This is a genomic window from Paenibacillus sp. SORGH_AS_0306 (assembly GCF_030819345.1).
Lineage (GTDB): Bacteria > Bacillota > Bacilli > Paenibacillales > Paenibacillaceae > Saccharibacillus > Saccharibacillus kyungheensis.
This window is the reverse complement of record NZ_JAUTBP010000001.1, coordinates 1,499,461-1,557,131: the sequence shown is the minus strand read 5'-3', so window position 1 is coordinate 1,557,131 and position 57,671 is coordinate 1,499,461. Positions and strand designations below refer to the sequence as shown.

51 protein-coding genes and 1 riboswitch (1 of these 52 running past the window's edge) are annotated in these 57,671 nt (G+C 38.2%); of the genes, 10 read left to right on the top strand and 41 right to left on the bottom strand.

The features are described from left to right. The 4 genes from QE450_RS07005 to QE450_RS06990 form a co-directional block, all read right to left on the bottom strand. Positions 1–1,498, bottom strand: the 5' portion of a protein-coding gene (locus tag QE450_RS07005) for a carboxylesterase family protein (protein WP_307298067.1). The gene continues 230 nt to the left of window position 1, outside the view; only the first 1,498 of its 1,728 coding nucleotides appear in the window; the start codon lies at positions 1,496–1,498; its stop codon lies off the left edge, out of view. Between the two features lie 327 nt (positions 1,499–1,825). Continuing rightward, the gene (locus QE450_RS07000; protein WP_307298066.1) at positions 1,826–3,016 is read right to left on the bottom strand and encodes a C40 family peptidase; all 1,191 of its coding nucleotides are present in this window, start codon (positions 3,014–3,016) and stop codon (positions 1,826–1,828) included. Between the two features lie 157 nt (positions 3,017–3,173). Continuing rightward, complete coding sequence (locus QE450_RS06995; protein ID WP_307298064.1) at positions 3,174–3,644, bottom strand: N-acetylmuramoyl-L-alanine amidase family protein; 471 nt, start codon at positions 3,642–3,644, stop codon at positions 3,174–3,176. Beyond that, positions 3,580–4,779: a stalk domain-containing protein gene (locus tag QE450_RS06990; protein ID WP_307298062.1), complete on the bottom strand. Its 1,200-nt coding sequence runs from the start codon at positions 4,777–4,779 to the stop codon at positions 3,580–3,582. Before QE450_RS06990 ends, QE450_RS06995 begins: the two co-directional genes overlap by 65 nt. A 579-nt stretch (positions 4,780–5,358) precedes the next feature. Between QE450_RS06990 and QE450_RS06985 the strand changes: the two genes are divergently transcribed. Beyond that, a complete protein-coding gene (locus QE450_RS06985; RefSeq protein WP_307298061.1) occupies positions 5,359–6,402 on the top strand; it encodes a glycoside hydrolase family 53 protein in 1,044 nt (347 codons plus the stop codon). A gap of 561 nt (positions 6,403–6,963) precedes the next feature. Here QE450_RS06985 and QE450_RS06980 read toward each other — a convergent pair. The 10 genes from QE450_RS06980 to QE450_RS06935 form a co-directional block, all read right to left on the bottom strand. Further along, positions 6,964–8,436: a glycoside hydrolase family 32 protein gene (locus tag QE450_RS06980; protein ID WP_307298060.1), complete on the bottom strand. Its 1,473-nt coding sequence runs from the start codon at positions 8,434–8,436 to the stop codon at positions 6,964–6,966. 237 nt (positions 8,437–8,673) lie between these two features. After that, positions 8,674–9,651 (bottom strand): LacI family DNA-binding transcriptional regulator, encoded by a 978-nt coding sequence (locus QE450_RS06975; protein WP_301263398.1) that lies wholly within the window; start codon positions 9,649–9,651, stop codon positions 8,674–8,676. A 261-nt stretch (positions 9,652–9,912) separates the two neighbouring features. After that, positions 9,913–11,976, bottom strand: coding sequence for a beta-galactosidase (locus QE450_RS06970; RefSeq protein ID WP_307298058.1), 2,064 nt, complete (start codon positions 11,974–11,976; stop codon positions 9,913–9,915). A 248-nt stretch (positions 11,977–12,224) separates the two neighbouring features. Next, complete coding sequence (locus QE450_RS06965; RefSeq protein WP_204824358.1) at positions 12,225–13,103, bottom strand: carbohydrate ABC transporter permease; 879 nt, start codon at positions 13,101–13,103, stop codon at positions 12,225–12,227. 73 nt (positions 13,104–13,176) lie between these two features. Beyond that, positions 13,177–14,067, bottom strand: coding sequence for an ABC transporter permease (locus QE450_RS06960; protein WP_273615967.1), 891 nt, complete (start codon positions 14,065–14,067; stop codon positions 13,177–13,179). A 162-nt stretch (positions 14,068–14,229) separates the two neighbouring features. Then, on the bottom strand, positions 14,230–15,897 hold the full coding sequence (locus tag QE450_RS06955) for a type 2 periplasmic-binding domain-containing protein (protein ID WP_273615966.1): 1,668 nt from the start codon (positions 15,895–15,897) through the stop codon (positions 14,230–14,232). Between the two features lie 148 nt (positions 15,898–16,045). Beyond that, positions 16,046–17,650 (bottom strand): response regulator, encoded by a 1,605-nt coding sequence (locus QE450_RS06950; RefSeq protein WP_273615965.1) that lies wholly within the window; start codon positions 17,648–17,650, stop codon positions 16,046–16,048. 9 nt (positions 17,651–17,659) lie between these two features. Further along, positions 17,660–19,408, bottom strand: coding sequence for a sensor histidine kinase (locus QE450_RS06945; protein ID WP_307298055.1), 1,749 nt, complete (start codon positions 19,406–19,408; stop codon positions 17,660–17,662). Positions 19,409–19,417: 9 nt separating this feature from the next. Continuing rightward, entirely contained in the window at positions 19,418–20,146 is a 729-nt protein-coding gene (locus tag QE450_RS06940) for a DUF1361 domain-containing protein (protein ID WP_273615963.1), read from the bottom strand. 2 nt (positions 20,147–20,148) lie between these two features. Continuing rightward, positions 20,149–21,099, bottom strand: a complete 951-nt coding sequence (locus QE450_RS06935; protein ID WP_307298052.1) for an ADP-ribosylglycohydrolase family protein — start codon at positions 21,097–21,099, stop codon at positions 20,149–20,151. A gap of 94 nt (positions 21,100–21,193) precedes the next feature. Here QE450_RS06935 and QE450_RS06930 point away from each other — a divergent pair, with 94 nt between their 5' ends. From QE450_RS06930 to QE450_RS06920, 3 genes are all read left to right on the top strand, one after another. Next, positions 21,194–21,970 carry an ABC transporter ATP-binding protein gene (locus QE450_RS06930; RefSeq protein ID WP_307298051.1) on the top strand — a complete coding sequence of 259 codons (777 nt, stop codon included), beginning with the start codon at positions 21,194–21,196 and terminating at the stop codon, positions 21,968–21,970. Positions 21,971–22,065: 95 nt separating this feature from the next. Beyond that, the gene (locus tag QE450_RS06925) at positions 22,066–23,040 is read left to right on the top strand and encodes an aldo/keto reductase (RefSeq protein WP_273615960.1); all 975 of its coding nucleotides are present in this window, start codon (positions 22,066–22,068) and stop codon (positions 23,038–23,040) included. Between the two features lie 66 nt (positions 23,041–23,106). Then, a complete protein-coding gene (locus QE450_RS06920) occupies positions 23,107–24,165 on the top strand; it encodes a S66 family peptidase (protein ID WP_307298047.1) in 1,059 nt (352 codons plus the stop codon). An 82-nt stretch (positions 24,166–24,247) separates the two neighbouring features. Here the strand turns inward: QE450_RS06920 and QE450_RS06915 are convergent, their stop codons facing one another. Beyond that, positions 24,248–25,123: an aminoglycoside 6-adenylyltransferase gene (locus QE450_RS06915; RefSeq protein ID WP_307298045.1), complete on the bottom strand. Its 876-nt coding sequence runs from the start codon at positions 25,121–25,123 to the stop codon at positions 24,248–24,250. A 284-nt stretch (positions 25,124–25,407) separates the two neighbouring features. On the opposite strand from QE450_RS06915, the gene QE450_RS06910 reads away from it, so the two are divergent. Together QE450_RS06910 and QE450_RS06905 are read left to right on the top strand one after the other, a co-directional pair. Then, the gene (locus tag QE450_RS06910) at positions 25,408–26,391 is read left to right on the top strand and encodes a FecCD family ABC transporter permease (protein ID WP_307298043.1); all 984 of its coding nucleotides are present in this window, start codon (positions 25,408–25,410) and stop codon (positions 26,389–26,391) included. Between the two features lie 120 nt (positions 26,392–26,511). After that, positions 26,512–27,831 (top strand): MFS transporter, encoded by a 1,320-nt coding sequence (locus tag QE450_RS06905; protein ID WP_307298042.1) that lies wholly within the window; start codon positions 26,512–26,514, stop codon positions 27,829–27,831. A 62-nt stretch (positions 27,832–27,893) separates the two neighbouring features. On the opposite strand, the gene QE450_RS06900 is transcribed toward QE450_RS06905, so the two are convergent. The 15 genes from QE450_RS06900 to QE450_RS06830 all read right to left on the bottom strand — a co-directional run bounded on the left by QE450_RS06900 (position 27,894) and on the right by QE450_RS06830 (position 47,217). Beyond that, positions 27,894–28,316: a VanZ family protein gene (locus QE450_RS06900; protein ID WP_307298040.1), complete on the bottom strand. Its 423-nt coding sequence runs from the start codon at positions 28,314–28,316 to the stop codon at positions 27,894–27,896. Between the two features lie 42 nt (positions 28,317–28,358). Next, positions 28,359–28,871 (bottom strand): NUDIX domain-containing protein, encoded by a 513-nt coding sequence (locus QE450_RS06895; protein ID WP_301263390.1) that lies wholly within the window; start codon positions 28,869–28,871, stop codon positions 28,359–28,361. 48 nt (positions 28,872–28,919) lie between these two features. Beyond that, positions 28,920–30,080 (bottom strand): bis(5'-nucleosyl)-tetraphosphatase (symmetrical) YqeK, encoded by a 1,161-nt coding sequence (gene yqeK / locus QE450_RS06890; RefSeq protein WP_307298038.1) that lies wholly within the window; start codon positions 30,078–30,080, stop codon positions 28,920–28,922. A gap of 8 nt (positions 30,081–30,088) precedes the next feature. Next, entirely contained in the window at positions 30,089–31,855 is a 1,767-nt protein-coding gene (locus QE450_RS06885) for a glycoside hydrolase family 2 protein (protein WP_307298036.1), read from the bottom strand. A 128-nt stretch (positions 31,856–31,983) separates the two neighbouring features. Continuing rightward, positions 31,984–32,838, bottom strand: a complete 855-nt coding sequence (locus tag QE450_RS06880) for a Cof-type HAD-IIB family hydrolase (RefSeq protein WP_307298034.1) — start codon at positions 32,836–32,838, stop codon at positions 31,984–31,986. A 180-nt stretch (positions 32,839–33,018) separates the two neighbouring features. Then, the gene (locus QE450_RS06875) at positions 33,019–34,713 is read right to left on the bottom strand and encodes a M3 family oligoendopeptidase (protein ID WP_307298032.1); all 1,695 of its coding nucleotides are present in this window, start codon (positions 34,711–34,713) and stop codon (positions 33,019–33,021) included. A 121-nt stretch (positions 34,714–34,834) separates the two neighbouring features. Further along, the gene (locus tag QE450_RS06870) at positions 34,835–35,836 is read right to left on the bottom strand and encodes a TRM11 family SAM-dependent methyltransferase (RefSeq protein ID WP_307298031.1); all 1,002 of its coding nucleotides are present in this window, start codon (positions 35,834–35,836) and stop codon (positions 34,835–34,837) included. Positions 35,837–35,902: 66 nt separating this feature from the next. Beyond that, positions 35,903–36,673, bottom strand: coding sequence for a 5-oxoprolinase subunit PxpA (locus QE450_RS06865; RefSeq protein WP_307298029.1), 771 nt, complete (start codon positions 36,671–36,673; stop codon positions 35,903–35,905). A gap of 78 nt (positions 36,674–36,751) precedes the next feature. Next, the gene (locus QE450_RS06860) at positions 36,752–37,756 is read right to left on the bottom strand and encodes a 5-oxoprolinase subunit C family protein (RefSeq protein WP_307298028.1); all 1,005 of its coding nucleotides are present in this window, start codon (positions 37,754–37,756) and stop codon (positions 36,752–36,754) included. Continuing rightward, positions 37,756–38,574, bottom strand: coding sequence for a 5-oxoprolinase subunit PxpB (gene pxpB, locus QE450_RS06855; RefSeq protein ID WP_307298026.1), 819 nt, complete (start codon positions 38,572–38,574; stop codon positions 37,756–37,758). The genes QE450_RS06860 and pxpB overlap by 1 nt, the downstream gene beginning before the upstream one ends. Positions 38,575–38,996: 422 nt before the next feature. Continuing rightward, entirely contained in the window at positions 38,997–40,460 is a 1,464-nt protein-coding gene (locus tag QE450_RS06850) for an NAD(P)/FAD-dependent oxidoreductase (RefSeq protein WP_274170188.1), read from the bottom strand. 63 nt (positions 40,461–40,523) lie between these two features. Next, positions 40,524–40,623, bottom strand: a riboswitch (purine riboswitch). 357 nt (positions 40,624–40,980) lie between these two features. Continuing rightward, on the bottom strand, positions 40,981–44,457 hold the full coding sequence (locus QE450_RS06845) for a DUF5704 domain-containing protein (RefSeq protein ID WP_307298024.1): 3,477 nt from the start codon (positions 44,455–44,457) through the stop codon (positions 40,981–40,983). Positions 44,458–44,528: 71 nt separating this feature from the next. Further along, positions 44,529–45,746: an S-layer homology domain-containing protein gene (locus QE450_RS06840; protein ID WP_307298023.1), complete on the bottom strand. Its 1,218-nt coding sequence runs from the start codon at positions 45,744–45,746 to the stop codon at positions 44,529–44,531. Between the two features lie 399 nt (positions 45,747–46,145). Next, on the bottom strand, positions 46,146–46,733 hold the full coding sequence (locus QE450_RS06835; RefSeq protein ID WP_307302615.1) for an MSMEG_1061 family FMN-dependent PPOX-type flavoprotein: 588 nt from the start codon (positions 46,731–46,733) through the stop codon (positions 46,146–46,148). Positions 46,734–46,860: 127 nt separating this feature from the next. After that, the gene (locus QE450_RS06830; protein WP_273615942.1) at positions 46,861–47,217 is read right to left on the bottom strand and encodes a hypothetical protein; all 357 of its coding nucleotides are present in this window, start codon (positions 47,215–47,217) and stop codon (positions 46,861–46,863) included. Positions 47,218–47,543: 326 nt separating this feature from the next. Between QE450_RS06830 and ymzB the strand changes: the two genes are divergently transcribed. Together ymzB and QE450_RS06820 are read left to right on the top strand one after the other, a co-directional pair. Next, complete coding sequence (gene ymzB / locus QE450_RS06825) at positions 47,544–47,885, top strand: protein YmzB (RefSeq protein WP_307298022.1); 342 nt, start codon at positions 47,544–47,546, stop codon at positions 47,883–47,885. Positions 47,886–48,200: 315 nt separating this feature from the next. Further along, the gene (locus tag QE450_RS06820; protein ID WP_301263761.1) at positions 48,201–49,694 is read left to right on the top strand and encodes a glycoside hydrolase family 30 protein; all 1,494 of its coding nucleotides are present in this window, start codon (positions 48,201–48,203) and stop codon (positions 49,692–49,694) included. Positions 49,695–49,846: 152 nt separating this feature from the next. On the opposite strand, the gene QE450_RS06815 is transcribed toward QE450_RS06820, so the two are convergent. From QE450_RS06815 to QE450_RS06795, 5 genes are all read right to left on the bottom strand, one after another. Next, positions 49,847–50,326: an NUDIX domain-containing protein gene (locus QE450_RS06815; protein ID WP_307298021.1), complete on the bottom strand. Its 480-nt coding sequence runs from the start codon at positions 50,324–50,326 to the stop codon at positions 49,847–49,849. 189 nt (positions 50,327–50,515) lie between these two features. Further along, complete coding sequence (locus QE450_RS06810) at positions 50,516–51,367, bottom strand: PPK2 family polyphosphate kinase (protein ID WP_307298020.1); 852 nt, start codon at positions 51,365–51,367, stop codon at positions 50,516–50,518. Positions 51,368–51,533: 166 nt separating this feature from the next. Beyond that, positions 51,534–52,397 (bottom strand): CHAD domain-containing protein, encoded by an 864-nt coding sequence (locus QE450_RS06805; protein WP_307298019.1) that lies wholly within the window; start codon positions 52,395–52,397, stop codon positions 51,534–51,536. A gap of 203 nt (positions 52,398–52,600) precedes the next feature. Beyond that, the gene (locus tag QE450_RS06800) at positions 52,601–52,945 is read right to left on the bottom strand and encodes a hypothetical protein (protein ID WP_307298018.1); all 345 of its coding nucleotides are present in this window, start codon (positions 52,943–52,945) and stop codon (positions 52,601–52,603) included. 236 nt (positions 52,946–53,181) lie between these two features. Beyond that, entirely contained in the window at positions 53,182–53,943 is a 762-nt protein-coding gene (locus QE450_RS06795; RefSeq protein ID WP_307298017.1) for a class I SAM-dependent methyltransferase, read from the bottom strand. 175 nt (positions 53,944–54,118) lie between these two features. Between QE450_RS06795 and QE450_RS06790 the strand changes: the two genes are divergently transcribed. Together QE450_RS06790 and QE450_RS06785 are read left to right on the top strand one after the other, a co-directional pair. Then, positions 54,119–54,478, top strand: a complete 360-nt coding sequence (locus QE450_RS06790; RefSeq protein WP_307298016.1) for a hypothetical protein — start codon at positions 54,119–54,121, stop codon at positions 54,476–54,478. Positions 54,479–54,510: 32 nt separating this feature from the next. Next, positions 54,511–55,116, top strand: coding sequence for a hypothetical protein (locus tag QE450_RS06785; protein ID WP_307298015.1), 606 nt, complete (start codon positions 54,511–54,513; stop codon positions 55,114–55,116). A 41-nt stretch (positions 55,117–55,157) separates the two neighbouring features. On the opposite strand, the gene QE450_RS06780 is transcribed toward QE450_RS06785, so the two are convergent. The 6 genes from QE450_RS06780 to QE450_RS06755 form a co-directional block, all read right to left on the bottom strand. Beyond that, positions 55,158–55,499, bottom strand: a complete 342-nt coding sequence (locus tag QE450_RS06780) for a hypothetical protein (RefSeq protein ID WP_307298014.1) — start codon at positions 55,497–55,499, stop codon at positions 55,158–55,160. A 57-nt stretch (positions 55,500–55,556) separates the two neighbouring features. Further along, entirely contained in the window at positions 55,557–56,054 is a 498-nt protein-coding gene (locus tag QE450_RS06775) for a hypothetical protein (protein ID WP_307298013.1), read from the bottom strand. Between the two features lie 54 nt (positions 56,055–56,108). Next, positions 56,109–56,423 (bottom strand): hypothetical protein, encoded by a 315-nt coding sequence (locus QE450_RS06770; protein ID WP_307298012.1) that lies wholly within the window; start codon positions 56,421–56,423, stop codon positions 56,109–56,111. A 47-nt stretch (positions 56,424–56,470) separates the two neighbouring features. Further along, the gene (locus tag QE450_RS06765) at positions 56,471–56,698 is read right to left on the bottom strand and encodes a hypothetical protein (protein WP_273615932.1); all 228 of its coding nucleotides are present in this window, start codon (positions 56,696–56,698) and stop codon (positions 56,471–56,473) included. A gap of 258 nt (positions 56,699–56,956) precedes the next feature. Next, positions 56,957–57,268, bottom strand: a complete 312-nt coding sequence (locus QE450_RS06760; RefSeq protein ID WP_307298011.1) for a hypothetical protein — start codon at positions 57,266–57,268, stop codon at positions 56,957–56,959. 18 nt (positions 57,269–57,286) lie between these two features. Further along, positions 57,287–57,523: a hypothetical protein gene (locus QE450_RS06755; RefSeq protein ID WP_307298010.1), complete on the bottom strand. Its 237-nt coding sequence runs from the start codon at positions 57,521–57,523 to the stop codon at positions 57,287–57,289. Positions 57,524–57,671 lie beyond the last annotated feature (148 nt).

Sequence of the window (57,671 nt, the reverse complement as noted above, 5' to 3'; positions counted from 1 at the left end):
CATGTAAAAACTGACGGATATATTGGCGATAACGATGCATCAATTGTATTCTTCCCGCTTCATTATCGTCTTTATAAAATTGATTTTTGAATAGTAACCCGTAATTACTATCAGCAAAATGACCACTCAAAAAGTCCATATCCACTCCATGTGTAGCGGCTAAATATTTAGCTGGTGCTTGCAGACTTTTCACTTCTGTACCCCATGCAAAACGATACACATAGATCGGTAATGCTTGAGTATCTTTTGTAAATCTATCTGCTACTTGATCTGCATTAAAAGCAGAATATAATTGACTTCCATACTGGGTAGCTTGCCAGAACTGCTTTTCTTTTGTTGATGGCCATGAATTTGAAGTGAATTGCTTACTAAATTCTGGATCATAGGCAGCAAATACATTGAATTCATTTTTCATACTACCAATTAACATCGGAACACGATTGTATTGTCCAGTCTGCACGACATCAAATCCATTTTTCGGTAATACATGACCATCTGCAAATAAATGCGGAAATTCAGACATTCGAATCATCACGCTACCGACTGCTTGCACCAACTGTTTGCTATCTAATGAACGTAATGTTTGCTGTAATGTTTGAGTATCCGTTTTTTGAAGATAGGTCATAGCTTCTGCTGTTGTACTGGCTTTGCCTGCTTGAACTAGTACTGCGGCTAATTTGCTATCCGAATACGCTTGTCCTTCCGCTGGCGTAGCTGTAGTCATACCACCACTTAAAGGCATTACTTTAGCGAATAGCCCTTTGGCGAGCGGTGAAATGACCAATGCTAACACATCACGCGCGCCCGCAGATTGACCGCCCAGTGTAACATTGTCTGGATCACCACCAAAACTACCTATCTGTTGCTGTACCCATTTGAGTGCTGCAATCTGATCTAACAGCGCAAAATTGCCTGAATCCTCTAGCGGATTACCACTTTTGATTGCAGTATTGTTAAGCCATCCTAATAATCCTAAGCGATAATTAACAGTAACCACAACCGATTGTGTACTGGTAGCCAATGATTCTGCTTCCAAAGCCGCAGAGCTACCTGTCACATTACCTCCTCCATGCAAAAATACAAGTACAGGCAGATCAGTAGCTGTCGTATGTGGACGATAGACATTAAGATATAGACAGTCTTCCTCGCCTACGACTTTGCCATCTGCTAATTGAGTACAGATATTGCCTGCCTGACGTGCGCTATACTGTTCACTCGCAGATGATGATAGAGGTTGAGGTGCTTTCCAACGCAAATCTCCTACAGGAGCTTGTGCATAAGGAATACCTGACCATACTAATGTATTGTTGTTACCTGTCTGTAACCCTGTGAATATACCGGTGCTTGTTGGTTGTGTTACATCATTTTGATATTTATAGTTCATCGTATCACTCTTTGTTTGGTTAGATTGAACGGCTGCTTCAGCAGTACCGTTGCTAGATAATATACACATTAATACGAGCAACCACAACCATGTTCCTTTTTTGTTCATCTTCATTTGAATACCTCCTTCATTATGTACCGCAAGCCATTGCATCAAGTGAATATACAAAGAAAAGTGTACGAATAAGCGCTGTCTATTAAAAATAGACATAAAAAAACCTAATTCGGCGCTAGAAATACACAGTGATGTGTCCTTCTATAGCTAAATTAGGTTTTGCCTGCTACACGCAGTAACAATCCTTTATATGATGTGTAGTATACACACTTCTGATAACGCTTACAATAGTTTTATAAAAAAAGGCAAACCGTTCCTTTCTCTACACTTTGTAAAGAAAATAACGGTTTGCTTTTATATTTACCAGAGCTTTAACATCACTGTTATTTATTGTAAAACACGACGGGCTGTTACATAATGCTTCACCCAATAATCTAGATCAAGATTAGAAATAGCAATTCCGTCCAAACTCACACTATTATGAACTAGCTTATTATCGCCAGCGTATATGCCTACATGAGAAATCACATTCGGGTCGCCACCTGAGAAAAAGAGCAAGTCCCCTTTTTGCCATTGTCCACGTTCAACTTCAATACCTACATTTTTCTGGTATTGTGTGCCCCAGGCAAGATCAATTCCTGCTTGTCCAAATACATATCGTGTAAATGAAGAACAGTCGAATAACGTAGGTGCTTCATTTTTACCATATCCATAATGTGTAATACCTTGTAATGCTAATGCACTACCTAAAATAAGATCCGCTGTAGCTTCATCTAATGGTGAACCTGTTGCAAGTGTAGGTGGCGGTGTAACCGTCACAGGTGGTTGAAACGGAGTATCATCCACTTCTGGAATAGCATCTACAGGTAGACTTGTCAAAACAGGTGTAGCCGATGCAGGTAGTGTATAGGAAACATAATCTGTAGATACATACCCTACTGTTCCAGTACTGTCTTTAATTTTGATCCAAGATACACTAGGTTGTTCTAACGCTTTGAATGTCTCACCAACAGGTAATACTCGTAACACATCACTTCCTGTTGTAGGCTCTGCTCGAAAGTTCACTCCGCGTTCTACAATACCTGTACCAGGATCATTTGTACGTGGTATAGGTGTTACCGGTGTGCTTGTAGGTGCCGGAGCAGGCGCACTTGCTTGAGTAATCGTTGGCGTTGACGGTGTATCTTTAGCAGTCTGCAATGTTGACGGTGTATCTTTAGCAGTCTGCAATTTGGAAGATTGTTCTTGACTGGATACTGTATTCGATGCTGGTGATGTACTCACCGGATTAGATTCTTTTGGCTTCGGCGTGTAATTGATATAGCTTGCCGATACATAGCCTGTTTTGACTCCTACTTTTACCCGTAGCCAATAACTGTTAACTTCGCGCAGAATCTTAATATTAGTGCCTGGTTGAAGTGTACCATATACTGTACTATCTGGTGTAGGACCTGAACGGAAGTTGACAGGTAGATTTACTTTACCCACAGGTACAGGCGTTGTTGCTGCTTCCATCATTTGAGGCGTAGAAGTCAGTAACACAGCTGCTGTTACCAGAGTGATGAGATTTCGTTTCATAGATGCCCTCCTTGAAAATGCTGTTGCCTTCTGTCTGATATGTAGAGTTATGTATGAACCACTAAAAATGACAAGTTCGTCATTAGTTTACCGTGGTTTATTACCACACACTCTTTAAAATGAAACATTAAAGTTTCAATGAAATGGTATAACCTGCTTACGAGACACCTAAATACTCTTTAATTCCAGCCACAACTGCTTCTGCCAATTGTTCTTGAAAAGCATCGGTATACATCAAAGCTTCATCTGTCGGATTGCTTAAATATCCAGCCTCGATCAATATAGCAGGCATTGTTGTTTCTCTTGTCACATGAAGGCTCTTCTGATGAATACCACGATCTGATAATCCAAGCGCAGCTACTACATGCTTATGCACAATCTGTGCAAGGGTTAAGCTACTTGAACGGCTATAATACATTTCTGTACCGCTTGGAGAAACAGCAGAAGTTGTACTATTTCCATGAATAGATACAAATACATCTGCATTCAGATCATTAGCCACTTTTACTCGATCCGGCAATGTAGGATAGCTATCATCACTACGTGTTAATACAAAATCAATATCAGGCTCTTGTTCCAATAACGCTTGAATTTTGAGCACTACAGGTAAAGTAAAGTTTTTTTTCATATTTGCCTGTAATGCTAATTGCTCCTGAATCTTTGCCACCATGACCGGCATCAATAACAACTAATTTTTTGCCATCTTTACCAGGGCCAGAACTTGGTGTCACCGGTACAGCTTTGGAAGGTGTATCGGTTGGTGTAGCCGTAGGATCACTATTCGGATCAGTAGATGTTGAACCATCTGGATTGGTTACTACTACTGGGTCTGTTGATGTATTTGGATTACTGGAGACTTGTGTATTTCCATTATTGGCTGTACCATTTCCATTCGTAATCGTAGAAGATGGCTTAACTGCTCCATCTAACTCTACAATAACTACACCTTTGTTATTGTTAATGACTTTATATTTCTGTGCATTGTTAAGATCCATCACTACACGCACTGTAGAAGGTTCGTTGCTAAATAGAGAATACCGAATACCTGCTACATCTGGATCACCTGTGACATCTACTTTGCCTACATTGCCCAGGTTCATCACTTTACCATTTAAAAATGATTCAGAAAAAGCTGTTTTCGGCAAATCAAGAACGATCCGATTAGGATTAGTCAAAGCACTATATTTAGGCGATGCTGTTCCATTTAATGTAACTGTTAAGCGACTATCACTAAAGCTAATAGCTTGCAAAGCAGATTGATCAGCCGTATCTGCTGTCGTAGTTGTGTCTGTAGGGTTACCTTTTGCAGGAGTGACTACTTTTTTAGGAGTAGTCAAGTACACCGTTTTGGCTGTATTGTCCCATTTCACAGTTGTGCCTGTATTTTCACTAATAAATCGAAGCGGTACAAGGGTGGTTCCATTTTGCAATAAAGGCGCTTCTGGCAAATCAATCGCCTTATCATCAACGGTAGCGGTATGACTTCCTGCTGCTAATTGTAATGTTGTTTTGCCTTGCTTGATTGTTGCTGTTTGTGTACGGTTCGACCAGCCTACTTTGTAGCCCAATTGTTCAACGATCACACGTAACGGTACCATCACTGTGCCATTAACAGTCTCTACTTGTCCGCTTGCTGGTAAAGCTAGCTCTTGTCCATCCAAATTAATATGCGTGCTTTCTGTAATTGCAGCATGTCCTGTAGCAGGCAATACTATCATGAAGATCATTATTAACGTTAGCATCCACAAACCTGTTTTTTTCATATTATCCCTACCATTCCCTGGTTCACATTATGTATGATGCGATGTCCCAGTCATTATTGTGATACAACTGCGTGTCAAGAAGCCCGATTGTGTGGTCAAAAGGAAATACTGAATACCTTATTTATCGGTAAGTTCAGACATAACCTTTAAGCGATTGAAACATTTTTATAACATTCTTGTTATTTATTTCGCCAATTACGTATGCAACTCCTTTTAAAAAGAAAAATCGTTTATATAAACAGCAACTTTGTAAGCAAAATTAAGTTTGTTATACGTAATCTTTACTATGTAACAGCAGTTATATCATAAAGGGTATTTTCTACATTGTAAATCACCAGTCTGTAGTTTTTAACATATTGTGTAAGAGCTATCTTGATATAGCAACAATCATTATTTTGTATACCTAAGTACGAAAAATGGAATTTACGAATCTTTATTGTCAAAAGTGCTAAAATATTGAGTTTTTATAGGTTACGTTAGCAGGATAGTCAAGCTACAATAAGTGATGTTCCTTGCTAAAAGGAATTATTTTTTAAGATTTAATGTAAACGCATACAATAAAATTCTAGGAGGTTATTTATGTTCAAGTGGTCTGGTAAAATCATGAAACGTATATCCGGGGTTGTACTTAGTCTCTCTATTCTTACAGGGTTAAGTTATAGTGTTGTTCCGCTTACACCTACAGTACATGCAGCGACTTTTGCCAAAGGTGCAGATGTAGGCTGGTTATCAGAGATGGAATCGTACAATTGGGCTTTTTATAATGACGCAGGTGTCAAACAAGATGCGCTACAAATTTTAAAAGATCATGGGATGAACTCGATTCGTCTACGTGTATGGGTAAATCCAGCTAAAAACTTTTCTAATAAAGCAGATGTCATCAAACAAGCCGTTCGTGCTAAAAAAATGGGATTCCGTATTATGATCGATTTCCATTATAGCGATGTATGGGCAGATCCTGCGAATCAGACCAAACCGAAAGACTGGGCAAATAAAGATTTTAATGGATTGATGAAAGCTGTCTATGACCATACGTATGATGTGTTGACCGCTCTCAAAGCTCAAGGTGTTACTCCTGAATGGGTACAAGTAGGTAATGAAACGAACAATGGTATGTTATGGGAAGAAGGACGCGCTTCAGCAAATATGAAAAACTTCGCATGGTTGATTAATTCCGGTTATGATGCAACCAAAGCGGTAAATAGTAGCACTAAAGTTATCGTTCATTTATCTAATGGATATGACAACTCGTTATACCGCTGGATGTTTGACGGGCTCAAAGCAAATGGTGCTAAATATGATGTAATCGGTATGTCATTATATCCTGATAAAAACAACTGGCAGACGTTAACACAACAAACGCTAACCAATATGAATGATATGGTGGCTCGTTATGGCAAAGAAGTGATGGTCTGTGAAGTTGGCATGGATGCCAGCGATCCTACAACCTCCAAAGCATTTTTGACTGATATTTTGAACAAAACACGTTCGGTATCCGGTGGTAAAGGATTAGGCGTATTCTATTGGGAGCCTCAGTCTTACGGTACATGGTACGCTTATACCAAAGGTGCTTTTGATTCTAAAGGGAAAGTGACTATTGCTTTAGATGCGTTTTTGAACTAAAAGCTTGAGTGATAGTTGAGTTTGGTGCTGAAAAGGGAACTCGCTTCAGGGGCAGTATTGTCCTTGTCGTCGCTGTTGAAGAAGAATGCCTGGAATGACTGCTAGGCAGTCGGCATTTTTCTTCAAAGGCGAGCGCTTCGCTCTTTCAGGACTATACTTTCCCTTTCGCTTGTGCGATGAGGTAGATTTGGATTAGAGCACACCAAAAAGAAAAGATGAATGTGGTGGGAGTGGCTTTTAGTTGTGATTTTTGGGTTGCGTAGTAGGTAGTTGGTTTATAGGATTGTGGATTTCATTTTTATAGATAAGTTTTCAAGCGTTAAGATTGTTATTTTGGAATGGCATGAAATATAGTTTTCATTATTTGTTTTATTATTTTATTAGGATGTTTGTAAATTGTTTTTAAGATGAGATTGAGTCTAATATGAATAGAACGATTTAAAAAGTAAAATCATTTAATGGGTAGACAAAATGTGTGTAAATATTGTTCAAATATAAAGTGAAAGAGCTATTCTACTGTTGTTATACAGTTAGGAATAGCTCTTTTTTTACATCATGTATCTATACCCGTTCAGGACGGGCTAGATTCCAGATGTGTAGAGATTCTACTTGAGTAATGCCATTGGAATATAACGCAATACCTTGTGATTCTTGTTGTGGATAAATGCGTCCGGTCATGACTTTTTCGCCATCTTGTAGGAAGATTTCTATAGAAGATGTATCTACAAAAATGCGTACATGTAGTTTGCCTTCTGATATGGGTAACGAAGTGATACGTTCACCGCCCGGACCGATACCGGATTGATCGCGGTTGAAGCGGAACAATTGCTCTAGTGGTGAATAGCTAAGCACTGTTGTTTCTGCTTCGCCTGTACGCAAATGGATCGCAAATTGTTCGGTTTTGGTAACATCAACGGTCAGTTCCATCTCGTAACTTTCGCCTCTGTAATCTAATACTTGTTGTCCTTGCACTTCAAATGATTCTGCATGTAATCCATCTAAGCGATATTGCTCTAATTCTGCTACAGGACGGAATAACAATCGTTCGCCATCACGAATCACTTCACGTGGTAATGTCATAGCTCCTGCCCAATGATGCCCGTTCTGTGTAGGCATAACAGCTTCCCAGCTATCCATCCAACCGATCATAATACGTCTACCCTGTTCGTCTAATGTAGTCTGACAAGCATAAAAGTCAAAACCATAATCGATCGGAACATACTGATTATAATCAAAAACACCTGTATCTGTATTTAGCTTACCTATCATATAGACTGTGGAGTGCAAATTATGATAATTATTGCCTTGAGGAGCCATCCGTTGCGGAGACATCATCAATACATCTATCCCATCCAAGTCGAATACGTCAGGACATTCCCAGTTATCACCCAATGTACCATCGCTTTGCGCCATGACATTTACATATTCCCATGTGTACAGATCAGCAGAACGATATAGCAAAATCAACCCTTTGCCTTGATCGTCATTAGAACCAAGTACCATATAAAATTGTCCATCCCGCACAAATACTTTAGGATCGCGGAAATCTTTTTGACTGGTATGTGCTGGAATCTGATCGGTATTGATCACTGGATTATGAGCATCTTTTTCAAAAAGAACCCCATCTTTGGATACAGCTATATTCTGAACTTGATAATAGTCTTTGGTGATATCAGGCCCTGTCATGATATGCCCTGTATATAATAGATACAGATCTTCGTTATGTTCTATCGCACTTCCTGAAAAACATCCGTCACGATCGTATTCTTGATCCGGTGCCAAAGCAACCGGTAGATGTCTCCACTCTACTAAATCTTTACTTACAGCATGTCCCCAGTGCATCGGTCCCCATACTGGTTGATACGGATGATATTGATAAAATAAATGATATTCACCTTTGTATTGAATAAAGCCGTTGGGATCATTAATCCAACCAAACTCGCCCATAAAATGATAATGTAAACGATATTGATCTACTAATAAATGCTTGGATTCAGCAATAAATACATTAGCCCGCTCAATACTGTAGCTCATCTGTAATCTTCCCCTTCTTCGCTCGAATAAGAAAGTGTTTTATGATAGATCATACTTTCAAAATGTACCACATATTGAAACGCTAAATCATTATATTTGTTGAAGTCAATCATACACATTACTGCCTGTGTATTCTATATAAAATACTGGCAAAGTGACAAGGTGTCATATGCAGGTAGCAATTACCCAATAATGCCTATCAATCGGTTAACATACCCTTTATAAAAAACCCCCACACTACATCGTGGAAGCTCTTTCAATCAAAGTAACATCTAGCTGATTTTTGATGATATAGTCTTCATTATTAATTTGTTGGCTCAATAATGCGATCGACAACTTTCCTATCTCTTCAATCGGCTGACGAATCGTTGTAAGTGAAGGCGTAATCCAGGGAGCAACACTGACATCATCATAACCAACGACTTTAATTTGGTCAGGTACATGGATGCCCATTTCCATACATTCTTTGATCACATACGCTGCGATAATATCACTTGTTGCAAACACGCCATCCAGATCTGGGTGATCCAATAACAGTTCGCGGATTAATTGCTGATATTCTCGTGTATGGAAAACATTCATATCTGTTTCAATGACAACATGATCAACATTATGTACATTGACTACATCCAAAAAAGCTTTACTTCGCTCATTCGCAAGTAGATTCAACTGTAAATTTCCACAAATATGAGCAATCTTACGGCAGCCTTTACTAATCAGCAATTCGGTTGCCAGCTTGCCTCCCATATAGTTATCCGAAGAAATAAAAGGAATATCGCCTATTTGACGATCAAATGTAACAATAGGGCTTTGCACATTTTGATACTGTTCTATTTCCAGTGTATGGCTACTCATAATAATGCCATCGACTCGATTACCACGCATCATATCGATATATTCTTTTTCTTTGACCGGATCAAGATGCGAGTTACATAACAATACCTTCATTCCTTTTTCATACGCAAAATACTCAATATGACTAGCAAATGAAGCAAAAAAAGGATGTGATACATCCGGCACAATCAACCCAATAATATTCGATTGCTTATTTTTGAGTGAACGTGCAATTTCGTTCGGTTGGTAGTTCAACTCTTCCATCGAAGAGTACACTTTTTTACGAGTCTTATCACTGATATAGCCCCTGTTATTTAATACCCGGGATACTGTTGTTGGAGTGACGCCAGCATGTTTGGCGACATCATGTATGGTCGGCATGTCTCTCCCCCTCTTGATAATTTGAATAATAAGTAATAAATGTAAACGGTTTAACTTTCTCTCTATCGCTATATACGTTTCTTTCAGATTTCAATATATATGAAAGTACAACAATATTCAATGTTATTTTAATTGTTTCGACATATAATTTATCTGAAGGTGATTTTTACAGCAAATATATATCAAAATAAAGATTAAAATTGAAGTGTATATAAAAATAAGGAAGGAACGAGTACTCCATTCCTTCCTTGCTTTTGGGATTTAAATGCTTCTTTTGAGAACACGAATTCCATAAGCTGGAACCTCTAATTTACTGGATATTCCAGTATTGTCTGCCTCTGCTAACATGTCATAATAGGTTTGTTGATCCAAAGAAATCTGTTGCGAAGTTGATGTGTAATTCTGAATAAACAGAAATTCATCTTTGTCGTTTGTACGTGAGTGAGCAGTCACTCCTTCAGGTAAATCGGCTGCTAATGTACGCTTGATTTCTTGACGTTCGGTTAATTTTCCGATCAACTCATTTAAGAAAGAATACTCTGTGCGAGCTGCAATATAATAAGCTTCGCCTTGACCAAATTCATTCACTGTCAGTGCCGGACGATCTGCATAAAAGTCGTCTCCGTACACAGCTAATGCTTTTGCATTTTCCAAATGGATCAAATCGCAAAGTTCTTTCACTTCATACGTCCCTTGCCATTGTAATGTATTATTGTCTGACATCTTCAATTGATTGCGCTCATGGTCATGTAATCCGTCAATTTCTTCTGACCAGATGCCTAGTACTTTGCGTAAAGGCCCCGGGAATCCACCTAAGAAGCATAAATCTGTCTCATTTACGATACCAGACCAATACGTACTTACGAGTGTTCCGCCTGCTTCTACAAATTTCTCCATGCGCTCGCCTACGCCATCGCGTACAAGATACAACATAGGAGCTACTACGATTTTGTATTTAGATAAATCTTGATCCATATCAATCACATCGACAGGAATCCCTCGCTCCCAGAAAGGACGGTAACAGTCAAGTACAGTCTGATCGTATTTCATGCCGATATTACGAGGCCCTTGACTGTCTTTGATCGCCCAGCGATTTTCCCAATCATAGATAACAGCAACTTCTGCATGAACATGACTACCTACGATATCTTGTATACTCGATAACGCTTGCCCTACATCCTGTACATCTTGAAATACGCGTGTATGCTCATGCCCTACATGGTCAACAACAGCCCCATGGAACTTTTCGCTTGAACCACGGCTTTTGCGCCATTGGAAATACTGTACAGAATCCGATCCATGTGCAACTGCTTGTAATGAAGATAGCATATGCATATTCGGACGTTTATTTTTACTGACATCTTGCCAGTTCGTTAAGCTTGGAGTACTTTCCATCAATAAGAATGGCTTTTGTTTAATAGAGCGAACAATATCATGCATAAATGCAATACTTGCTCCTTGTACAGCGTCTCCTGCTTGATCATGCCATGTTGGATAGCTATCCCATGACAATACATCTAATAGATCAGCAAATTTCCAGTAGTTCAATCCATCGAAATTGCCAGTAAACATAAAGTTAGTCGTTACAGGCAACAAACGATTGATTTTACGTAAAGGCTCTATTTCATGACGGCAAAAGTCTACCGTCTGATCAGTCACAAAACGACGCCAATCCAGATTCATACCATGTACTTGTGTCTCCCCGTGCGGTGCAGGTGATTCCACTTGAGACCAATCGGTATAGGTATGGCTCCAGAAGTTCGTCCACCAAGCTTCATTGAGATTATCCAGTGTGGTGTATTTGTTCTGTACCCAAGTGCGAAATGCATCCTGACAGTAATTACAATGACATTCCCCGCCGTATTCATTGGAAATATGCCAGCCGATTACTGCTGGATGCTCCCCATAACGTTCTGCTAATTTGCTGTTCATCGTTTCTACCTTTTCGCGGTAGACCGGAGAAGTAAAACAATGATTATGACGGAAACCATGCAGATTACGCACACGATTCGCTTCTACACGTAACACTTCAGGATATTTCGCAGACATCCACGCCGGGCGTGCTCCACTTGGGGTAGCTAATAATGCAGAGATACCGTTCGCTGCAAAGTTATCTAATATACGATCTAGCCATTCAAAGTTATAGACACCTTCTTCAGGCTCTAATGCTACCCAAGAGAAAATACCTACAGACATCACGTTACATTTGGCTAATTTCATTAAGCGAATATCTTCTTCTAAAATATCTGGACGGTGTTGCCATTGCTCAGGGTTATAATCGGCTCCATGAAGCATATGGTTCCAGGTTGGTTCAATAGTGGTCATGATTGGCTCCTTTGATGGTTACATATTTGCTTGATGTTAGACCGCTCCGGGAACAAAATCATTCTGTCGGTCGCTGGTAAGATTGGATATCGACTGCTAAGCAGTCGATATCCAACCTTAAAGGCTTCCTTTAGAATTGATTTTGTTCCCTGCGCTCTGCTAGGGGTGCAACTTTTTACAAAATAAAGTACGCCCTTATAGACTGGGTAGCAGGGGGAGAGATTTTTGAAAGATTTGAGTTGGTTTTACTATTCTTTGACGGAACCTAGAGTCATACCTTTAACAAAGAATTTTTGTAAGAAAGGATAGACGATTAGGATGGGTGCTGCGCCGATAAAGATTTGGGCGGCTTTGACAGTTGTTTGAGAGATCAATTCCATTTCTTTCGGGCTGGAGCTCATTGAACTCATATCTTGTTGAATAATAACGGTTTGTAAGAATGTTGCTAATGGGAATTGGCTAGCATTGTTTAAGTACAGCAATCCATCAAACCATGAGTTCCAATGGAATACCATGCTGAATAAAGTGATCGTTGCGATTGATGGTAATGAGATCGGCAAGTAAATCGTAAACAAGGTACGGAATGGCCCTGCTCCATCGATAAATGCGGCTTCTTCCAGTTCTTTAGGAATTCCGCGGAAAAAGTTAAGCATTAGAATAACAAGGAATGTATTTACAGCGCCAGGCAATACTAGTACCCAGAATGAATCGATTAAGCCTAATTTCTGAATAACGATATAAAATGGTACTAATCCACCTGTAAATACCATGCTGAATACAAAAATCCAAGAGTAAATATTGCGTCCTTTAAAGACCGAATTGTCTTTGGACAATGGATATGCCGCTAAAAAAGTTAGACATAATGTGATCGCTGTACCAATCACAGTACGCAATACTGATATCCAGATCGAATGTAAAAATACCGGGTTAAACATGGTCTTTTTGTATGCTTCTAATGAAAATTGAATCGGCCATAGTGCTACTAGATTCGCATCGGCGGCTGCTTTGGAACTGAGTGAAATCGCCAATACATGCACTAAAGGTATGATACACATAATTGATAATAGGATAAGCAAAATAGTATTAAATACATTAAACACGCGATATCCTTTAGTTTTGAAATACATATTCTCCCTCTTTCCTTTACGTTTCGCTTTTTAAATGATCCGTTGATGTTGTACGAAGGTTACCAAATCACCTTTAGAATATACGGTAGTTCGCCCATTTGTACGCCAAACGGTAAGACAGGAGAATAAGAATCATACTAATGACTGATTTGAATAATCCGATCGCTGTACCAAAGCCCATTTCACCATTCAAAATCGCTGTACGATAGACGAAGGTGTCGATAATATCGCCTTTCGCATATACAAGCGGGTTGTATAAGTTAAATATCTGATCGAACCCAGCGTTCAATACATTACCAAGTGCCAGCGTACCTACTACGGCTACCATTGGAATCATTGAAGGGATCGTTACGTACAATGTTTGTTTCCAACGAGTCGCTCCATCCATCTCTGCTGCTTCATAAAGAGAAGGATTGATACCTGCTAAAGTTGCCAAGAAGATGATCGTATTGTATCCAAATTCCTTCCATACATCAGATGCAATGACTGTGAACCGGAACCAGTCATTATCCCCGAGAAAGAAGATCGGTTGTACGCCGAATGTGCTTAAAATACGGTTAGCAAATCCATCGGTTGCCAGCAAATCGATTAAAATACCACCCAAAATAACCCATGAAAGAAAATGCGGTAAGTATACTAATGTCTGGATCGTACGTTGCAATTTCACACGACGAATTTCATTTAACAAAATAGCAAAAATAAAGGGGACAAATAAATTAAAAATTAATTTCAACACTGCAATAACCAATGTATTCCAGATTACCTGTATACTATCTTGTCGTTCAAATAAATAGCGGAAATTAGCAAGTCCTACCCATTCTGAACCTGTAAATCCTAACCATGGTTTGTAATCTTGAAAAGCCATCACGATTCCAGCCATCGGTACATAACTGAAAATAAGTAAGAAAATCATAGATGGTAGTAGCATGACATGAAACGGCCAATTTTTGCGTAGTGTTTTCATTTCTCTCCTCCTAATGCCTTGTATATCGTATTTCCTCTATATTTCTATATCTCTATATATTGCTGTTCAGTAGATAGGAAGAAAATAACGACTCTGGATAGAGTCGTTATTTTCTCATATCCTTTTGTTACTGTTCGATCAATAGGACTTGATATCTGTTACTTATTTATGAACGCTCTTATACCAATCGTTCACTTCTTTGGTAACTTCATCGCCACCTGATGTTTTCCATGTTTGTACAAAAGTATCGAATGAATCGATAGGAGATTTACCATAAATGATTTCGTTAAAGGTTTGACTTTCGATTTTGTTCAAGTAATCCATTTTCGTCTTCATACTTTGTGTGGTTGGACCTGTGAACATGTTTGGATATGAGCTGTCTTTCTGAGACATCAATACTTTAGCCGCTTCCGGTGTCAAAGGACCATAGTTATTTTGAATATCACGTTCTAGACGAGTCTCTGCTTTGCCGCCATCTGCTAATTTAATCAAAGCATCCATTTGAGCATTAGGAATACGTGCACCATCACGAACCAATAGATAACGTACACTGTTTACATAACCGCCTGGAATATTTTCGCCTGTTAGCAATTTACCAGAAGAATCTACATCATAGTCATATCCTTTAAATAAACCTTTATCAAATTCGCTATTTGCAGACGGATTCGCTAATTGATCGAACATGTAGTTTTGGTACGTAAAGAATGCTTCAGGGTGTTTCATGTTTTTATTGATTAATGTTACGCCGTTCGTTGTTGTTGTACCATGACGCATTGCTTTGCCATTTGGCCCAACTGGAATGGTGATTGGTTTCCAGACTGCACTTGGTACGTTTTTCACTGTATCTTGTAAAGGCCATCCGCTCATCCAGTAAGGTCCTGGTAAAATACCCGCTGTACCTGCCACTGCTGGTTCAGATGTTTTGTTTTCATCCCATAGTGCTGCTTCTTTCGGAATATATCCTTTGTCGAACCATTCTTTGATCTTCACCAGACCTTCTTTCATTCCTGGTTGGATCGAACCGTATTGCAATGTACCATCAGAAGCCAAGTTCCATTGTTGAGGAATCGTTCCATAAGCTCCAAAGATCCAGGAAGGATCGCCCATCCATGTATTCATAGAAGATTTGAATCCGATACTCAGTGGAATGACTTTATCTGGTGCCAATCCATCTGGATTGTTGTTTTTGAAAGCTTCCATCACTTTTTCTAATTCATCCATAGTGGTAGGCGCTTTCATATTTAGCTTGGTTAACCAATCTTGACGAATCCATAATACATAATCATGGTTATACGCATAATCTAGAACAGGAATACCCATTTTTTTACCATCGCGGATATAAGGATTCCAGACATTAGCATCTTCAGACATTGCTTTTTTCCATGTATCTGAAGCGTACTTGTCGAACAATGGGCCAACTTCGCTATACATACCTGAATCGATCAAGTCTTGCGCTAGTTGGGAATCGGTATCTCCGATTGTCACAACATCTGGCATTTCTTGTCCGGAAGACATTGCCAATCTAACTTTGGTAGCAAATGCACCATTCGTATCTGTTACAGACCAGAGAGATTTGATATCTATCCCAAATTTATCTTTTGCCCATTTAGTGGCTACGTTATTTTCAGCAGATTCTCCATTTTTAAATTGTAATGTTGGATCTACTCCCCATACTGTGCTGATCGTTACCGGTGGATCGTATTTCTCTTTGTATACGTTTTCAGTATTGACCGCCGCAGGTGCGCTTTCTTTACCGCCTCCACATCCTGCTAGGCTTGCCGCTACAAGTAATGTACTCATGACGATCGTCGCTGTTTTCTTGATTCCCATGTTGCTCCCCCTTATTTTACATTCAAGCTTATTTCTACTCACGTTCGTTAACCTTGCATGTTGCTTCTTGCTTACTTCTTAAGTATAGGTGCAAGAACATCAATCGCCTATGTCACGAATATAACATTCCTGCACCTTTTGCAATCATTTATGTTTCTCGGAACTCATTTGGTGTCATTCCGTAATGTTTTTTAAATAATTTACTAAAATATTGGGGGTTTTGATAACCTAACGCTGCGGTAATCTCATAAATTTTGCTATTGGTATGTTTGAGCATATACAATGCTTTTTCCATGCGAATCCGAATAATATAATCGCCCAGTCCTTCACCTGTTTCGGTTTTGTAGATTTTAGATAGATATACAGGATGCAAAAATACACGATCAGCAATCGTTTTGACCGATACATCTTGACCTAGACTTTCAGCGACCATTTCTTGTACTTGCTTCACAATACGACTACGACTTGGCTCTAAAGCAGAAGGTGTACCTTGCAGTTCGATACGAGTCAGCACACTATTACACCACAAACGAAGTTTGCTTAGTGAACCGGTGATCTGTTGCGCAGAAAAAGGGTCAAGACCGCCGGAATCCGATGCTGCTAACTTGTATCCATGATGATGAGCCATATACACCAGTGCATTACTGACAGCTAGATAGACTTCATATAAATGTTCATGTGTAAGAGGTAACGATTCCATCGTATCTAATACTTGATCTACTTTTTGCTTGGCTGCATTCCATTGAGCTGACTCTAACAAATGAATCAATGCCGGTGGTTTGTAGAGCGACTCCATAAATTTCATTGCCGATGGGCGTTCTAATGGTTGGTGCTGTTCTTGAATAAAATGAATTCCTTGTTCAGCTGCGGCATACGCCAAATGAGCAAAACGCATCATCTGACGATACGTCGAGGAAATTTCAGTCGGGAATACAAAAGGATCGCTCACCCAGAATGACAAGTTCGTTTTTAAATAACGATGTACACTATCCCGCAATTCACGAATGTGTAGCTTATAACCTGCATACATCTGAGCATCATACTGCCATAAAATCACCAGACCGCCTTGAGGAGCACGTCCTAACCAGACAGCACCATGCTCTCCCAAAATCTCATTCGTTATATTACCAATAGCATATTCTAACAAACGAATCGCTTCTTCGGTCTGATCCTGCGTATACGAACCTGGAGGAACAAATAACATCTGAGCAGTATGATCAGGCTTAATATGAATACCGTACGTGTCCAGACGCGACAACATACTACGATCAGATGCTTCGCGACCTAATAACAGATCATTTAATAAACCATCACGCAACAACTCAAGTTCAGATTGACGCTGATAAGCAAGCTGATTGTATTTATCTGTCTGTCCCCATTCGGCTTCGATCTCTGTGACTACACGACGAATACTTTCCATAAAAGGATCATCATCGACAGGTTTTAAAATATAATCACCTGCTTTGAGACGAATCGCTTTCTGTGCATACTCAAAATCCGAATAACCGGTCAATACAAGTGTGCGAATATGTGGCCATGTATTCCCTATCTCTGCCAGTAACTCTAATCCATCACGGTCAGGCATACGAATATCAGTGACTACAATATCAATATCATATGTGTTCAAAGCCAATAGCGCCTGATCTACAGAATCCGCGCGGTAGACTTCTTCAATGCCTAATTCTGTCCATGGAATCGTGAGTTCCAAACTTTCTGTAACATAAGATTCATCATCGACAAGTAAAATATTCATAGTAACGGTTCACTCCTGAATGTTAGTTCCTTGATTTGGCGTCCAACTTAATGTGACTTTGAGTCCACCTAACTCAGATGCAGTCAGATGCACACCGGATTGTTCGCCAAAGCGTAATGTTAAACGTTGATGCACATTCCATAATCCACAACCCATTTCTTCCCCCAGCGGTTCAGAAAGACTTTGTTGCAGACGTGTTAATGCTTCTGGTTCCATGCCTTTACCATCATCTTCTACACTCAAAAACCACTGATCGTTCTCATACCAGCCTGTAATCGTAATCAAGCCTGCGGAAGAATAACGCTCAATCCCATGAATAACTGCATTTTCAACCAATGGCTGCACAATAAGGGGCGGAATCAGTATCGATTTGATAGTTTCTGGCAAATGAATATTATAATTCAATCTAGACATCCGCATCTGCTGAATCTCCAAATAATTCTGTACAAAATCAATCTCTTCGATCATCGGCACAAGATCACGTTCTTGACGGGTCGTATAGCGATAATATTGAGACAAATTTTTGGACATCGCGATAACTGCCTGCTGGTTATTTAGCTTCGCCATACTGGTAATAAAGGAAAAGCAATTGTAAAAAAAGTGCGGATTAATCTGCGACTGTAACTGCTTCAGTCTTGCTTCACGCACATGAATTTTCTCCATATACACATTTTCAAATAGCGATTGAATCTGCGCCACCATAGAATTAAAGCGAATCGATAGATAAGCAAATTCACTTCTACCTTTTGGACGTATCCGTACTGAATAATCTTCTTGTTTTAACCGATCGAATCCAGCAATCAACTGACGAATCGGAACCTGCACCTGCGCGTACAGCAGATACGAAGCAAGACAACTCATCAATAACAAAGCAATCATGGATAAATAAAATAATCGATTCGAGTTATGGATCGGCTGTAACACATCATCCAGAGGAATATAATCGACCATATACCATCCTGTTACTTCTGAACGAACTGCATTGACCATATATTGCTGATCCGATATTTCAATCGTACGACTTTCTAATTCTTGTAATGGCTTTTCTCGAAGATGACTGATCAATTCATCTGTTAACGTATGGTCAGCAGAACGATTATAGACGACACCTAATTCTGGATTGTAATAAAAAGGATCACGTCGTCCATCGCTTTTGAATTTATCCAGCATATCTTGAATATTGCTGCTATCAAATTCGACCCGAATCACTGTACTTGCATCACGCAAATCAGGCGTACTGGCAGTATAAGGAGAAATAGTGGTCCATGAGAAATTAAATGTTGTTCGATTGTTATCGTGTAAAGAAGTCACTTGCCAGCCCGGCTTCGCCCAGCGTTGCGCCTGACTGATACGATATTCACTCATATCGTTGTCTGTTACTAAGCGCATAAGGCTTGGCGAGTAGATCGACAAATGACTGCGCCAGTTGGATGAACTTTCTTGAATCGCGAGTTTACTTTGGATACGTTTGACCAGTGTGATCGCATCCAGATTCAGATATCCATTTTGCAAATAAATATCATTAAAACTCATAATATCAGGATCATGAATCAATAAATTAGGCCATGAAGATAACAATTCTATATTGGTATTCACCTGTGTCTGAAAAAAATTCAATTGATTGATATTCGATTGATTCAGCTCACGGCGTAGCACTTCTGTTGTGGTGCGATTAGAGTAGATATACAGCATCATAATAGGAATTAACATAATCACAATTAACAGTACAATTTTGGTAAATAAATTATATCGATACATAGTCGTTGATCATCCTCGTCTTGTCATAAACATTCCGCCACGCATCATAAAATAACCTACAAGACTGATAAACCAGATCATTCCTGTAAAAACGAACATAAAATGCAATTGTACAGGATCGGTAACGATATCAATAACATCTTTCCAGATCAATTGGGGATGAGTAATCGCATTCCAACTGTTCCAACGAATAAAGCGTCCAATATAAATACCGATACTGCTAAGAATGAGCACGATATGAGCAAATATCCATGAACGCACTACACCATAATGCTCACGAACCAATTGTTGGATAGAAGATAGCGAATACGTGCCTAATCCCAGACCTAAGATCGCTGCTACAAAAAACAAAAAGAGATGATACCAAAACTCTAACTGAAATAAAAATCGTTGCCCGGCAGGTGCTTCATAATGCACAAATGGATGCAATGTATCTGTTACCAGATAGACAGAGTTAGGATAAAATAATAACCAGACAATACCGGCTCCGAGTACTAATACATTTCTTATCCATGATCGGCGTAACTTCATCACTCCATCAATCAACAAAGCCAGTCCGATAGGAACCCATCCTAGAAAAATGTCCCAGTTGAGATAACGGTAAATATCTCGCCCTGTAGCATTTCGCAAATGAATGCCCAGTGCTACACAAAAGCCTGTAGCGAGTAACAATATGATTAATACTATGATTTTACCTGTCCAGACTTTAGTTCCCCAGATATCGTATTTATTATTCATTATTATTCCCCTTGCTGATCAAATTGCTCGCAATATTCTACCATTTCTTCCAGTCGGGCTAATGGATGAAGCCATTCTTTAGGTATTTGCTCATATCCGTAATAAATACCCGCAAGTCCTCCTGCTACAGCCGCAGTCGTATCGGTATCTTCTCCTAGATTCACCGCTTGTAAAATCGCTTCCCGATAATTAGAAGTATGAAGCAATACCCAGATACTTGCTTCTAAAGTATGCACTACATAACCGCTTGAAGAGATTTCTTCGATTGGAAATTGATCTATCTCGCCACTTAGTAAACGTTGATACCGTTCTATTTCAGGATAATCTGCATATTGAACATTGATATGCTGACAAGCTTGTTGATAGCATTGTTTCAACGTCGTCGATGGAGGCGATTGTAATAACTGTATGCCGATTTCAACATAAATAAGACCGCCAAGTATAGATACAGGATGACGATGTGTTAAAGAAGAGACACGTGTAATCCAGTCCAGACGTGTAGCCGCATCTTTATTCACCAGTTTATAAATTAAAGGCAGGATTCGCATTAAAGATCCATTTCCATTGCTATACTCATCATTGCCCCCTGCTTGTTCTGGTCGAGTCGGATCTTGTTCGATATGAGCAATCGCTTTGCGAGTAGCAATTCCAATATCAAACACCTCACCACGAGCTGCCCAAATGCCCTGACGATACCATTGAATAAACCGTCTACCCAGATCAATGGTGTCCAATTCAGGGTGATGGATAAGACTTACTAATAGAGCTACAGTCAATGCTCCATCGTCAGACCATGTGCCTGCTGGCTGTTGATGAGTGCCATAACCAATCATATCTACAGCAGGATGACGAGCAATCGTTTCCCGATCCAAAAATTCATAAGGTACACCTACAGCATCTCCAACTAACAATCCGATGATTCCATCTTTACTAGAATGGTTTATAAATGTCATATTATGTAGTCTCCTTCTTCAATTCATTTTACATTTCAAAGTGTAAATCATTTAATGCTATAATAATTTCCAAACTTATGAGGAGTGAGCCTATATGATTATTGATGTACAACACGCTAGCTGGCGCAGAGATCAGACTATGATTATCAATGATATTTCCTGGCAAGTGCAATCAGGAGAACATTGGTGCTTACTCGGTCTCAACGGCTCAGGCAAAACCACATTATTAAATATGATCAACGGCTATATTTGGCCTACAACAGGTAGTATCAATGTTCTGGGCGAACAATTTGGTTCAGTGGATCTACGAGAACATCGCAAAAAGATCGGTTGGGTCAGTACATCGATGCAACAACGATTACATGGTCATGAAAAAGCAGAAAAAATTGTTCTCAGTGGTAAATTTGCTTCGATTGGTATTTACGATCAGATTGAAGAACAAGACCACGCACAAGCTTTATCTATTATGAAGCAATTGGATGCTGAAAGGCTAGTAGGACGCACTTATGATACCTTATCTCAAGGCGAGCGGCAACGTATTCTGATTGCTAGAGCTTTGATGGCTTCGCCGGAATTGCTTATTTTAGATGAACCTTGTACAGGGCTTGATATTTTTTCACGTGATCAATTACTGCATCGTGTACAGTCGATAGCAACACAAGAACATGCGCCTACACTGCTCTATGTGACTCATCATATCGAAGAGATTATGCCTTGCTTTAACAAAACGTTATTGATTCGTGATGGTGCAGTATTCGGTGCAGGAGATACAGAGGCTATGGTAGAATCCAATCAACTCAGCTCTTTTTTCGATACTGCTGTAGAAGTACGATCCGAACCCGGACAGCGTTACTCTATTCGCTTAGTATAATCATCTATTCAATCGGTACCAAGTTCTATATGTCATTGTAAATAACTCACAAAAGAGATACAACACAGAATAAATATCATAAAAGGGGTATAACTATGAACTATCGTTATCTTGGAAAAAGTGGATTAAAAGTATCTGAATTAGGTCTGGGAACCAACTCTTTTGGTAAACGTGCAGATCGGGCAACGTCTATTCGTATTTTACATACGGCTATCGATCGTGGAATTAATTTTATCGATACCGCTAATATCTATGCAGGAACAGCTTCAGAACAAATTATCGGGGAAGGCTTGCAAGGTGGTAAACGTCAGCAAGTGGTATTAACAACCAAAGCAGGGCTTCCGACAGGAGAAGGCCCTAATGATCGCGGTTCTTCTCGTTATCATCTAGAACGTGAACTGGATCAAAGTCTCAAACGGTTGCAGACTGATTATGTAGACTTGTATCAAATTCATACATTCGACCCTTATACTCCACTGGAAGAAACATTACGCACATTAGACGATATGGTGCGCTCAGGCAAAGTACGGTATATCGGAGCTTCTAACTATGCTGCATGGGAATTAATGAAAGCTTTAAGTATCAGCGATCAGTTGAATCTCAATCGGTATGTATCGCTTCAAACCTCGTATTCTTTAGCTGATCGTACGCCAGAGCAGGAGATGGTTCCTCTTTGTCTGGATCAAGGACTTGGTATTATTCCATACTTTCCGCTGGCAGGTGGAATTCTGACAGGTAAATATTCGGACAACCACTCTTCTCCTGCTGGTTCGCGTGCGGAGACAGACCCTTCATTCCAGCGCTTTTTTAATACGCAACGGATCAATCTAGGAGAAGTTTTAAAACTATATGCTCAAAATCGTTCTACTGAACCTGCTACCCTTGCGCTAGCATGGTTATTAAAACGTCCTGCGGTTGCTACAGTCATTGTAGGTGCTACCCGTACTGAACAATTGGAAAATAATCTGGACAGCCTGGACTATATCATTAATGAAGAAGTAGAAGCACGATTAGATGAAATGAGTCGCTCGAATAAGAATGGTGAACCTTTTGCTAGTTATCGCATATAATCAAAGTAGCTATCTATAAGTATTTTAAATTAATATTGTATCCGATTCGTAGGAGGCTTATGTATTATGGCAAATCATTCATCTAATTATCATTCACACATTATATACCCTGCTCCTTTGCAAGCAGGTGACCTTATCGGTATTATCGCTCCATCTAGCGGACTAGAAGCAGAGATTCATCATTTGATTCATCGTTCTACTGCTTATCTACATCAATTAGGATATCAGACACGCGTAGGTAGTAGTGTATGGACAAATGATAAATGTGTAAGTCTACCTAAAGAACAACGTGCAGCAGAACTGGAGCAATTCTTGCTTGATGACAAAGTTAAAGCGATTATTCCTCCATGGGGTGGAGAATTTCTAATGGATATTTTACCATTATTGAATTGGGAGAAGATTCGTCAAGCTACACCTACATGGATTTTAGGATTTTCAGATATTAGCACATTAACATTTACGTATACTTTGATGACAGGTTACGCTTCTGCTCATGGGCCGGGAGTTATTGATATCTCTGGAGCGGATGATGATCTCACTATTCGCTGGCAAGATCTATTGTCTTCTGTCTCTGGAGATCAAATAGAACAACATTCTTCAGCTTATCATCAGACTCATAGCGATTATTCTAAGCCTAATTTTAATCTGGATACACCTACAGAATGGAAGATTCTCGGGCATGAAGATCAACCAGAAGCTTCACTTGAATTCACAGGTCGCTTAATTGGCGGATGTATGGATGTGATTGCTGCACTAATCGGGACACCATGGTCTCCTGTGCCTGATTTTATTGAGCATTATCATCAAGACGAAGGGTTTATATGGTATCTGGAAAGCTGTGAAATGAATGCTGGTGATATCTACCGCCACCTCTGGCAAATGAATCAAGCAGGTTGGTTCCAGCATACACGCGGAGTTCTTATCGGTAGACCTGCTGGATATACACCTGTCAAAAATTTTGAAATTCAAGATGCGTTACAATCTGTATTTGGAGAGCAACAGATTCCTGTTATTTATAATGTAGATATTGGACATATTCCTCCACAACTGACACTAATCAATGGAGCTATGGCTCGTGTTCAGACGGCTATCGGATCAGGGACTGTTCAACAAGTATTACGTTAAATCCAAACAAAAGACTGAATCTTGGGAGAACCCGGGATTCAGTCTTTTTGAATATACATAGTGTAAAGAGCATAATCTATATTTATTCAGGTTTGAGTTGTTGTACATATTGAATCATCCGTTGATCTTGTTCATGATCATACACATAATCTGTCGCTTCTGCTACATGGATAGATAAATGTCGGAACAAATGGATCATATGCAGTAAGCTGTTCCAATTCTCTTCTATGTTATCGCCAGCATACGTCTGTGTTAATGATCGAGCTAATTCCGGTTCTAACTGTTGTCGGTATCCTGCACGATCATGATGGTACAGAATATCCCATTGATGTTGACTACCTGCATACCAATCAAGCATCTTTTCTAAATAACGAATACGAAGAATATGATCTAGTTGATATTTGGCAAGCAACACTTGTTGTTGTAAAAGGCTCTTGGCTGTTTGCATACAATACCACCAAAATTCGTGCTGAACCTGCTCATATTCGTGTCGAACTGGTTTATTTAAGCGTACCGATTGCTGATCCAGTACAACGATCGAATCTTGAATCCGATGATCTTTATCCAGTAATATTTGATATACAGGTGTAGTAGAAGCAGACAATTCGTTATCGATCTGATTTTCCCATTCACTGATCGGATATATTTGAAATTCAACCTCTACCCCATCGGTATATAACACATTTTGGGTGCAAGCAACGGCGCCTGTCACAGAATGATGACGAATATGTTGTAATGTAGTTAATGGCTCTCCACATATGTGTAACCAATCTTCTTGCCAGATCATCGTATTCAATTCGTTGACAATAAGTTGAAAATGATACGTTTCTAAAGGATTAGTATTGCTTGGATTATTTGCATGAACTCCTGCTAATACGACAGCACGAATATTGGCTGTCTGTGCTGCCCATGTCATAATCATATGGATAATCTGCTCTTGTGATTTGATTGTATTCACTGCTTTACCCCACCTGTCTGTAAATTGATTCGTTGATGAAATCTTTTGTTTATTTTAACAAAGTTTACCATATTAAAAGTCGGCTAGCTTTGAATTTTTGTTGTATTTTTATTAATTATGTAAATTTTTGCTCCAACAGTGAAAAATAACAAGGTTCTTTCCGATAATAATAAAGTACTCTACAAAGCAATATCTATAGGCTGACCTCTTATAAGATAGTCATGTAGCACTTACATATGTAGATTTGGATAAATACTCAATATCATAAAGGAGTGAATTGTTTTATGTCTCGCTCTACAGCGATTCCAGATGCTTCTGCAACTCCTCAACGTGTACCTCATTATATTGTGATGGTACTGATTATTGGTGTTGTTTTAGCAATCATCGAATGTTATTTTTCAGTAACTATTAATAACGAAAATTTTTATTCACGCTATTCATCTATTTTTCGCACATTAGGTTGTATTCTAGTTGGTGCTTGTCTGGCGGTATCGGGTACAGTGATGCAGTATATTTCACGCAATACGATGACTTCTCCTTCTACGATGGGACTAACTCAAGGAACTGCATTAGCGTTATGTATTATTATTATTTTTTCTCCTTCATTGAATCAGTGGATGATTATGGTATGGGCTATTGCAGGAGCAGCTCTAGGAGGATTATTCGCTTACAGTATTGCGAAGTTATTACCCTGGAAAGTAAAATCGTTACGGCAAATTAGCGGCGGTATTGTGGCGGTATGCATTATTACCTGTATTTCGATTATGATGTATTCTTCTTATTCTACGATTGATTATATCGATCATCTAGTCAATCCGATTATGCTAGGGAATCCACGCTTTACGATCTGGGTATTGTTGCCTGTTACTGTAGTAGCTATCTTAATCTGCTGGTCACTCTCATTACGAGTACAACATCGCTCGGATGCTGTTCGTTCTGTTTCTTTAAGCTGGGCAACTCTTATTTGTATGCTCATGGTGATCTTGATGACGAGTATCTCTACTATGTTAGCAGGACCACTTGGATTGGTAGGTATTATTATTCCAAGTATATTACGATTTTTTCTCAAAAATCCGCCGATTCGCTGGCTTATTCTAGGTTCAGCTATTTATGGTAGTGTTCTGATTCTAGGGTTGGATATTATATCACGTACGATTGATCCGATTTTTGATATCTCGGTCATGCCGATCACTGTTATTATTGGAGCTCCTTTTCTTATTTATCAAATCGGTAAAGAAATAGAGAAAACGATACTTCGTTATTCTTAATACACAGACTCTTTTGCTGTATGCATCTGCTTCTCCTTCACGTTGGCTTTATAAATAAACCACAAACTGTTATACTACGAAGGTTGATTGCGGATACATACACCAAGGGAGGCATATCACATGCGTGTACTACTATCGATCTGGAATGAAATACGCAGTTGGCCGCACAATGTGCGGTTATTTTTCTGGGCGAATTTATTTTACCAAATAGGTACAGGAATGTTCAGTGTGCTTTATAATTTGTATATTCAAGGGCTTGGTTACCCCGATGTAATGAATGGACGTATTATTAGTATTCAATCGTTAGCTACAGCTATTTTATTTATCCCTGTCGGATTGATGGGCGACCGATTTAGCCGTAAAAAGTTACTGGTACTCGGTGCTTTAGCCAGTGGTTTGTTTTTTGTGGGTAGGTCATTTGCGATAGGTGAACAAAGTCTACTATTATTAGCGATCTGTTCCGGTATATTTGCTTCTATTTTTCAAGTGATGGCTATTCCTTTTCTAGCTGAAAATGTAGCAAAATCAAAGCGTCTACGAATGTTTAGTTACCTTGCCTGTCTTACACTGGCTGCGCAAGTACTCGGTAATACAGGCGGTGGTGTACTTGCAGATCTTTTGCAATTTACAGGACTTACATATGTATTAAGCTTACAGTTAGTACTATTACTTGGTAGTATTGCGACTCTAGCTTCATTTATCCCGATGGCGATGATTCGTGAACATCCTGTTTCAGCGGTTTCTTCAGCACCTTCTGTCAACACAATAGAACATAAGCAGGCGGCAGAACAATCAGCACCTGTTATTTCACCAACATCTACAGCCGCTCCTTCTACTACTCATTCAGATACTGTATTTATTAGCCGCTTTCTACTAGCACAGTTATTGACAGGGCTAGGTTCTGGATTAGTTGTTCCTTACTTAAATCTTTACTTTACCAATCGGTTTGCCGTTTCGTTAACATCGATGAGTATATTGATCTCGTTAGGACAATTAATGACGATTGTCTCGATGTTACTAGGGCCTTCTTTGGCGGCACGAATCGGTGCTGTGCGAGCGGTAGTAGTATTTCAGTTATTGTCATTACCCTTCTTATTACTTACAGGATTCACCAATGTATTGATTATCGCTTCGGTGAGCTTTTTGTTCCGACAAGCGTTGATGAATGCTGCCAATCCTCTTCAATCTTCGATTATGGTTGATCGGGTATCTGACAAAAGGCGCAGTATCGCTAACTCATTGATGCAGACGGTATTTATGTTAGGCTGGGCAAGTATGGGGCCGGTACAATCATATCTGGTCACTAGCTATGGCACCTATTGGGGATATGCGATTGCATTTAGTATTACGGGTGTACTCTATACGATCTCTTCGTTGTTATATTACTTTATGTTCCGTAAGCCTACAAATAATCATGTTCAAGCTGTTCCTTCGTCATAATTATCATTGATCAATATACCAACATATAAAAAAGCATCCTGTGATATTGCAGGATGCTTTTCTTATGATGACCTTTGGCTAACATGAAAGATATAGCGCCATAGACACCAACCTATCGTTACACCAATAGAATTAAGGATCACATCGTCGATATCAAATGTCCCTCGTTTACTGAGCATTTGCACTATTTCGACGATAATAATACATAATCCGAAGCGCAGTAGCAAAGAATACAATCTATATGGCTTTATAAACGGAATCCCTAATCCAAATGGGATAAATACAGCGACATTGCCAAATAAATTAATCCACTGATCGATCCGTCCCCCGACTCGCATCAAAGCAAAATCGGTGATCGTATGAAAAGGAACAAGATTATACCGATATGCCGCTTGAGGATCATATTCTCTACCGAATCCGAAAAACATCCAATACAATAACAGCGGAGTATAGATACTTAATAAAAGTACAGACACTTTTTTCATAACATACATCCTGCGCTTTCGTGATAATCACTTTGGGTTCTATTATGTAGCCGAAGCAATCTGATGATACAAAGAAGAACTGCTTTCTTTGATTTTGGTTTGGAGTAATAATTCTAACAATCCTTCGGGTACTACCAACGCATCAGGATCTTCTTTTAGTTCATGTAATGTTTTCCATTCTGCTTCATAAGACACTTCATTACTTTCGATTCCGTATACGATATCTTGCTTGTAAAATAAAGGATCATCAACATGCGCACTATAAATAAATGTAATCTCGTGCCCTAATCCTTGCACTGAGACTCCTGTAGATTGATCTTGCTCTGTATATTCAAAATGATTTTCTATCACATACTGCAATACTGGATGGATAATATCTACATGAATTTCTTCTTTCACTTCTCGCTTGACGGTGACCAGACTACTTTCTCCATATTCCATCGTTCCACCTATAGGACGATACATTGTTTTACTTTCATGCACATTCTCTATTCGTTGAAAAAGAAAGCGTTGATCTTGCTGAAGCAAACAAAGACATACTGTACGAATAACCATATATTCACACCTTTCTAGATCAATTCCTGTTATATACCTGAGTAGACATCACGAACGCAGACTGATATCATATCCGATCTGATAAAAGTCAGCAAGATCTTGTCGACCTGTTTTTGTTAAGCGCTTGATAGCTTCCTCAATACTTACTAGATCCACTAGCACTACTTGCTCTCCATCGGGAGGGTTAAGAGGTTGATGATCCAATTGCACTTGTCCATACACCGTCAGTCGAATAAATGAAGGGTGTGGAATATAAGGTCGATATGGAGTCTCCGCTTCTGAAGTACATTGAAAATAACCAAAGACATGGTAGTCGATCAATGTGGCTCCCATTTCTTCCATCACTTCACGTTCTAATGCGGCGATATAATGTTCTCCTTCTTCCAGCGTACCTCCTGGCAATTCCCAGCGTCCATCTTCCAATTGCATGATCACTACTTGATCCCCTACCATCGGTACAATAGACACATTACTAATCAATGACGCATCTATTTCGTGTAATGAAGTTATCGGTTGAAATTTAGCTGTAACCGGGCCCCAATGAATATCTTGAGAAAGTGCTGGCAATGTACGTAATAACTGCTTGGTCTGCTCCATATCAAATATAGCTTTGGTCGCTTCAAGCCATGGATGGATCACCATCTGATCACGCTGTTGCCACACATAATCCAAATAGACAATGATAGCTTCATCTAATGAATACTCGGATGCACTTTTCATCTGATGAATAAAGGGAGCAGAATGTTCTGATGCCCATGAACATTTATCAGCGACAAAAAGAATTTTATCCATCAATCCCAGCTCTGGATAAAGAGTAGTATGGCATTTAATCGCACTTAGCAGATCTGGATGATCCAAGCCAAACCATGCTGATGCTAACCAGCTAGATAACTTCTGATGCAACACATAAGGAACTTGTTGTTCTTCCTTAAGTATTTGTATGCCTAATTGTTGAGCTAGTTCATACTTCTGCTGATCTGTAAATAATGTACTTAGATCATGTAGATAACCTGCATATTGAGCAATATGCGGATCAGCTCCATACCGTTCTGACAGTATAACAGCTTGTTCTGCTACTTTTAAGCTATGTTGCCATGTATCTTGATGGTGATGTTTACGAAATGTATTTTCTATATAAGCGGGAATAGATTGTGCTGGATCATAGGGTTCTAAATACTGTTGCAACAGGTGCTTGGCTATATCATTCATTGTGGTGTTCACTCTCCATTCAAAGCTTCATCGCTTCCTTTAAAATATCGTGTTACCACTTCATATGCAAGTTTAGGGCGACGATAAGCATCTACAATTCCTTTATTATTTTGTGTTCGTGCCCGTATCATCGGCCAGATACCTTCTTCTGTCACACGGCAATCACAGAATTGCCAAATAAACATCCCAGATATATATTCTCGCTGAGTATACGCTGTTAAATTACTTTCGATAATATCTGCTTGCCGTTCTTCTGTACCTTTGACACGTGTAGGCGACCGATATCCATAAAATCCATCTGCTCCAAATTCACTCATTATCATCGGTTTACCTTTTCCGCCTGCTTGATCTGCCCATCCACGTGCTAGATCGCATAATTCCTCCGGATCTTCATCACCATACCAACCTGGATAGAGATTAAATGATACAATATCTGCTAGATCAAAACAGATTTCATTTTCTCGATGATGAGAAGCGAAGCTAAGAGGTCGACTATTATCCAAATTGCGAATCTGCTCCAATTGGCGTTGATAATGAATTCGACCTTCTTCTAGATCGCTTGCACATTCATTTAGAATAGCCCATATAATAATCGATGGATGATTATAATGTTGATAAACCATTTCCCGATTAACCTGTTCACACTGCTCTATAAATTGCGGATGACGCATATTTTCTATACTTAATCCACGAGCATGATTTTCTTCCCATACTAATATCCCATATTCATCACATAAATCTAGAAAACGTTCATCATTTGGATAATGACTGGTACGTACAGCATTTGCACCTGTATGGATCATCAAGTCCAGATCTTGCACCATCAATGCTATAGGAAAAGAAGCACCAACCATAGGATGATCTTCATGTCGATTGAATCCTTTCAAAACGATTGGTTCATTATTTAATAACAACTTTTCTTCGTGGGTCTGAATAGTACGAAAACCTACACGTTCAATCCAATCGTCTACAAGTTCTATAGAAGATGATTCATGCTGATACCAGAAAGTCTGCCATTCATACAGATAAGGATGATCAGGACACCATGATTCTATATCCGAAAATGTAAACGTGTGCAAAAATTCCAAGTGTTGTCCAGCTTCTATCGTAATCTCTGGCAATTCTTGCTCCCAGATCGTCGCTTGCTGAAGAGGTGATAATCCAAATTTGATATGCCCTTTGATCGTATGATCTGCATGAGATTGTAAAGCTATCCGTACTTTCGCTTGCCAATGTCCGTGCTCGTTTTTCGTCCAGTCTTCTTTAACTGGGGTGAATTGAACCGATTGAATCAAACAACTCTGTAGCGGAATTATTTCCATTATCAATGGCCAAATAATACCACCATACGTATAATAATCATTAGGAATATGCAAAGCAGAATGTTGACCAAACGAATTATCCACTGCTACACACAATTCATGATACCCTTGCTGAACATTTGTAATCATAGTATCAAATGCAGTATAGGCATTATAATGCTCGGCTACCTGTTGACCATCCCAAAAGACTTTGGCGGTATGACTTACTCCTTTAAATAGCAATCTAACATGTGATGGATGGTGAATATAAATAGAACGGCGATAAATGCCTTGTCCACGATAAGTCAGTAATTGAGGATGCATCTCCCAACAACCAGGTACAGCAACTTTATAGGAATAATCTATATTTTCAGATACCTCATCGAATGATAACGCTCTCAATTTGCCAAAATCCCATACACCTTCTAATGATTCTCTAATACGAGTACGATGATTTTGAAACAGTCGATCCATCATATCTTCTCCTTTTATGTATTAGAATGTAGATTAGCTTAGCATAACAAAAATACAGAAACAACTACAAAAAAAGAAGCAAACCTGTACCCTTTTACATGTGGTCAAAGGTAGGTTTGCTTACTATTTTATCTAATCACTGGATTATATTGTGTGATCCAACTCTGTTCTACATAATCTATCACTTCAATCAATGCATCTTCGTTATTCGTTTTGGCAGTGATCCAATTGGCTACGTGTTTAAGCTCTGGATGAGCATTTTGCATCGCTACACCATGACGTGTTAACTGAATCATTTCAATATCATTAAGATGATCGCCTACCGTTAAAAACTCATCTTGGTGACCGCCTGTCATGGTGATCAATTGTTGCAATGCTGTTCCTTTACTTGTCCCAAAAGGCAATATTTCTAAAATATCATGTTCGGATTTCACTGTATTTAATAATTCGATCTGTTGCTGAAAAAGGGTTAAGGATTCCGGTTCGCCAAGCAACATCATTTTGGTGATCTGGGATGCTACTTGTTCCAAAGAAGCTAACGTAACGACTTGTACTTCAACTTGTTCTTTATCGATCCACCGTTGTATTTTGGGAGTAATACGTGTGCAATAAATCTGTTCTTGATAAAAAAGAAGCAAATCCAGATCAAACGGTTGACGTATATTGTAATAATGATTAAATATCCATTGTACATGAGCTAACGAGACAAACTTTTCTTCTAGAAAGCAAGTTTGCAAAGGGTCATATATTTTGGCTCCATTGTACAGAATAATAGGATCAGTTAGATGTAATAACTCTATAAAAGGTTGAACACTGATTAATGATCTGCCTGTAGCCAGTGTAAAATGTCCACCATTCGCTATAAAAGTGTGAATACGTTGTTGCATATAAGGAGAAATATGTTGGTGTGTATCCAGTAAAGTGCCGTCCAGATCAGAAACGATCCAACGAATAGGCATACGCATAGACTCATCCATAGACATCGTTAGCCTCCTTCATTTGTAAAGTACGTTATTAATATTACAAGTCAAGTGTTAGCCAAAGTATCGTTTTATACCATGAATTTGTTAAATGCAAAAAAAGACTGACATTGATCCAAGATCGCAGTCAGCCTTTTCCACACTCACGTATATATGAATCTTATTGCTTGGTTAAAATATTTTTTACAGTTTCTTATCGTCTACACTGTTCAACCAGTCTTCAATATTACCAATTACTGAAGCGACACAACCGTCCTCAAATGGAGAGTTTAGTCCGCCCACTTTGACAAGCTCTGTAAATGGCTTGCTTCCGCCAGCACGACATAGTTGCAGATAGTCTGCCCATGCAGGCTTCTGATCTTCATTCATCCGCTTCCAGAATTGGAAAGCACAGATTTGTGCAAGCGTATAATCAATATAGTAGAACGGAGACTCATAGATATGACCTTGTTTTTGCCAGTACGCTCCACTTTGTAGATATAGATTATCGCTTTGATCCCAGAATGGTAAATACTTCTCTTCTACCGATTTCCAAGCTGCTTTACGCTCAGCCGGAGTAAATTCTGGATTTTCATAGATGATATGTTGGAATTCATCAACAGCTACTCCATAAGGAATAAAGATAAGTCCACTTGATAAATGATCGAATTTATATTTTTCTGTATCTTCTTTGAAGAACAATTCCATCCATGGCCATGTAAAGAACTCCATGCTCATAGAATGAATTTCGGCTGCTTCTGATGTAGGCCATGTGTATTCAGGTACTTCAAAATGACGACTTTCATACACTTGGAAAGCATGCCCTACTTCGTGAGTTAGTACATCAATATCACCGGATGTTCCATTAAAGTTGGCAAAAATAAACGGACTTTGGTGATCATTGATAAATGTACAATAACCGCCACCCATTTTACCTTTTTTACTTAATAGATCCATCAATTCATGTTCCATCATAAATTCATAGAACTCATTGATCTCTGGTGACAATTCTTTATACATTTGTGCACCATTTTGGATAATAAAGTCAGGGTCGCCTTTAGGTGTAGGATTACCGGTTGGGAATGAATAATCTTGATCGAAATAAGTCAAACGATCCAACCCAAGACGTTGACGTTGGCGTTCTTTGAGACGCGCTGCTGCTGGAACAATATATTCCTGAACCTGTTTGCGGAAATTAGCAACTTGTTCAGGGCCATAATCTGTACGTCCCATACGAGCATATCCTAATGCTGTAAATGTTTTGTAGCCTAATTTATGAGCAATAGTCGTACGAATCTTCACCAGTTCATCATAGATGCGATCCAATTCTTCGCCTTGTTCAGCAAGGAATCCATAACGAGCTTCTCCAGCACGTTGTCTCATATCGCGATCTTTAGAAAGGCTAAAAGGTGCTAACTGAGAAAGAGTACGTTCTTCGCCTTCAAATGGAATTTTTGCAGAAGCAATCAATTGAGCATAAGCAGTTGTTAATTTATTTTCCTGTTGCAGATCAGCAATAATGTCAGGATGGAATGTTTTGAGTTTCATTTCAGCTAATGCAAATAAATGACTACCCCATTTTTGCTCTAATTCAGTGCGGAATGCAGAAGTAACCAGCGCTTTATAATACGTATCTATGTATTCTTGGAACAGAGGATCGATCTCATCCATATAATCTTGCTCTGTTTTGTAGAATTCATCATTTGTATTAATGGAGTGGCGAATATAGACAAGTTGAGCTTGAGTAGAATACGTATTGAACAACTTGTTAATTTCAGACATTGCTACATCTTGTTCTGCAAACGTTACCGCATTCACAAATTGACTCAATAACTCATCAAAAGTAACTTTGACAGCGTCCAAATTCGGGCGTTCATAAGGAAATTCACTAAATTTCATCGGTAGACATCCTCTCTATATGTAAGTTCCCGGAACACACCGGTTGTTTACATGTTACTAAATTTCACACACAATTTACAGTTTTTTTATCCAATGGTCGAATAAATAGTAAAAATTGCATCTATAGTCTCATATCCGCTTGATAAGATTGACAAATAAATAGATAGCGTACAAATTTTCCTTTACGAATATGACAGACTTCCAGTATTTGCAGGCCTACTTCTGCGATTGATTCTTGAATAGGTTCTGTCGCTAAAATAAGAATACGTTCGCCCAGTCGTTTGGCGCTAGCAAGCATCTCTAATCGTGTCTGCTGACTTAGAACAGAGCACAGATTATAAGGCAAATCCAAAACTAATGCATCGTATCGTCCTTCCAATGCTCGCATATCAGCAATCTTCACAATATCGGGCATCTCATAATGTATTAGATTTTCTCTTGCTCCTTGCACTGCCAAAGGATTAAGATCATACCCTACAATCTGTATCCCCATCGACAATGCTTCGATCAGAACAGTTCCGATACCACAACAAGGATCAATCATTGTCATCCCTTGTGGTTGTGGCACAGCAATATTGGCTACTGCTCTAGCTACTCTTGTACTAAGTGCAGTTGAATAATGTCTGGGCTTATCATTATGGTGAAGCCAGATCGGTTCAGAAGCTATACATTCTCCAACAATCCATCGTTGATCAGCAAATGTTAATCCCAATAAAATTTGCGGCTGTTTCATATGAGCTGTTCCTTTAATATTCATACCGATACGACGTTCTAACAGACGCTTTTCTTCATAAGTGAATAGCTGTTCAGCATCAATACATATTAATTTAAAAGTCTGATCTTCTAATGCAATCGATTGAACGATACGCTCCAATTGCTCTAGTGTAGATGCTTCATACTGCGTTGCAATACGATAATGAATAAAAGGACTTCGATTTGGTGCTATCGCTATATCGCTTTTGATATAACGGGTCTGTGGTGAATGACCTAATAATGAGCGCAATTCTAGATCACATAATTCGACTTCATCTTCATGACAAGCATACGTATAAATATAATGAAGAGGTGACTCTATCGTAGAATCGTCTTCTTGTAGATACAAAGATATAGATTGGTTAAACAACGTCTTGACCCCTTTTCTATCAAACCCTACTTCAATACATGGCATTTCTATATCACTGTTATCTAATCATGATTTGATCTGCATAACAGGTTGAATACGAATATGCTCGACTTCTAATCTTGATTTCAACTCTTTCACAAAATCTACAGCGTGTTGACCATCTCCATGGATACAGACACTATCTGCTATAAGTGGAATAGAGTTTCCATTGGTCGATATAACGCTATGCTGTTGGATCATATGGATGACTTGACGTACCGATTGCTCTGTATCTGTAATCAAAGCAAGTGGATCACTTCTTGGTGTAAGCTGACCATCATCGTCATACGTACGATCTGCAAATACTTCATTCACTACTGTTAATCCTATGTGCTTGCCTGCATCAATCAATGCGCTCCCTGCTAGTCCATATAAAATCAACTTGGGATCGAAACGATATATAGCCTGTGCTATCGCTTCTGCTAGACTTCGTGATTGGGCAGCCATATTATACAAAGCACCATGCGGTTTGACATGATGTAACACTCCGCCTTCTTGCTGTACAAAAGCCGCTAATGCTCCAATCTGATAAGTAATCAGATCATACGCTTCTGTTGCTGAAATATCCATCTTCCGCCGTCCGAATCCTTGTATATCGGGTAATCCAGGATGTGCTCCAATTTTCACTCCATATTTCAAAGCAGATTGCACAGATTGACGCATTACACCCGGATCACCTGCATGTAATCCGCAAGCGATATTTGCAGATGTAATGTATGGAAATAGTTGTTCATCTGCTCCTATCATATACGCACCATAGCTTTCTCCCATATCACAATTGATATCTATCGTATGCATAGGATTCTCCTTTTATCACGAATGATTTTGTACTTGTTTATACTTTTCCTGATTGAAGCATATGCTATCACTTACTACTTATCCAATCGTCAACGGACGTAGCGCTTCATCTATCGTTCGATACAGTAATTGTAGTTGATGACGCTTATGTATAGATAACGATTGGGCTTCTGCCAACGTAATCCGATCAAAGCGGATCGATGAACCCGGTGCCAATTGAGCCAGCACAGGTAGATCTACTGTAATAACATGTGCGATTTTGGGATAACCCCCTAATGTCTGGCGATCTGCCATCAATACAATAGGTTGTCCATCAACAGGAACTTGAATTGTCCCATCCGCCACTGCTTCAGATATATATTCATGCGGTTGATGTAATTGTAATGTAGCGCCTTGCAAACGATAACCCATTCGATCAGATTGTGGTGTGATCTGATATTCATTTTCACAAAGCAATCGTTGACTTTGTTGGGTAAAATCATCCCATTGTCTACCTGAAATAATCCGTATTACAGGGGATTGAGAATAATGAGGCAGTACCGAATAGGCTACAGACCAGTGAAAAGAATAAAAAGGATCTGTAGATAGATCAGCAGAAGATGGTGGTCGAAGATTACTTTTTTGGATATGAATACTATCATTCTTTTTTAGCCCTCTTCCTTCTAACCCTCCTATACCTGCACGCAAATACGTACTCCTGCTTTCCATCACTTTATCTATAGCCAGACCACCACTTACTGCTAGATAAGCACGACACCCGCTAACAACACGTTTGAATACAAGTATACTTCCCTGACGCACCCATACCGGACGCCACATAGGAACTTCTTTTCCATCAATCTGTGCACCAAGATCACCGCCTGTAATCGCTATCCATTGATCACTTTGAAATTCGCCTACCCATCCTGATAACGTAATCTCTAATGTTGCCTGATCTTCGTTATTGCCTACTAAGCGATTCGCAACTTGATGTGCAAATGTATCTATTGCTCCACTAATACTTATTCCATATTTCCCATACTTTTTTCGACCACGATCTTGAATCGTACAGAGCAGTCCTGGTTTGTGAATCAAAATAGTCATCATATTCCCTCTTCTGTTAAAGGATGGAGTTGCTGTAAATAGTGATATTCTTCCTCATCAATCGCGCGAAAACGAATAGACATCCCACTTGCTAACAAAACAGGTGGATGTTGATTCGGTCGAAAAAGAGTTAATGGTGTTCTACCAATCAATTGCCATCCACCCGGTGTTGCTAATGGATAAATACCTGTCTGTGTACCCGCAATACCGACCGAACCTGCCGGAATCACCAACCGAGGTGTTGCTTTGCGAGGAGTAGCAATCTTTGTCGACATTCCACCCATATAAGGAAATCCCGGCGCAAATCCTATCGCATAAATCAAGTATTCACAACTGCAATGAATAGCGATCACTTCTTCGACCGAAAGATGATTATAAGTAGCTACATATTCCAAATCAGGTCCATATTCATTGCCATAACATACAGGAATATCTATTACCTTATGCACAGGTTGAATAACGTGATTGCGATATTGTGATTCAGCGCTAGAAGTTGATTGTATATTATCCTCTGACGGTAATATGATCGATACCAACGATTGCTGAATTAGAAAACATACATAATCAAAAACAGAAACTTCCTTATCAGTATTCTGCTGTTCTGTCCATGAGTATAGATCATGCAAATTAATCTGATCCAGATCGTAAAACACCGTTACCGTAGTAAAAGAAGGAATACACTCTATATAACCGTCAAATGGATGTTGCTCTATGACAGCAACAGCTACTGTTACTTTTTCTAAAATAGACTTATCAATAATACTTCCAAATTCGATCACTACTGCTGAATCTCCCAACGGTTCCATCACCCATGTCATAAGGTTGTATGCTCCTTTCTATGTATAGATTGATCTGTACGAATCTAACTATAATTATACTTTGCATAGATTAATTCTATTGAACCATGTTCCTTGTAGATAGAGCAAATAAGGAAGGACATAATCATAGATGTTCAAGGAAAAAGCAGACATTTATATAACTAGTGAGTTTCAACAATACACGTATATATCATGGATATAACCGATGAGTTCTAACAATACATGTATACATTATAGATATAACTGGTGAGTTCCAACAATACATGTATACATCATAGATATAACAGACATAGAGGCGATATACTATCAAAATCGATATCATGCAAAAAGATCAGATCCACTTCATATCAAAGGGATCTGATCTTTACTTATTTCTACATATTTTATTTTGTTGTTTTTATCATTACGATTTGCTTGGGATGTTATACAACAGTGGCTGGCACTTTCGTAGTTGTTCCTGCTTTGGTAACCATATTACGAGCAATCCATACTCCTGCTGCACCTGCTTGTGCTAGACCACGTGTCACGCCTGCTCCGTCTCCACCGCAATATAATCCATCAATTTCAGTTTCTAGATTTTCATCTAACTTGGGACGTGCAGAATAGAACTTCGCTTCTACACCGTAAAACAATGTATGTTCAGAAGCGATCCCTGGTGTTACGCCTTCCAGCGCTTCGACCATTTCGATCAAGCTTTTCATTGTGTTGTAAGGCAATACCAATCCTAGATCACCTGGAACAGCTTCTTTAAGTGTAGGTTCTAAGAATCCTTCATTAATTCGTTCTCTTGTCGAGCGACGACCACGAAGAATATCACCGTATTTCTGTACAATCACTCCACCGCTAGAAAGATCATTAGCACGACGACAGATTTCACGAGCATATTCATTAGGCTTATCAAACGGCTCTGTAAATTTATGTGATACTAGCAAAGCAAAATTCGTATTGCTAGATCCCAGCACTGGATCTTTGAAAGAATGACCATTGGCTGCCATAACACCACTATGGTTCTCGACTACAACATGACCGGATGGATTACTACAGAATGTTCTTACTCTTGTCCCTACCGATGTATTAAAAATAAATTTACCTTCATATAAATGTTCATTGATCTGGCGCATCACCACATCAGATGTCTCTACACGTACACCTACATCCACCTGATTGTTGTACATTTTCAGACGACGCTTTTTCAAAATTTCAGTTAACCACGCTGAACCATCACGTCCTGGCGCAATCATCACCATAGGAGCTTCATATGTTTCACCTTTTTTGGTCATGATTCCTGTAATCTGGTGCTTGCCTTCTATCTTGGTCGTGATAATATCTTCCACTTCTGCTTTGAACACCATATCGATTCGTGAAGTCAGATAGCTGTAAATGGATTTCAAAATCTCTAAGTTCTGTTCTGTGCCCAAATGGCGAACTTCAGCACGTAGCAATTTCAAACCGGATGCATATCCACGTTGCTCGATATCACGAATCGTATCTGTTGTAGGATCAGTAATATTAGGAGTGGCTCCATGTTCTAGATTGATATCATCCACATAACGAATCAATTCCATCACTTTCGAAGGAGAAAGGTAATCAGTTAACCAACCTCCAAATTCAGTAGTGATATTGAATTTGCCATCGCTATAAGCACCTGCACCACCAAAACCTGCGGTTACTGAGCAAGCGGGTAGACAACCAGCATAATCTTTTTTACCAGCCGGTGGCGGGCATAATTGAATCTTCTCTTCCATGATTGGACAACTACGGCGATGAATATCATGCCCTTTGTCGATCAGCAATACTTTCCAATCCGGTGCTTGACGAGTCAATTCATAACATGCAAAAATTCCTGCTGGTCCTGCACCTACAACAATACAATCATAATGGTTCATAATGTCCTCCTAAGATGAATAATATGGGGTCAAAACACAAAAAATCCTGACTGCTGAATAGATATGCCAAAGCACACTATTCGTAGTCAGGAATTTATGGTCCCTTGTAGAAACCCCCAAACCTTATTTTCGGGGATATACGAATATATAGGATATAACTAATGATTAAAATCATAATGAACAAGTCATCGAACAAAGTAAGATATTTTACTTTGCCATAATATTCATAATGTAAAATAATTACTAAACATAGCAAGAAATTTATAACATTTATACATTAAAATACCACTGTAGCGCATATCACTCTCAATAGGCTACAGTGGTATCTTACAGAAAAATAAGCGAACGGTCAAGCACTTATTTTAATAATAGTTCGTATAAATAAGATTTTTCATTCTTTAATTATCTTTTTCAAGCATAATAAACATAAATTAGCGAACATTGTCGTTTGTTATTTCTATAATCTTTCGTTCTATTTCTTAGTTATTCCTAGTCATACTTTATAAATGATTAATACCTGCTAATGTGTGACTGAAGATTGGAAGTCATCTCGACTGCCTTTATTAGCATGATAAAAAATCACATCTCCATCTTGCAATTGGAATTGAAATCCCCATGGATCATTGAACTGTTGTTGGAATCCTTCAAGTTGCCATTGATTCATTAAAGGTGCATGAATGTATTGAAGATGAGGATGATCAGTATCTCCTTTTTGGATCGTTTCGATATCAAAATTCACAATAATATAACCATCTTTTAAAAAGACCGATGAATGTTCATCTAATCCTTTAGCACTGTTGCTAGCTGGATGAGTCTGCATATTAGAATTCTCGTTTTTTTCAGCCGATGGTTGACGATTGGTATTCGTGGAACCTACCATTTCTTGCAAAGCAGTTCCTTGTTTAACTACATATACATCTGAAGGCAAGCTATATTCTCCATACCATTTCTGTACAGCTGCTAAAGAACGCATAGTATTGTTTCCTTCAGGTAAATGCTGTTGTGGCCCGATCAATGTTCGTAATGGCTGAGTCAATAATAAATGTGTAAAATTGCCGATATTCACTTTGCGCTTACGGCTATTTTCTGCAAACATCGTTATCGCTTCTTCTGCACTTGTCGGAATAGTGATCGTAGTAGAAGACGATAGATCACGGTCTGATGCTACAATTTCCCAAGATAATCCGGTCAGGTTTTGCCAGATTGAAGAAGCGGCACGTTCCCAGACGATAGTCCAAAATGAAGGAGAAACTGTACTCGATTGAGCTTTGTTACCTTTGCTCGATGAAGGCGATATGGCTTGCTCTTGTAAGAGAAGATCATACATATATAATGCTGTATTTTTTAATTCTTCTTCAGCTACATGGCGAGTTGTATCATTCAAAATAGTATAGCGTTGTACCGTATCTTGTGGTGATCCCATTCGAATCAAATTGTCTGTATCTGTTGAATAATATATATCTACAGGAAAAGGAGTCCCTCCTTGACGCGGAACATAGCGAAATGTTGGTGTAATTCGAATACCATCTGCTTCACCGAACATATTACCTTTCGTTTTGAGATCAAATTTGAAATGATATCCTGTTTTAACAGCTAAATTTCGATAAAAAGGATGACTTCCCTGACGTACAGGCAATACATAAGGCGCTGTATTTCCGCGCGGTTCTCCATCGATGCCTTTATCTCCTACCCAATACGAAGTTCCTTGCGGTACAGCTAGATTTTGCCATGGACGAAATACGATCTGCCAGTCATAGTCTGCAATATCTGTAATATGAAAATCGTACACCCGTCCTATCACTTCTACAGCTATACTTTCAACAGCTACATGGTTATCCAGAGTGATGTTAGCATGATGTTGTACGGTAAAAGATGAAGGGGCATTTTCTGCAATCGTTCGGAATAAAACATCATATTTCCCCTCGTCCACCCAGACAGGTAAAAAGAATGTGGTGTCTAATTGATTAACAGGTACATCGATCCACGTATGTTTAGGAATAAATGTAGTCTGCTCTTTGTTATAGACATCAAAAGGAAATTGAACCTGCTTGGTACGTACATATTTCGCATAATCTCGATAACCGTAACCTGGATAATTTGTATGTTGTCCCGTGGTTGGAATACGCACAGAAAAAGGGCGATCCAAAATAAGAGCTGAACGATAAATATCAGGTACTGTTTTCTGATTATGCTGCTGATCATCAGATACCAATGAATAATTGACGACAGGTGTATGCACTGTGACCGGATTGATGCCATTGATCGGGAACGTCTGATTAGCTCCTCCTTTAATATGACCGGGTAGCACATCATATTCGATTGTTCCGGTACTTGGTGTGTTTTTTAGATTTGTTTTGGTTTTGGGTATCATATGGTTGGGACTATATAATATATCTTTCCCAATCATAGTAGGTACAGGCATTGCTTTAGGTGTTGGCCCTTTTTCGATCGTTCGTGTACTATCCATAATCACTTCATTATTAAATTTCAAAAAGTCATTTTCGACCTCTACATCATCTACAGCATTTTCTGCCTTTTTCTTCATATCACTGCTTTCATCTGGAATTGTAGGACGACCACTGCCGCTTTTCGTTATATTTTTGGTACCGCCATTCTGGTTACCAGGGTTCTCAGGAGCATAGTAATTGCCAGTCGTTAACGCTGAATAAGAAGGCGTTACATAGTTGTTAGGAGAAATTATAATCTTATTATCTGCAAAACCATAGTTATTCAGCGTGGTTTGCTTAATTCCGTATACTCCCAATTGATCTATTTTCCAAAATGAATAAGGTCGCTGAATATTAAATGAGTAATTGACGTTTTTGGTATCTTTCTTCTCTCCATGATCCCATTTTAATTTGTACGTTCGCTTAACCGATATTCGATATGTACATTCGCCTGTATATTCTGTAAAGGTGTGTTGAGAAAGATAATTCAGTGCAAATACATTACCATATAGACTTTCCGAAGTAGGAATCCCTTGAGCAACATCGAACATTTCGCTTCCTCGTCGATCAGCTTTGATCATCGCGGATACCATCGGATCCATGTATTTGCCAGTTAATTGCTGACCTGCTTGAGGAACCGTACATATTGCTGAAGAACCTGTTGTCGGTGGCTCTTCGGCTGCACCCACAGTGATAGTAGCACTATCTTTAAGAGTCCACGGATCTTTTGTCCAATATGCCGTAATCTGCGCTGTTCCTGTAGCATGGGCGGTGACTTCTCCGGTAGCAGGATCCACACTTGCAATCGCAGGATCAGACGACTCCCATTTCGTCTGATCTCGATGCGTTACATCAATCCAGTTATCTGTAAATTCTTGTTCATTGTAAGCTTTGGTACGCACTTCAGCAGTTAATTGTTCGGTATCATCAATCTGTAAAGTCGCATCTGATTTGACTTGAATTTCTTTCTTTTCAATGACATGTCCGGTGTAATTGATTAGGAGAGGTGTGTAATATTCTGCTATATACTTAATTGGTCTTTGGTTTTCTGAAGTATAAGGTGCAAAAACATTCTCATTATATCCACTTCCTACTTTCTTGCGTCCAGTCAATGTATGAATAATCGCAAAAATATCTCCTTTTTTATAATCAATAGCGATTCCTTCAAAACTACTCGCTCTATCGAAAGCAATTTTTTCAAAACTTAAATCATTAATATATTTTTGATTATATGGATTATTGTTCGAATCCACTACTGATTCTGGAGGATATTTTTCAGCAGTTATTTTATCTACAACTTCTGTAGCTGTTGGTCGCGAATCTTCTCCTTTTCCAATAGCTGTAGCTTCATAATTATCCATACCTTCATTACGAGAAGCAACCCACCCTCCTGAATCAACTTGAGTCCATATGACTTTAGGAGTTGGATTTGATATACCTGTAACAGGTATTTTTAAAGTTTGAATTTTAGACGCAGTATTAGGGATCATGATGATATCACTAGGATATTCATTTTTATCTACTGCATATATAGTATGATCAGCTACCATAATTAAAGTACTCATACAAACTAAAAGGCAAATAATATATACACTATACTTTTTTAACACATGGTTTCTCCTTAATTTTTAGTTAATACAGAAATTCCAAAAGATGATCCATCTTCGGTTCTATATGAGCTACCTGGATTAGATATCTCGATAGAATTACTCATCCATATCTGCATTCCATTTTCATTATTTACATATGAACTAAATGCTTTTACAGGATTAAATACAGGTAACGTTGAATAGCCATATGCTTTAGGCAATGAATTATTAATAGCTTCTCCTATAGCTAAGGGATTTAAACTACTTTTCATGTAATGATCAATAGTAAATCCAGCTTTTGTAGGATAAATAGTTTGATTTTCATACACTCTGTAAATTTCATCCTCATATGTGGTTTTATCTTCTTTCCCTAAAAATACAGGTGCATAGATACCTTTTTTGTTGTTCCAATCCCGGCTATCTACAAATATCAAATAATTCAAACTTGAGTAACCTGCTCCATTACGGAATTTCATTTTTTTCCCTTGAACATTTTTAAAAGAAGTCACTCCACTACTAAATGGTGTGATCACTTCCATATTCGTTCCTGTCGTCCCTACCGCTCTTAACTCTTTCAAGCCTACAAATGAATCTGCCGATTGCTTTTGTACATTCGCTAAGCGTACTAAAATTACTGCTGCTTCTGCACGTGTGGTGGTTTTGCCAGCTCCGAAAGTTCCATCTGCATATCCAGACATTAGACCTGTGCCCATCATTAGGGAGACATACGGATATTCGCTTGGATTCATAGTTTTTTTGAAATATTCTGCTACAGGTACAACAGTATTTGCTGTATCATTTAGGGCTTGCTTGTAATCTGCGCTAGATGTTGCGAGACCAGATGACATCCATTTTGCCATTTCTTTACGTGTAAGTGGTGTGGCTGGCTTGAAGCCGTTTGGATAATCCGAAGGAGTCAAAAATCCTTTCGCTATAGCTTCATTCACTTCTTTTTCACTCCAGTTACCTGTAAGGTCTGTAAAAGTACCTTTGCCTTCAACTTTCTCATTGGAAGATACACGATCTAGCAAAACAGCAAATTCAGCGCGTGTTACTTGAGCACCGGGCTTGAATGTTCCATCTGCATATCCTTTAAAATATCCTTTTGATACAGCTTCATCGATAGCTGCTTTTGCCCAGTGAGAGGATGATACATCTTTGAATGTAGTTGCATTGGTAGTCTGCATCAACGGGCTTAACATGACTGAAAGGGTAGCTACTGCAAATAACGAACTGATTATTTTTTTCATTTTAAAATACTCCTCTATTATGTAAGATAATGGTTTATACGTACTCAACGGCAGTTACACATCTAAGCTTTTTCACAACATTATACATCTAGGTATTTACGCCTACTTCATGTACCACTTGCATCATTATATGGGATAAATAGGATTCTTCCAAGTACTTATTTAGTTAGCATCTCTTTTGAAAATAAGATAAGAATACAAAAAAAGCGGACTACTCCCGATAAAAGGAATAATCCGCGTGCTTCGCGAGAATATAGGTATTAAGACATAGTTTTCATTTCCGCAAGAATACCATAGAATAAGTAAGCTGTAAACCTATTTATCTTCTTGTTATCAAAAAAGAGTAAACGATGATCGTTTTTATTCTTCTTCTATTTCGCATAGTCTGCTCAATATTTTTTATAACACAATGCCATTCATTTTTAAATGAGCGATAAACATATCTTTGGTCGAAGGATGTTGTTCTGGATTGACCCATGCTTCTGGTTGCCACGCATTACCTGTTTTGAGTGCACGCGGACAATGGATAAAACACTCTTCTACTTCCACGACAATACCAAGTCCCATCGTTTTGCCTGTCCAATTCATCTGTTCCAGTAATTCACTGTCTTTGGTAATACGAGCATGACCATTCACCCGTAATACTTCATTCATACCCGGAATTAGAAAGATCATACCGACTTTGGGATTCTCCAATATATTTAACAATGAATCTGCACGTCGATTACCATGACGTTCTGGAAAAATAAGTCGTTGATCGTCTAACACTTTGACAAATCCTTGTTCATCCCCGCGTGGAGACACATCACATCTGCCCTGGTGATCTGAAGTAGATAAGAAAAATAACGAAGATAATGATAAGTAGTATGCAATATGCGGATCAATAGACGCAACGGTCTTTTTGACAATATGTTCATGAGGAACACCAGTAAATGCTCTCAATTCTTCAATAGATGTAATGTATTGTTCAGATTGTTCTATGTTCATTGCTGTTGTATCTGTAGTCTGTTTCATATTCGCCCTCCTATACTTCTCAGTTGGGTTTATCATAACAAGCTACAGTATACGTGTCTATCTTCTCCGCCGATCTCTTATTTTCTACTTCGATCTATATTCAATCTCTACGCATTCCTCGAAAAGAGTTAAAGTATAAATTAAAAGAAACAAAAGACGTGTTTAAGCTATTTATATGTTCTAAATTTTTGTAGATTCGATCTGCGATTTGATAACATTCTTCAGAAGAACGTTTGAAATAACTTCCAAAATATTTTTGCATAATACAATACACTTGATTCCCTAATTCATCCGCAGACTTCATATATGGAAGGATTTTGACAATATGATCGACTTCAATCGAGTATTCATCGGGTAAGCACCATTCAATCAAATTCATAGGATTCCAATACATGATATGTTTCTCAACCATTGTGTATATATCTTCATCAAATACCTGATTAGACTTATTGTTCATGATTAACCTCCTACCCGGATAGCTACCTATCCAGAGCGTAATCTCTTTCTCTAATTTACTCTGTTATCAGGTTGTTGAATCATAATGTGAATACTATATTTATACGTTGTACATTAATGTATTCTTTTACAAAAAGACTGACTAAAAAAAGTATCTCTTATTCTGCTTCATGTGTAAATATGGTAAAAGACCCACTTGATTGCCTATTCGTGCATTTGCAGAAATAAATATCACCAGATTCCATCCCCTTGAGAACGGGTAAATAAAGCATTACAACACTTCATTTGCTTCATAATACTATTTCTAATACAAAAGGATGATGAATAATGGAACACGAAAAAGATGTAAAAACACTATCAGATTGGTTGAACAATCATCTTACACGCACTATCATTATTGAAAAGCATGAACTTGACGATACAGATGAAGTTCATTTCACAGTGACTGAAGTCGATATTCGTAGCGAGGACAATGCTATTGATGATTATGTAGAAAGCTCTTTGATCTTACATGGAGAAGGTTCTACATCTAATGCAGATGGCGACAATGTGCCTTTGCCACAAAATACGTATGAAATTGCACTACACGATCTACGGATCGATCATATAGACGATACTCATGTTAAATTAAATACAGAACGTGCACAATATGTGTTAACTGCTAAATAAGTGCCTATATCTTCGTTAAGATAGAATGCTATATATAAAGATATTTTGAAGAATATCACTACAATATATATGCTTAACAAAAAACCTCTTTTGTATCAATGGATATAAGAACTTTCTTATTCTTTTGATCATAAAGAGGTTTTTGTCGTCTTTTTTATTTTCAATTGTATAGGCAATTCTATTCATCCTCTGTGCGTTTCTACGATTTGTGACATAACCGACCTAAAACATTTGTAAAAAAAGGTTTATTTTGCTAATATCAATCCGAATATTAGTAAACGCTTACAAAAAAATACGAAGAGGGTGTATATGTTCATGTCTATGTTCAAAAAAAGCCTTAATCTTGTTTTGTTAAGCTCGTTGATGATTACACCATTGATCTCGTTACCTGCGCAGACGTATGCAGCTAATGAATCGGTAGAAGTCTGGTTAACAACTGCCGATCCCAACTCGGAACCTGCTGTAGGACTCAGTCCAAACGCTCGTCTTACCAAAAAAGCTAATATCAACTTCAGTAGCAGTACAGGAAATGCCGATTATACGATCAATGTAAATGAAGGCAAAACGTATCAGAAGATGGATGGCTTCGGTGTTTCTTTGACAGATTCATCGACATGGTTAATGAATTATAAGTTAAGCAGTGGCAAACGTGCCGAAGTGATGGAACGACTATTTGGAAATACAGGTATAGGAATGAGTATGCTGCGTCAGACGATGGGTGCTAGCGACTTTGCATGGAGTACGTATACTTACGATGATACGGCAGGAGATACTTCGCTCAGCCAATTCTCGATTGCACGTGATCTTCCTTATATCATACCTATGACCAAACAAGCACTTGCCAAAAATCCTAATCTTAAAATCATCGCTTCTCCCTGGAGTGCTCCAGCATGGATGAAATATACAACCAATGATAAAAACGGTACAGGTAAATTACAAGCGCAATACTATCCAACTTATGCGAATTATTTTGTGAAATTTATTCAAAGTTATCAGGCACAAGGTATTCCTATCTATGCGGTGACTCCGCAAAACGAACCACTATTTGAGCCAGGACGTTATCCAGGTATGAATATGAATGAGCAAGATCAGATTGGCATGATCGGTGATTACCTCAGCCCTGCAATTAAAAATGCGGGTCTAAATACAAAAGTGATCACTTATGACCACAACTATGATAACTGGTCTTATCCGAATACAGTCATTACAGGGCTTAAAAATAGTGGCAAATCTAGCGCTGTAGCTGGTAGTGCTTTCCATCATTATGGTGGCGATTATACGGCTATGACTTCAATGCATAATGCACATCCAGATAAAGACATCTGGTTCACTGAAGGTGGATTTGGCGATTGGAATGATAAAGTCGATGGAACAACTCAAGGATTCGATAATATGATCAATGAATTTATCGGAATTACTCGTAATTGGTCCAAATCGATTATTTTGTGGAATGCTGCGCTGGATCAAAAAGATGGTCCTAGTGTGATCGGAGATAACAATACCAACAAAGGTATGGTTACGATCCAGAACTCGGATAACAGCAACAGTAATCCAGAAGATAAAGTGACGTATAACAAACAATATTACCTGTTAGGACATTTCAGTAAATTTGTAGTAACCGGTGCTACACGTATTGATACCAATTCATCCAATGATATTCAAAATGTAGCTTTTAAAAATCCAGATGGTACTAAAGTAGTTGTATTGTATAATTCTCAAACAGCTACTAAAACAGTAAAAGTTCAGTGGAATGGTCAATCTACTAACTACACTGTTCCGGGTAAATCGGTTGTTACATTGAAATGGTAATAAATATGCTCTCTATATCTAGAATATAAAAAAATAAAAGCTCTGTCCCTTTCTTCATTCCTATGTTGGTATAGGTATGGTAGAAATGGCAGAGCTTTTTCTCTTATGCTATAGAATTTGCATAGCTTATCGATTTCGTTATGGTATTAAAATTAATTTCTCAATATGCCCTGCTGCTGATCTGCAGCCATTAAATCTTCAATTAATGGACGTTGTGCTGGATTGATCTGCTCTATATTCATTGCTTCTAACTTATAGAATAAAAGCTTAACAGATTCATCATCTTCAAATCGTAATGTTTTTCCATCTTCAGCTAACTTTCCTTCCAGATCAGCAACCACATCGAAAATAAACATTACAAACACCACATCGTCTCCACCGGGATACGTATACTTCAATCGTTCTCCACTGTATACAGCATACAATGTAGAAGAAATCACTGCTAACCCTGTCTCTTCTTTTACCTCGCGTAACATCGTTTCTTCAATAGTCTCGCCTGCATGCATTCCACCACCAGGCAAACCCCAATCGTTAGAATCTGAACGCTTTTGCCATAATATACGATTTTGCTCGTCTCGAATAATCGCTCCACCGGTTACGATAATCTGTCGCTCTTGATCTGAATGTTCCATGGGATTTCCCTCTTTTCTGGATAAGATAGATCGCTTATAAATAAACGGAGTATGATTAAAAAATGCTGGTCATATCACTGTTAGTAAAATCCAACAGTATATAACACAGCATTAAGTTTGTATCCGTCATTTTATTGTAGATCACCATCATAATAGCTTATTCCAATTTAAATAACGTATAAATAGTGCTTACTTTTTCTCTTTTAACAATTTTTCACGCTCTGCATACATGTCCGGCAAGTGATCTTGTAACTTCGGATTCGGATCAGGATATGATAAATCCAAATCTTCCAATGTACGCACTACTATTTGTAACACTGCTAGATCACGATACCAGCGATTATCAGAAGACACGATATGCCACGGATGATCTTTGGTTGCTGCATGTGCAAATACGTCTTCATAATACGCTTGATACGTATCCCACGATTTGCGTTCTAACAGATCACTTTCATCGAATTTCCAGTTCTTTTTCGGATTTTCGATACGTGCAATTAATTTTTCCAATTGAAACTCTTTAGAAATATGCAAAAAGATTTTGACCACTTTAACGCCATTATCTTCTAACATTTCTTCAAAATGTCGTATTTGTTTAAAACGCTGTTGTGCTTTTTTATCTGAAATCATCTTATGCACACGCGTAATCAACACATCTTCATAATAAGAACGGTTGAACGCTGTAATATAGCCAACGCCTGATACTAATTTGTGAGCACGCCAGAGAAAATCATGATCCATTTCTTCGCGAGTCGGTGTTTTGAAGCTATGCGTCTGCACACCTTGTGGATGAGAAATAGAAAAGACTTTATTAATTACGCCGTCTTTCCCACTGCAATCCATGCCTTGAAAAATAAACAGAAGCGATTTCTTTTTACTTGAGAATAGCTTGTCTTGTAGCTTCTCAAATCGTTTCATCAGTTCTTTGGTTTCTTTTTCGGTATCTTCTTTGGATTTGTACTCGCCTGTGTTTTTAGGATCAATCTTTTTCAGATCAATCTTATCTCCTGTAGCAAGTACCCAGTTCGATGATCGCTTGGACATATCTATCGCTCCTTTAATAAAAAAACGTTTCTTCTATATATACCCGAATCTATTCAGCCAAAAGCAATGCTATTCAAAATGACGTTTTAACTAATGTTATACAAAGTACAGGTATCTTAAATATTCAGCACAGGTATATCGTCACTCATTTATACAAATACACCTATTATGATGATTGTTGTTCATGTACAGCTTCATTCAGTTCCTGCTGTAATTGCTCTATAAATGCATTCCAGACTTCTTCGTTAACTTTAAGCTTTTTGGGATTATAATCTTCTAATGTCTCTACCCATACTCGCTTATCGTTGATGTGCCCTAATTGAGTTTGAATCTTTTTGTATACTTCTTCCGAATCACGGAACTTGGAACTTAGCGCAAATTCAGCAGCCGAAGCAGTATACCGAATCTCTTTGGCAGCGATCCGTAATTGGTGTAATTCATGTAAAGCTTCGACTGAATCGATGCCTTCTGTTTTGGCGGTCTGGCGGTAAGTACGCTTCTGTTGTTCATAAGCGATCTCAAGTTCGCGCATAATGCGATTCACATCGGCTTGAGCTGCCAGCGATTCCAGATGTTCTTCTATGAGTGTTTTCCATTTCTTTTTAAGTATTTTGCCTTGTAGTTTAGGTAACTTTTTGGCAAGCTTGGTGCGATATGCTTTACGTTCTTGTTTGTGAGCTTTGATCACAGCTTTGAGCAGATCAGATTCTTCTTTATGGTTATCTGCTTTGGCATCTTCTTTTCTTTCTTTAAAAGCATCAATCATCACATCAGCATCTCTTACTTTACCGAGTGCTTTTTGCGATTTTTTCAATAACGGAATCAGTCCTGCTTGATCCGAAGCATCCAAAATACGCAACAAGGTCATCAGCTTACGACAATTGACCCGGGCTTGATGCACATCTTCATCATCAAAATCTTTAACTGCTTTCTGACCATAACTCAAAAATTTCTCATAATGATCTTCTAATACAGTCTGCCACTGCGTTGTTTTGCTTTTCGCCAAGCCTATCGTTTGAATATTGGTCATTGATATTCCTCCAGTGGGATGAAGCGTTATAATTACGGGTTGTATCTTATTTAACACATTCTAACCGTACTGAGTCATATAAAGACGATACTCTTTCATTATAGAGGATTGGCGTTCACTAAGCTATTTAGCCTGTGCAAGGATCACAATATGTGATAAAAACATTTGAATATAAGATCAAGTTAACATTTATTAAAGTTATGTCATTCGTATTGAGCGATTCCAGCTCTAATATAAGTTTTTCCATCATTTTCAATAATTAATACAGTATTACTATTCGCATTTTCAGCACCATACGCAATTTGATCGGCTGGCAGATCATTTGTTGGCTGAGAAGTAAGATTATAATAATAATCACTTGCGTAGATAGTCGTAACATTATCTTTAGCATCTTTAATAAATGCAGGAGATAAATTCACTTCGACAACAGAAGGTTCTTTATTAGCAGCTTCTGCTTCTTTACTCGCATTATTATATAAAAGCAAACCTGAACCAAAAACAAATATTGTAGCAATAATAATACTTCTCTTTTTCCAACTTTTATTCACTAATATCATCCTTTCAAAACTAAAGAGTAACACCGTTTCCTGATGTAATTAATTTATCAGCACGATTGTTATAAATAAACAAATCAATTGGTTTTCCATTTTGCGGTTTAGTAACATTAGTAAACGTAATTACTGTTCATGATTATTTCCTTAAACTTCAATAGAGTTAGATCTTAACTTCCATCTGTAGAAGAAAAACGATATTCTTTCATTATAAAATATTGACATTCACTAAGCTATTTAGCCTGTGCATGAATCACAAAACGATGTTGTTTCACTTCAAAGTAACCTTGCTTTTGAATTAATAAATGAATAGCATATAGATCATCCATATGTTCTTCGAGTTGAAAGTTTGGAATTTGCCATGGAATAGCTTTGAGATAATATAACAATGCTCCAATATCGTAAAATCGTTCACTTGGAAATTCTTCTTTTTGGTAGACTATTTCAAAATGATTCTGTTCGAGTTGTGAGACTGCTGTTGCTAGATTCCAATCTATAAATTCTTGATTCAAAGGCTTATGTAAATGTTGATTAATCTGCTGATCATTCAATCCACCTACTTGCTGAGTCATCAACCATCCATCTTTTTGTAACAAACGTCTTACTTCACTTGGACTATACGCTTCATGCTGATTCGTAATAAGATCGAACTGTTGATCAGCAAATGGTAGATCATCATCATTATCAATCTGTACAACCTCTACGCCCAAAGATTCTAAACGATTTCTAGCAATCGGTACATTAGGAGCATAAGCTTCTGTGGCATAGATTGATGGTGGGAACGGTTGCAAACTCGATAAAAATTCTCCGCCCCCAGTTCCCATATCTAACATCGATTGAGACTTCTTAATGTGCGGTACGATCATCTGTTCAAAATTCCAAGACAACGGCTGTACTTTCATTCTTCCATTTTCAGTGACCCACGAGAAATCCCATCCGCTGAATTCTTGCTCAGCATCTTTGACATAGTTCCAAAATATTGCATCTTGTATCATTTTGTATTACTCCTTTTTATTGGTAATATATACAGTATAGTTGATAACTAGCTAAGAAAGGAAGATTGGAGGAGCCGATTCTATGTATGCTATGTTAATTTGTGAGGTTAATGTTAGGATGCATGAAATAAAATACAGTATACAATCATAGCAAATTCAAACTAAGGAGATTTATATGAAATTATGTATGATCATTTTAGTAATAGCTATACTAATAAGTGGTTGCTCTAATTATCAAGAAGTCTCTGGAAACACGAAAAACTGGAGTGTTAAAGTTACTGAAATACCGCCTCAAGAAAATACAGAAATGGTTCAAACTACGATTCAATACATAGGTAAAGAAGATCCAATCAATGATTTCAAATTTAAATTGGTCAGTGATGCTATAAGTGTAAGTGGGACAGATTCGGCTCCTTCCTTGCCTTTTAATACTACTATTTCGACTAATCCTAAAACTTCTGATCCATTTTCCAAGCCTATAAAGCTAACTATTGAATGGAATAACCACATAGAAGAAATGACATTACAACAGTAAAATAAGAAACGTAATATAGAAAGGAAGATTGAATGAGTCGGTTCTATTATATTGCATCAAGTTATGAGCTTCCCTTAGGAGAGCGAGGAGGTATATTTCACACCCTTCCGTATAGCGAATGGATCACTTCACCAGAGTATCTTGCCAATCAAGAAAAGCAACGAGCTGATGGTATGGTTCCGCTAACAGATATTGTAGACTTTTCTACATTTGCTGATCGAGATGTCATGATTTATAAGACGCAAGAAGATGCCGCGGGTATTTTTATTCAAGAAATTCCACGCTGGGCTGGCGTACTGCAAAAACATTTTCACCATCCATGTATATACATGATCTCTCCCGAATCAGGCGACTTTAATATTGAAGCTGATCCAGATCAGTATGAGGATTTAGATGCTTATCGTGCTTCGCTGAAATGTTGTCGTGAATTATTTAAACTAATGGAAGAATATCGGGGCGATGCAGAAGATTTTGAACTGTATACATGTTGGTCAGGCGAAGAAGACGAGCCACGCAATATCAAGTTGGATCGAGTAATAGATTTAAATACATATGATGTGGCACAACAAGGATTTGAAATGTTAGAAAAGCAGTATGTCTTGGTAAAGTTGCCTACGCTTCATCATGAAATTGAATAATACGTGCTACCATAGAAATAAGAGCCAACTATGATTGGCTCTTATTTTGCATTTCCTTGGATGAATTTTCTAACTACAGTTTCCAAACGTTCTATCATTTCAGTCAGTTGTTCATCGCTCACATTCTCTATCGACGAATGATCGTTCATATCCAGATGCCAGATCACACTTTTCAGTATATAACTGTATGTAAAAAACACCTGATCCATAAGAGCACGTTCGATCATTTGGTCATCTTGCGCCTGCTGAGTCAGTTGAGTGATCGCATCGACATAAGCTTTAAACGCACCGATATTAAAAATATTTAACTCATGAAGATCATGAATAAAACTTCCTTCACTTCCTTTCACATTTTGATCAATAATTGTGCTTGCATTATCCATTATTCTATTCCTCCAACGTCTGTACTTCTTTTACATTTTGGCAGTATTAAATCATTTTTATGTTTCTATTTCTGCCAATTCTCGTTGTGAAGATGTTCCATAATTTTTATCATTCACTAAACTTTTGAGCGCTTCTATCGCTTTAGGATGATTTTTGTGTTGAGCTAATAAAGCAAACGCTGCACTTTGGAATAAACTATAATTATCACTTTGGATCATAGTTAAAGCCCACTCGATCTCTTGGGCATCTACTGTTAGTAGTGACAAGGTATTGATACAATTCACGATTAGACTATCATCTTCTGTAGCATCAGCCTTTATGATGGTCATAAGCTTTTCTTTGATATCTGTATCATCGTAATCGCCTTTATACAACCCTAAAATGGTAACTGCTTCTATTCGGATATCATCATCGTTATTCGTATCTGTAGCAATAAAAAGAAAGAAATGTGCTAATGCTTGATCTAATATCTGATCAAAACCTTTTAAAAAATCAAATTTTTCTTGTTCATTCAAAGAATGATACTTTTTAATAAACTGATCTTCAGTATGCATACGCCCTCCTGTAACAAAAGATAAACATAATTTACTCTATTGCGGATTAATATGTTATGTATAATCCAACTTCTCTAACTGTAACAGATCACTTACATCATCACTTTGCTCAAAGATTCTAACTTGCTTTTCTTCTTGATAATCCCATCCCTGATCAATAGCATACTGAATCAGACGCGCACAGACCACAGGACGATTTGGATTAACATCATACATTCTTTTCCAACTAAAAAGAAATTCAACATGAGACGTTTTGGAAGAATAGATTTTGATACTAACCATAGGTATAGAAGGTGTCTGGTCGATCACGCAGTGGAATGTATAGTCATTCACAGTTACTTTCTTTTGTAGTTTCTCAAATAATTTCATCATATCCTCCTTCTAGTGGTTGATCACAATACCTCAGCCAATCTATATTATACCTGAAAAGCACCTGTCATTCCTGTCTGTAAATGAACTGCGAAACGTTGCAGTACATCCTGTGCTTGATGTTCTTGATCATATTCACCCACTGTAAACGCAGATTCAACAGACCCGTTACCAGCATAAGCAGAGATTACAAATTTATGATCAGCAGTTTCTAATTCTAATGTTAGGACAGTTGCATCAATAAATGTTGTACGGTCTTGGCTTCTGATCCACATGTTTAGTGCTCCTTTGGTTGAGTTGATATGTATTTAAAAGAAGATTTAGAGATCGCTTATATGTGCTATTACTACATAATTAAGTATCTGCATAAATTAAAAAGGCAACGATATTCGTTACCTTTGTTGTAATTTAGTTAAACATTAGCATGTTTTTCACAGCAAGAAAATAGATTTGCTAAATCATCAAATACAAAGAGCAATAATCTATTTTCATCAATTTTAATTGCTAAATTAGCAAACTATTACTATTTATAATTATCTAATTTCATTATTACGATCGTTACTAGAAACCTTAGAATCCAACACTCTATATTTAAAAATGCGCCACACGATATAAACCACAGCAAAAAATAAACTCCATTTTAAACATGTAGATAATAAGAGATAGGAATAGTCTGACCATGGCAAAGCTAACGTTATAGACATTCCTTCTCCCGTTGACTCCGTAACTTTACGTTGATCAGTAAGTACCGAATAATATATTCCAAATACAAATCCATATAGCAAACATTTAATAATGCGTTTCTCATAGCTTTTGATCACTTGGATTGCAGAATGAATGTTCATCGCTAGTTCTCCTTTATGTTATTGTTCTGTCCGATCATATGAATATTCTTTGTACCCACCATATGTAAGTATACAAGCTACAACAAACAAAATAATCGGTACAACTGTCCACGATATATTAATATTCAAAACACTATACATAAAATTCATATTTACCATACGATCCGATGAACCTATTGCAGAAATGATAAATCCTGTACATAGAATTCCAATCGAAGCGAGAAATAAACTGCACCCCATCATGACTTTAACCATAGTAATCTCCTCTCTGTTCCTTTACGACTGTATATCATTCGTCGTTATACTTTGGTAACTCTACCTTATAAATGAGCATAGAATTGCTACAGCTCATCACTTTATATAAGGCTAATTTTTTTGAGATTACACCTATCGATGTAATCTA

What these genes read in the sequence shown, in the direction of transcription:
- QE450_RS06770 (WP_307298012.1), bottom strand. Translation starts at nt 56,423, where the DNA reads ATGAAATTATTTGAGAAACTACAAAAGAAAGTAACTGTGAATGACTAT.
- QE450_RS06935 (WP_307298052.1), bottom strand. Translation starts at nt 21,099, where the DNA reads ATGACATTTATAAACCATTCTAGTAAAGATGGAATCATCGGATTGTTA.
- QE450_RS06860 (WP_307298028.1), bottom strand. Translation starts at nt 37,756, where the DNA reads ATGACTATTTTGATTCACAAACCAGGACTGCTCTGTACGATTCAAGAT.
- QE450_RS06955 (WP_273615966.1), bottom strand. Translation starts at nt 15,897, where the DNA reads ATGGGAATCAAGAAAACAGCGACGATCGTCATGAGTACATTACTTGTA.
- QE450_RS06905 (WP_307298042.1), top strand. Translation starts at nt 26,512, where the DNA reads ATGCGTGTACTACTATCGATCTGGAATGAAATACGCAGTTGGCCGCAC.
- QE450_RS06755 (WP_307298010.1), bottom strand. Translation starts at nt 57,523, where the DNA reads ATGGTTAAAGTCATGATGGGGTGCAGTTTATTTCTCGCTTCGATTGGA.
- QE450_RS06920 (WP_307298047.1), top strand. Translation starts at nt 23,107, where the DNA reads ATGGCAAATCATTCATCTAATTATCATTCACACATTATATACCCTGCT.
- QE450_RS06965 (WP_204824358.1), bottom strand. Translation starts at nt 13,103, where the DNA reads ATGTATTTCAAAACTAAAGGATATCGCGTGTTTAATGTATTTAATACT.
- QE450_RS06875 (WP_307298032.1), bottom strand. Translation starts at nt 34,713, where the DNA reads ATGAAATTTAGTGAATTTCCTTATGAACGCCCGAATTTGGACGCTGTC.
- QE450_RS06790 (WP_307298016.1), top strand. Translation starts at nt 54,119, where the DNA reads ATGAAATTATGTATGATCATTTTAGTAATAGCTATACTAATAAGTGGT.
- QE450_RS06810 (WP_307298020.1), bottom strand. Translation starts at nt 51,367, where the DNA reads ATGTCCAAGCGATCATCGAACTGGGTACTTGCTACAGGAGATAAGATT.
- QE450_RS06895 (WP_301263390.1), bottom strand. Translation starts at nt 28,871, where the DNA reads ATGGTTATTCGTACAGTATGTCTTTGTTTGCTTCAGCAAGATCAACGC.
- QE450_RS06940 (WP_273615963.1), bottom strand. Translation starts at nt 20,146, where the DNA reads ATGAATAATAAATACGATATCTGGGGAACTAAAGTCTGGACAGGTAAA.
- QE450_RS06910 (WP_307298043.1), top strand. Translation starts at nt 25,408, where the DNA reads ATGTCTCGCTCTACAGCGATTCCAGATGCTTCTGCAACTCCTCAACGT.
- QE450_RS06795 (WP_307298017.1), bottom strand. Translation starts at nt 53,943, where the DNA reads ATGATACAAGATGCAATATTTTGGAACTATGTCAAAGATGCTGAGCAA.
- QE450_RS06885 (WP_307298036.1), bottom strand. Translation starts at nt 31,855, where the DNA reads ATGGATCGACTGTTTCAAAATCATCGTACTCGTATTAGAGAATCATTA.
- QE450_RS06930 (WP_307298051.1), top strand. Translation starts at nt 21,194, where the DNA reads ATGATTATTGATGTACAACACGCTAGCTGGCGCAGAGATCAGACTATG.
- QE450_RS06970 (WP_307298058.1), bottom strand. Translation starts at nt 11,976, where the DNA reads ATGACCACTATTGAACCAACCTGGAACCATATGCTTCATGGAGCCGAT.
- QE450_RS06980 (WP_307298060.1), bottom strand. Translation starts at nt 8,436, where the DNA reads ATGAGCTACAGTATTGAGCGGGCTAATGTATTTATTGCTGAATCCAAG.
- pxpB (WP_307298026.1), bottom strand. Translation starts at nt 38,574, where the DNA reads ATGACATGGGTGATGGAACCGTTGGGAGATTCAGCAGTAGTGATCGAA.
- QE450_RS06760 (WP_307298011.1), bottom strand. Translation starts at nt 57,268, where the DNA reads ATGAACATTCATTCTGCAATCCAAGTGATCAAAAGCTATGAGAAACGC.
- QE450_RS06950 (WP_273615965.1), bottom strand. Translation starts at nt 17,650, where the DNA reads ATGAATATTTTACTTGTCGATGATGAATCTTATGTTACAGAAAGTTTG.
- ymzB (WP_307298022.1), top strand. Translation starts at nt 47,544, where the DNA reads ATGGAACACGAAAAAGATGTAAAAACACTATCAGATTGGTTGAACAAT.
- QE450_RS06775 (WP_307298013.1), bottom strand. Translation starts at nt 56,054, where the DNA reads ATGCATACTGAAGATCAGTTTATTAAAAAGTATCATTCTTTGAATGAA.
- QE450_RS06960 (WP_273615967.1), bottom strand. Translation starts at nt 14,067, where the DNA reads ATGAAAACACTACGCAAAAATTGGCCGTTTCATGTCATGCTACTACCA.
- QE450_RS06900 (WP_307298040.1), bottom strand. Translation starts at nt 28,316, where the DNA reads ATGAAAAAAGTGTCTGTACTTTTATTAAGTATCTATACTCCGCTGTTA.
- QE450_RS06995 (WP_307298064.1), bottom strand. Translation starts at nt 3,644, where the DNA reads ATGAAAAAAAACTTTACTTTACCTGTAGTGCTCAAAATTCAAGCGTTA.
- QE450_RS06820 (WP_301263761.1), top strand. Translation starts at nt 48,201, where the DNA reads ATGTCTATGTTCAAAAAAAGCCTTAATCTTGTTTTGTTAAGCTCGTTG.
- QE450_RS06925 (WP_273615960.1), top strand. Translation starts at nt 22,066, where the DNA reads ATGAACTATCGTTATCTTGGAAAAAGTGGATTAAAAGTATCTGAATTA.
- QE450_RS06850 (WP_274170188.1), bottom strand. Translation starts at nt 40,460, where the DNA reads ATGAACCATTATGATTGTATTGTTGTAGGTGCAGGACCAGCAGGAATT.
- QE450_RS07000 (WP_307298066.1), bottom strand. Translation starts at nt 3,016, where the DNA reads ATGAAACGAAATCTCATCACTCTGGTAACAGCAGCTGTGTTACTGACT.
- QE450_RS06945 (WP_307298055.1), bottom strand. Translation starts at nt 19,408, where the DNA reads ATGTATCGATATAATTTATTTACCAAAATTGTACTGTTAATTGTGATT.
- QE450_RS06845 (WP_307298024.1), bottom strand. Translation starts at nt 44,457, where the DNA reads ATGGTAGCTGATCATACTATATATGCAGTAGATAAAAATGAATATCCT.
- QE450_RS06865 (WP_307298029.1), bottom strand. Translation starts at nt 36,673, where the DNA reads ATGCATACGATAGATATCAATTGTGATATGGGAGAAAGCTATGGTGCG.
- QE450_RS06985 (WP_307298061.1), top strand. Translation starts at nt 5,359, where the DNA reads ATGTTCAAGTGGTCTGGTAAAATCATGAAACGTATATCCGGGGTTGTA.
- QE450_RS06840 (WP_307298023.1), bottom strand. Translation starts at nt 45,746, where the DNA reads ATGAAAAAAATAATCAGTTCGTTATTTGCAGTAGCTACCCTTTCAGTC.
- QE450_RS06975 (WP_301263398.1), bottom strand. Translation starts at nt 9,651, where the DNA reads ATGCCGACCATACATGATGTCGCCAAACATGCTGGCGTCACTCCAACA.
- QE450_RS06830 (WP_273615942.1), bottom strand. Translation starts at nt 47,217, where the DNA reads ATGAACAATAAGTCTAATCAGGTATTTGATGAAGATATATACACAATG.
- QE450_RS06990 (WP_307298062.1), bottom strand. Translation starts at nt 4,779, where the DNA reads ATGAAAAAAACAGGTTTGTGGATGCTAACGTTAATAATGATCTTCATG.
- yqeK (WP_307298038.1), bottom strand. Translation starts at nt 30,080, where the DNA reads ATGAATGATATAGCCAAGCACCTGTTGCAACAGTATTTAGAACCCTAT.
- QE450_RS06835 (WP_307302615.1), bottom strand. Translation starts at nt 46,733, where the DNA reads ATGAACATAGAACAATCTGAACAATACATTACATCTATTGAAGAATTG.
- QE450_RS06780 (WP_307298014.1), bottom strand. Translation starts at nt 55,499, where the DNA reads ATGGATAATGCAAGCACAATTATTGATCAAAATGTGAAAGGAAGTGAA.
- QE450_RS06805 (WP_307298019.1), bottom strand. Translation starts at nt 52,397, where the DNA reads ATGACCAATATTCAAACGATAGGCTTGGCGAAAAGCAAAACAACGCAG.
- QE450_RS06815 (WP_307298021.1), bottom strand. Translation starts at nt 50,326, where the DNA reads ATGGAACATTCAGATCAAGAGCGACAGATTATCGTAACCGGTGGAGCG.
- QE450_RS06765 (WP_273615932.1), bottom strand. Translation starts at nt 56,698, where the DNA reads ATGTGGATCAGAAGCCAAGACCGTACAACATTTATTGATGCAACTGTC.
- QE450_RS06785 (WP_307298015.1), top strand. Translation starts at nt 54,511, where the DNA reads ATGAGTCGGTTCTATTATATTGCATCAAGTTATGAGCTTCCCTTAGGA.
- QE450_RS06880 (WP_307298034.1), bottom strand. Translation starts at nt 32,838, where the DNA reads ATGTCTATGGATGAGTCTATGCGTATGCCTATTCGTTGGATCGTTTCT.